44 protein-coding genes and 1 riboswitch (2 of these 45 cut by a window edge) are annotated in these 57,671 nt (G+C 56.0%); of the genes, 28 read left to right on the top strand and 16 right to left on the bottom strand.

The genetic code is table 11. The features are described from left to right. The 9 genes in view from PT279_RS05280 to PT279_RS05240 are tightly spaced (at most 43 nt apart) and all read right to left on the bottom strand, a layout consistent with a single transcriptional unit that may run on beyond the window. A protein-coding gene (locus PT279_RS05280) for a lysylphosphatidylglycerol synthase transmembrane domain-containing protein (RefSeq protein ID WP_277166307.1) crosses the window boundary here: on the bottom strand, nucleotides 1-344 show its start. The gene continues 2,197 nt to the left of window position 1, outside the view; the window shows 344 of its 2,541 coding nt (coding positions 1-344); it begins with the start codon at nucleotides 342-344; its stop codon lies off the left edge, out of view. Further along, nucleotides 341-1,786 carry an adenylosuccinate lyase gene (gene purB, locus PT279_RS05275; protein WP_277166304.1) on the bottom strand — a complete coding sequence of 482 codons (1,446 nt, stop codon included), beginning with the start codon at nucleotides 1,784-1,786 and terminating at the stop codon, nucleotides 341-343. Before purB ends, PT279_RS05280 begins: the two co-directional genes overlap by 4 nt. 43 nt (nucleotides 1,787-1,829) lie before the next feature. Next, entirely contained in the window at nucleotides 1,830-2,498 is a 669-nt protein-coding gene (locus PT279_RS05270; protein ID WP_277166301.1) for a DUF6466 family protein, read from the bottom strand. Then, nucleotides 2,495-3,553 carry a vWA domain-containing protein gene (locus PT279_RS05265; RefSeq protein ID WP_277166298.1) on the bottom strand — a complete coding sequence of 353 codons (1,059 nt, stop codon included), beginning with the start codon at nucleotides 3,551-3,553 and terminating at the stop codon, nucleotides 2,495-2,497. Before PT279_RS05265 ends, PT279_RS05270 begins: the two co-directional genes overlap by 4 nt. Beyond that, nucleotides 3,550-4,608, bottom strand: coding sequence for a VWA domain-containing protein (locus PT279_RS05260; protein ID WP_277166295.1), 1,059 nt, complete (start codon nucleotides 4,606-4,608; stop codon nucleotides 3,550-3,552). Before PT279_RS05260 ends, PT279_RS05265 begins: the two co-directional genes overlap by 4 nt. After that, on the bottom strand, nucleotides 4,605-5,222 hold the full coding sequence (locus tag PT279_RS05255) for a hypothetical protein (RefSeq protein ID WP_277166292.1): 618 nt from the start codon (nucleotides 5,220-5,222) through the stop codon (nucleotides 4,605-4,607). The genes PT279_RS05260 and PT279_RS05255 overlap by 4 nt, the downstream gene beginning before the upstream one ends. Next, nucleotides 5,219-6,184, bottom strand: coding sequence for a DUF58 domain-containing protein (locus PT279_RS05250; RefSeq protein WP_277166289.1), 966 nt, complete (start codon nucleotides 6,182-6,184; stop codon nucleotides 5,219-5,221). The genes PT279_RS05255 and PT279_RS05250 overlap by 4 nt, the downstream gene beginning before the upstream one ends. After that, nucleotides 6,181-7,260: a MoxR family ATPase gene (locus PT279_RS05245; protein ID WP_277166286.1), complete on the bottom strand. Its 1,080-nt coding sequence runs from the start codon at nucleotides 7,258-7,260 to the stop codon at nucleotides 6,181-6,183. The genes PT279_RS05250 and PT279_RS05245 overlap by 4 nt, the downstream gene beginning before the upstream one ends. Nucleotides 7,261-7,293: 33 nt before the next feature. Beyond that, the gene (locus tag PT279_RS05240) at nucleotides 7,294-8,043 is read right to left on the bottom strand and encodes a uracil-DNA glycosylase (protein WP_277166283.1); all 750 of its coding nucleotides are present in this window, start codon (nucleotides 8,041-8,043) and stop codon (nucleotides 7,294-7,296) included. Nucleotides 8,044-8,170: 127 nt separating this feature from the next. Between PT279_RS05240 and PT279_RS05235 the strand changes: the two genes are divergently transcribed. From PT279_RS05235 to PT279_RS05180, 12 genes are all read left to right on the top strand, one after another. Further along, the gene (locus tag PT279_RS05235; protein WP_277166280.1) at nucleotides 8,171-8,794 is read left to right on the top strand and encodes a LytR C-terminal domain-containing protein; all 624 of its coding nucleotides are present in this window, start codon (nucleotides 8,171-8,173) and stop codon (nucleotides 8,792-8,794) included. A gap of 222 nt (nucleotides 8,795-9,016) precedes the next feature. Further along, nucleotides 9,017-9,220: a cold-shock protein gene (locus PT279_RS05230; protein ID WP_277141744.1), complete on the top strand. Its 204-nt coding sequence runs from the start codon at nucleotides 9,017-9,019 to the stop codon at nucleotides 9,218-9,220. 237 nt (nucleotides 9,221-9,457) lie between these two features. Then, on the top strand, nucleotides 9,458-11,086 hold the full coding sequence (gene groL / locus PT279_RS05225) for a chaperonin GroEL (protein ID WP_277166276.1): 1,629 nt from the start codon (nucleotides 9,458-9,460) through the stop codon (nucleotides 11,084-11,086). Between the two features lie 236 nt (nucleotides 11,087-11,322). Further along, the gene (locus PT279_RS05220; protein WP_277166273.1) at nucleotides 11,323-12,153 is read left to right on the top strand and encodes a TPM domain-containing protein; all 831 of its coding nucleotides are present in this window, start codon (nucleotides 11,323-11,325) and stop codon (nucleotides 12,151-12,153) included. 144 nt (nucleotides 12,154-12,297) lie between these two features. Continuing rightward, entirely contained in the window at nucleotides 12,298-13,032 is a 735-nt protein-coding gene (locus PT279_RS05215; RefSeq protein ID WP_277166271.1) for a response regulator transcription factor, read from the top strand. Nucleotides 13,033-13,242: 210 nt separating this feature from the next. Further along, entirely contained in the window at nucleotides 13,243-15,099 is a 1,857-nt protein-coding gene (locus PT279_RS05210) for an ATP-binding protein (protein ID WP_277166598.1), read from the top strand. Between the two features lie 104 nt (nucleotides 15,100-15,203). Beyond that, nucleotides 15,204-15,593 (top strand): cold-shock protein, encoded by a 390-nt coding sequence (locus PT279_RS05205; protein WP_277166268.1) that lies wholly within the window; start codon nucleotides 15,204-15,206, stop codon nucleotides 15,591-15,593. Between the two features lie 31 nt (nucleotides 15,594-15,624). Beyond that, nucleotides 15,625-17,004: a DUF3027 domain-containing protein gene (locus tag PT279_RS05200; RefSeq protein WP_277166265.1), complete on the top strand. Its 1,380-nt coding sequence runs from the start codon at nucleotides 15,625-15,627 to the stop codon at nucleotides 17,002-17,004. Between the two features lie 157 nt (nucleotides 17,005-17,161). Next, nucleotides 17,162-19,876, top strand: a complete 2,715-nt coding sequence (locus PT279_RS05195; protein ID WP_277166262.1) for an ATP-dependent Clp protease ATP-binding subunit — start codon at nucleotides 17,162-17,164, stop codon at nucleotides 19,874-19,876. A 221-nt stretch (nucleotides 19,877-20,097) separates the two neighbouring features. Beyond that, complete coding sequence (locus PT279_RS05190; protein WP_277166259.1) at nucleotides 20,098-20,520, top strand: hypothetical protein; 423 nt, start codon at nucleotides 20,098-20,100, stop codon at nucleotides 20,518-20,520. A gap of 217 nt (nucleotides 20,521-20,737) precedes the next feature. Then, nucleotides 20,738-21,046, top strand: coding sequence for a hypothetical protein (locus tag PT279_RS05185; RefSeq protein WP_277166256.1), 309 nt, complete (start codon nucleotides 20,738-20,740; stop codon nucleotides 21,044-21,046). A 918-nt stretch (nucleotides 21,047-21,964) separates the two neighbouring features. After that, nucleotides 21,965-22,411 (top strand): hypothetical protein, encoded by a 447-nt coding sequence (locus PT279_RS05180; RefSeq protein ID WP_277166253.1) that lies wholly within the window; start codon nucleotides 21,965-21,967, stop codon nucleotides 22,409-22,411. Between the two features lie 125 nt (nucleotides 22,412-22,536). On the opposite strand, the gene PT279_RS05175 is transcribed toward PT279_RS05180, so the two are convergent. Next, nucleotides 22,537-24,120, bottom strand: coding sequence for a DUF349 domain-containing protein (locus PT279_RS05175; protein ID WP_348519372.1), 1,584 nt, complete (start codon nucleotides 24,118-24,120; stop codon nucleotides 22,537-22,539). A gap of 91 nt (nucleotides 24,121-24,211) precedes the next feature. On the opposite strand from PT279_RS05175, the gene hisS reads away from it, so the two are divergent. The 9 genes from hisS to PT279_RS05130 all read left to right on the top strand — a co-directional run bounded on the left by hisS (nucleotide 24,212) and on the right by PT279_RS05130 (nucleotide 36,556). Next, nucleotides 24,212-25,612: a histidine--tRNA ligase gene (gene hisS, locus PT279_RS05170; RefSeq protein WP_277166247.1), complete on the top strand. Its 1,401-nt coding sequence runs from the start codon at nucleotides 24,212-24,214 to the stop codon at nucleotides 25,610-25,612. 56 nt (nucleotides 25,613-25,668) lie between these two features. After that, the gene (gene aspS / locus PT279_RS05165) at nucleotides 25,669-27,468 is read left to right on the top strand and encodes an aspartate--tRNA ligase (protein ID WP_277166244.1); all 1,800 of its coding nucleotides are present in this window, start codon (nucleotides 25,669-25,671) and stop codon (nucleotides 27,466-27,468) included. Nucleotides 27,469-27,770: 302 nt separating this feature from the next. After that, nucleotides 27,771-28,553: an amino acid ABC transporter ATP-binding protein gene (locus PT279_RS05160; protein ID WP_277166241.1), complete on the top strand. Its 783-nt coding sequence runs from the start codon at nucleotides 27,771-27,773 to the stop codon at nucleotides 28,551-28,553. A 145-nt stretch (nucleotides 28,554-28,698) separates the two neighbouring features. Further along, the gene (locus PT279_RS05155) at nucleotides 28,699-29,553 is read left to right on the top strand and encodes a glutamate ABC transporter substrate-binding protein (RefSeq protein WP_277166238.1); all 855 of its coding nucleotides are present in this window, start codon (nucleotides 28,699-28,701) and stop codon (nucleotides 29,551-29,553) included. Next, the gene (locus tag PT279_RS05150) at nucleotides 29,550-30,227 is read left to right on the top strand and encodes an ABC transporter permease subunit (protein ID WP_277166235.1); all 678 of its coding nucleotides are present in this window, start codon (nucleotides 29,550-29,552) and stop codon (nucleotides 30,225-30,227) included. The genes PT279_RS05155 and PT279_RS05150 overlap by 4 nt, the downstream gene beginning before the upstream one ends. Before the next feature lie 4 nt (nucleotides 30,228-30,231). Continuing rightward, nucleotides 30,232-31,374 (top strand): amino acid ABC transporter permease, encoded by a 1,143-nt coding sequence (locus PT279_RS05145; RefSeq protein ID WP_277166232.1) that lies wholly within the window; start codon nucleotides 30,232-30,234, stop codon nucleotides 31,372-31,374. 88 nt (nucleotides 31,375-31,462) lie between these two features. Continuing rightward, nucleotides 31,463-34,033 (top strand): DEAD/DEAH box helicase, encoded by a 2,571-nt coding sequence (locus PT279_RS05140; protein WP_277166229.1) that lies wholly within the window; start codon nucleotides 31,463-31,465, stop codon nucleotides 34,031-34,033. A 65-nt stretch (nucleotides 34,034-34,098) separates the two neighbouring features. Then, a complete protein-coding gene (locus PT279_RS05135) occupies nucleotides 34,099-35,514 on the top strand; it encodes a replication-associated recombination protein A (RefSeq protein WP_277166226.1) in 1,416 nt (471 codons plus the stop codon). A 49-nt stretch (nucleotides 35,515-35,563) separates the two neighbouring features. Beyond that, a complete protein-coding gene (locus tag PT279_RS05130; protein ID WP_277166223.1) occupies nucleotides 35,564-36,556 on the top strand; it encodes a D-2-hydroxyacid dehydrogenase in 993 nt (330 codons plus the stop codon). A 204-nt stretch (nucleotides 36,557-36,760) separates the two neighbouring features. Here the strand turns inward: PT279_RS05130 and PT279_RS05125 are convergent, their stop codons facing one another. The 3 genes from PT279_RS05125 to PT279_RS05115 form a co-directional block, all read right to left on the bottom strand. Continuing rightward, a complete protein-coding gene (locus PT279_RS05125; protein WP_277166220.1) occupies nucleotides 36,761-38,107 on the bottom strand; it encodes an amidohydrolase family protein in 1,347 nt (448 codons plus the stop codon). 137 nt (nucleotides 38,108-38,244) lie between these two features. Beyond that, the gene (locus PT279_RS05120; RefSeq protein WP_277166217.1) at nucleotides 38,245-40,983 is read right to left on the bottom strand and encodes an energy-coupling factor transporter ATPase; all 2,739 of its coding nucleotides are present in this window, start codon (nucleotides 40,981-40,983) and stop codon (nucleotides 38,245-38,247) included. A gap of 13 nt (nucleotides 40,984-40,996) precedes the next feature. Then, nucleotides 40,997-41,626 (bottom strand): ECF transporter S component, encoded by a 630-nt coding sequence (locus PT279_RS05115; RefSeq protein ID WP_277166213.1) that lies wholly within the window; start codon nucleotides 41,624-41,626, stop codon nucleotides 40,997-40,999. Beyond that, nucleotides 41,611-41,763, bottom strand: a riboswitch (FMN riboswitch). It overlaps the preceding gene by 16 nt. 150 nt (nucleotides 41,764-41,913) lie before the next feature. On the opposite strand from PT279_RS05115, the gene PT279_RS05110 reads away from it, so the two are divergent. The 3 genes from PT279_RS05110 to PT279_RS05100 all read left to right on the top strand — a co-directional run bounded on the left by PT279_RS05110 (nucleotide 41,914) and on the right by PT279_RS05100 (nucleotide 45,166). Next, a complete protein-coding gene (locus tag PT279_RS05110; RefSeq protein WP_277166210.1) occupies nucleotides 41,914-42,972 on the top strand; it encodes a glycosyltransferase family 2 protein in 1,059 nt (352 codons plus the stop codon). Nucleotides 42,973-43,092: 120 nt separating this feature from the next. Beyond that, nucleotides 43,093-43,860: a polyphosphate--glucose phosphotransferase gene (gene ppgK / locus PT279_RS05105; RefSeq protein ID WP_277166208.1), complete on the top strand. Its 768-nt coding sequence runs from the start codon at nucleotides 43,093-43,095 to the stop codon at nucleotides 43,858-43,860. Between the two features lie 103 nt (nucleotides 43,861-43,963). Continuing rightward, nucleotides 43,964-45,166: a pyridoxal phosphate-dependent aminotransferase gene (locus tag PT279_RS05100; RefSeq protein ID WP_277166206.1), complete on the top strand. Its 1,203-nt coding sequence runs from the start codon at nucleotides 43,964-43,966 to the stop codon at nucleotides 45,164-45,166. 87 nt (nucleotides 45,167-45,253) lie between these two features. On the opposite strand, the gene PT279_RS05095 is transcribed toward PT279_RS05100, so the two are convergent. Beyond that, the gene (locus PT279_RS05095; RefSeq protein WP_277166204.1) at nucleotides 45,254-47,641 is read right to left on the bottom strand and encodes a glycosyltransferase; all 2,388 of its coding nucleotides are present in this window, start codon (nucleotides 47,639-47,641) and stop codon (nucleotides 45,254-45,256) included. Between the two features lie 239 nt (nucleotides 47,642-47,880). On the opposite strand from PT279_RS05095, the gene PT279_RS05090 reads away from it, so the two are divergent. From PT279_RS05090 to PT279_RS05075, 4 genes are all read left to right on the top strand, one after another. Further along, nucleotides 47,881-51,390 (top strand): tetratricopeptide repeat protein, encoded by a 3,510-nt coding sequence (locus PT279_RS05090; RefSeq protein WP_277166202.1) that lies wholly within the window; start codon nucleotides 47,881-47,883, stop codon nucleotides 51,388-51,390. Nucleotides 51,391-51,584: 194 nt separating this feature from the next. Next, entirely contained in the window at nucleotides 51,585-54,365 is a 2,781-nt protein-coding gene (gene ligA / locus PT279_RS05085; protein WP_277166200.1) for an NAD-dependent DNA ligase LigA, read from the top strand. A 223-nt stretch (nucleotides 54,366-54,588) separates the two neighbouring features. After that, complete coding sequence (locus tag PT279_RS05080) at nucleotides 54,589-55,713, top strand: P-loop NTPase (RefSeq protein ID WP_277166198.1); 1,125 nt, start codon at nucleotides 54,589-54,591, stop codon at nucleotides 55,711-55,713. A 33-nt stretch (nucleotides 55,714-55,746) separates the two neighbouring features. After that, complete coding sequence (locus PT279_RS05075) at nucleotides 55,747-56,427, top strand: GrpB family protein (RefSeq protein ID WP_277166196.1); 681 nt, start codon at nucleotides 55,747-55,749, stop codon at nucleotides 56,425-56,427. A gap of 53 nt (nucleotides 56,428-56,480) precedes the next feature. Here the strand turns inward: PT279_RS05075 and PT279_RS05070 are convergent, their stop codons facing one another. After that, entirely contained in the window at nucleotides 56,481-57,359 is an 879-nt protein-coding gene (locus PT279_RS05070) for a hypothetical protein (RefSeq protein ID WP_348519371.1), read from the bottom strand. A gap of 225 nt (nucleotides 57,360-57,584) precedes the next feature. Next, nucleotides 57,585-57,671: the 3' end of a type I glutamate--ammonia ligase gene (glnA, locus tag PT279_RS05065; protein ID WP_277166190.1), read on the bottom strand. The gene runs 1,350 nt beyond the window's last position; only the last 87 of its 1,437 coding nucleotides appear in the window; the start codon falls outside the window, past its right edge; its stop codon occupies nucleotides 57,585-57,587.

Here is a 57,671-nt window from a genome sequence, read left to right as displayed (position 1 = left end):
AGGACGGAGAACGGCAGGTCCATGAGCCAGGTGAAGGCCTGGCCGGCGGTTTTGGCATCGTGCTCGACTCCGGCGGTGATACCGTGCAGGTAAGTGGCGAAAACGATGACGACGACCGCGAGTATCAGGGCTCCTACGGCATGGAGTAGATCATTGGCGTTGTGGGCTCGCTGGGGAGCGACGTCGTCGATATCGATTTTCGTCTCAGGCTGTTCAGGTGCTTCTGTTTCTGCCACGGACGATTGTGCAGGCTTGCTGGGATTCGGCGCCAGATTTGACGACGAGCCGGAAGCTGCTGAAATTGATCCCTCCGAAAGTGACGAAGAGGGTGTTTTGTCGCTCATTGCCCGTCAAAACCTACCAGTTGTGCAGCCAGACCGATATAGGTCTGTGGTGTGAGTGCTTTGAGGCGTGCTGCGGTGACAGCGTCAAAGTCCAGTGAGTCGATGAACGTTTCGATGTCGGCCTTGGAGATGCTCTTGCCTCGCATGAGCTCCTTGACCTTCTCATAAGGACGTTCCATGCCCTTGCGACCGGCGAATTCTTGGGCTCGCATAGCCGTCTGGATGGGTTCTCCCAGCACCTCCCAGTTCTCATCGAGTTCGCGGGAAATGACCTCGAAGTTCGGGTGGATGGATTTGAGTCCTCCTAGCAGGTTGTCCAGTGCCAGCAGCGAATAGCCCAGCGCCGCGCCGATATTGCGCTGCGTGGTGGAATCGGTCAGGTCGCGCTGCCATCGGCTTTCGACTAAGGTGTTGGAAAGCGTGTCGAGCAACGAGCAGGAAAGTTCAAGGTTCGCCTCGGCGTTCTCGAAACGGATAGGGTTGACCTTGTGCGGCATCGTCGACGAGCCGGTCGCGCCTTTGACGGGGACCTGGGCGAAGACTCCCCGAGAGATATACATCCAGATATCCACCGCGAGGTTGTGCAGAATACGGTTGGTATGGCTAATCGTGCCATAAAGTTCGGCCTGCCAGTCGTGACTTTCGATCTGGGTCGTCAGCGGATTCCACGTCAGTCCCATACGGTTGGTGACGAATTCGCGCGAAATGGAGAGCCAGTCGGCTTGCGGACAGGCGATGGTGTGCGCACCGAATGTGCCGGTCGCACCGTTGATCTTGCCGAGGTATTCCTGGTTCTCGATGTGCTTCAACTGGCGGTTCAGGCGATGGACGAATACCGCCAGCTCCTTGCCCAGCGTCGTAGGGGTTGCAGGCTGGCCATGGGTCAGTGCCAGCATCGGTAAATCCTTGAACTCTTCGGCCTTTGAGGCCAGGAAATCCGTCAATTTCTGGGCCAAGGGCTGCCAGACCAGTGTAACGGCCTTCTTGGTGCAACGGGCATTGGCCAGATTGTTGATGTCTTCGGAGGTGCATGCGAAATGCACTAAGGTCTTGAGATCAGGCAACTGCGTGTCGGCACCGATAACGCTTGGGGCGTGGTCAAGCTCGTCGTCGATGTAATATTCGACGGCCTTGACGTCGTGATGGGTTTTGGTCTCATAGGCCGCGTGGCGGGCGATGCCCTCGGAGTCGAAGTGTTCCGGGATGTCCCGTAGATAGTTGATCTCAGCGGCCGTAAGCGGCTTGACACCTTCGAGGACCGGTAGATTGCCGTTGCCGTCGAATCCGTTGGCCAGAAGAATCATCCATTCGATTTCAACGGTGATGCGTTCGCGGTTCAATGCAGGTTCGCTCAGATATTCGACAAGCGGTGCTGTCTGTTTGTGATAACGTCCATCAAGTGAAGTCAAAGCGATTGCCGGTGAAATTTGAGTCAGCTGCATAAGCCTTTACCTTAGCGCAACCCGTTGTCTGAACCCACTGTCTTCACCAAGGCTTGACGTTGGCGCCGTTATCGGTTTTCGTCGGGGTTTTCTGGTCCCCGTTTACCGGGCCGTTGGGTTGATTGGCCTTGAGTGTTTCCTCGACCTGCTTGCGTTGTTCGTCAGTGAGCCCTTGGTTGTCACCGTTGCCGGAACCCGAGGAGTTCGAGCTTTTAGCATTGGCTTTGCCATTGGTCCCGTTCCCCTTGCCGCTGATATTGGCTATTTTGCGCTTGGTCGAAGTCGTGAGTTTGCCGGAAATATCGCTGTTGACGTTGATGAGTTCTTTGGTATTGGGGGAGAGCAGGGCGTTCAGCCGGCGAGCGTTGTCGAACTGGGCGTTGGCCTGATCGAGTTGCGCCTTGAGACGTTGCGGATCGGCATTCGGATTTTTGGCGTATTCGAGGCTGGCATTGAGCGATGCCGTGGCTTGGTTGTAGTTGTCGATGGCTGTCATATTCGCCAGCAGCACCCCGGCGATCACCAGGAAGACGACGGCCACTATCCCCATGACGATTCGCACCGGCAATGATGCCATGGTCTGCCGTTTCCCGCCGTTTGTTTTTGAATTTGCCGAACGACTTGCCTTGCCTTGGATTTCGGGCTTGGCGGTTTTGGCTTGTGTGGCCGGGGGCAGGGGAGCGGCGATGGCCTTGTTCTTGTTCTTTTTCACAGCAGCCTCCTTGAAGTCGCCAGCCAACTGGCCATTTCCATGGCCAGCAATGCGGCCAGGGCTATCGAGAAAGGCCACACCAGAGGCATGACGCGTTCACGTCGTTTCGGAGTGTCCACGGTCCTGAAATGTTTGGAAATCGAGGCCACGGAGGATTTGTCCAGCTTGTGCGTGCCATCGAGCACAATGCATTTTCCGCCCATTTCGTCGGCGATTTCGGTCAAGTTTTTCTTATCCATTTTCGAGATTCCCGGCTGGCCCGTGGCGGGATCGTTCACCCAGCCTTCTTCGTCGGTATCGCTTTGATCGCTTTCGGAGTTGGTGGGCCCTGCTTTGATTTCCGGAATCTGGCCGCCTTGCTCGCTGCCGACGGCAAGGGTGAAGGCGTCGTCAAGATACTGACGAAGCGAAGAGAAGGTGCGACGCGGTTTTGCGGAAGTCTGCTCGCCGTCGGATATATAATACAACACGATTTTGTCGTGCGGGTGGGCCGTGCGAATTTGTTTGAGCGTCACAAGCAATGGATCGATAGGAGCGTCCAGGTTGGATCCGGCAGATACCGCAGTCGGTTCTGTGTTGAGCCCGGAGGCCCAGTTGCGGATGGCACCGATATCCGGGGTCAGCGGCACGTCCATGGTTGCGCTTGCGCCGAAATGCACGGCCGCGAAACTTGAATTGTCATAGATGCCGGTCAAATCATCGATGGCTTTTTTGGCTGCTTCCAGCCGTGTCATCGTCTTTGTCGTTGCATATTGCGCGTCGTCGACGGCCATGGAGCCGGTCACATCAGTGGCGATGATGACATCGGTAGTGTTCACCGCCCTGCTGGTCGTGCTGGCGATGGTGGAAGGGGTCAATGCCAGAATCGCGATGATGACGCAGATGGCGCAACGTCGGACGCATGCCCACAGGGTTTCGTCGCTTTCATCTTTCCGGCGACGGTGAACCACAACCACGGCAATCGCGAAGCCGATCATGATCGCCGCGATGGCTAGGCCTGCAGGCCAGCCGAGCGCAGGATTGAAACGCAGGGTCATAAGATTGTCGAGGTTCATCGTTTGAGCCTCCAAGCAAGGCCTATCCAAAGCGCCACCAACAGCGCCAATGCCAATGTCCACCAGCCTGGGGCATCCACCAAAGCTGCCTTACGGACCTTCTCTTCGTCACGGTTCTTCCGCTTTTCGATGGTCTGTACGAGGTTTTCTATCGGTTTGCCGGAATGGACGGAGAAATACGAGCCACCATGGGAGGTGATGTCACGTTGCATTTCAACGGTCGAAGCGTCATTCTCGCTGCTGGCGGGTCCTGCGTACAAGCCGTCCACCACGATGCCGGCCTTGCGCGTCAGATCCAAGGCCGAACCCAGCGTATAGGTCGATTTGCCGGAGAAATTATCGGTCGCCAGCACGATCGAGGCTTTGTCGGCCTCGTCTTTAGCCCGATTCGTCTTGCCATAGGTGAAGCCGGGCAACATCGCCGCACAACTGACCAGACCGTCGCCGATCAGGCTGGTTTTGTCCTTACGGTTCTGGGTGCCTTCGATAAGGTCGGAGAACTCCTGAAGGGTGCGATCATCGGTTTTGTTGATTTTGTCCTGAGTCGAGATGTTTCCCAGGATGTCGCTGGCGTTTTTGAGCTGGTTTGAGGCCAATTGGTAATCGTCGGTCAGCGGAAAGAGCGTACGTGAAGTTGAATTGAACAGACTCAAGCCAATGCGTTCACCTTTGAAATTGGAAATGAGCCGTTGATACGACGCAAGGACCTGATGATCGTACGAAAGCATCGAGGGGGAGACATCGAGACACAGAACGATATCGCGGTTTGAAGCCCTTTCGTCGGCTTCGTCCACGGTGGAAGGCCTGGAAACAGTAGTCAGGGAAAGTAGAAGTGCTGCCACCAAAACCACTATGGCCACACGTCCCAATACCCGCCATTGACGGAACAATTCTCCGACATGTTCGTTATTGAGGTCCTCGTCAAGGTCGAAGACCGGAATCTGCGGCGACTTGCTCGGTCGATGCGCGCAGACAAACTGCCAGACGATGATCAAGGCGATTGCGGCGATGAGCCCTATTGCGCCGGCACAGGGCCAATGCCATTCGAGGTTCATCTCCGCCACCTTTCAATCAGGTTGGAAACCCATTCGGCAGCCTGTTCCACGCTGGTGGCGCGGGCTTGCTCATGGCGTTCGACGTCGGCGAATTCCGGGGGATAGAGGGCGCTGATGGTCTGACGCAGCAGTTTCATCCCCGGGTCGGCCGACTCGGGGAGGGGAAGATGGTTGATGTCGGCAAGGGTGTAGGAGCTCATGTCTTTATGGGTTTTGATACCGGCAAAGTCACGTGCCACTTGAGCCAGGTCCCGTAGTGCCGCATCCCGTGACAAATCGCCCTTTGCGTGTCTTTCGACGATGCCGTTGATGCGTGCACGCCATGCCGTTTTGTCGTTCTGGGCGCTATGGGCGCCGTGGACTTTCACAGGAGTCTGCTTTTTTGGCCTTGAAAGCAGCAAAATCGCAATGACCAGAATGACCGCGGCCGCAAGAAAGATGATGAAGGCGACGATAAGGGTCGTCGGCATCCTGATCAGGCCTTCCGGTTTGTATTCGGCCATATCGACGGTGTTCATCTGCAGGTTTTGCAACCCGTTGAAATGCGCTATTGGTGGGTTTGCCGCTGCCAGTGCGCCATGAGGAAGGATCAGCGGTTGCATCGTCGAAATCATGCCATTTCTCCCGCAATGATGGAGGATGCGTCAAATGAGGCATACGAAGTCTGTTTCAATGTCACGCTCACCAGATGGATGAATTGGGAGAACATGTCTTCGCTCGATGTCGTACGTATCAGCGTGGCTCCGCTGGCCTTGAGATGTTCTTGCAATTGTGCGGTCAAGTACCGGCGATGGGTATCGACGGAATTCGCGGATTGCTGGTCGATCAGGAATGCGGGAATACGGCGTCCGTCAAGTCCGTCCGTGATCTGGCCGAACGGGACCTTTCTGAATGGATTCAATGTCGCTACGTCGATGAGCATGAGTGGGTGCATCGCGGCAATCAGCCGCAAAGAGTGCAGGTGATCGCCGCTCAGGGCATGTTCGTCGGTGGCGATGACCACCAAGGAGCCTTTGTCGTTTAATGTTCTGGCGTAGGCCAACAGGGCCTCGAAATTGCGTGGGGAAAGAGTCTGCCCGCCACCAACCGCGTTATCGATGGCCTGTTCGAATTGTGCCAGACCACCTTTGAACGGCTTTCGGATGATGTTCAAGCTGTCAGCAAACACGAGTGAGATTCTGTCATGCCTTCGCGCGCTCAAGGCTGCAAACATGCACATGGCGTTGCAGGCCACCTCTCTTGCGGTTTCCCCGGAGGATGTACGACCTTCCATCTCCAACCCGTTGTCGATGAGCAGATGGACGCGCGAGGTCACCAGGCGTTCGCGATCGATGACCATGGGATGTCCTTGCTTGGCGCTGGCTTTCCAATCGATGAGCCTTGCCTCGTCTTCGAACGTGTAATCCCTGGTGGACATCGGGTCATTATTCCCGCCGAGTCGTGTCGACGAATGCTCGCCCTCGAGTACGCCCAAGGCGCGGCGCACCGTAGGCAGGGTCAGCGTTGAGGAAAGAGTTTCGATTTTCCCGCGCACTTTTCTCGACGCCTGGGAGACGTGACGTGGGTCGTGCCTCATGGAACGGGCACCGTTTCGATGATGGAGTCGATGATCTGGTCGGGATTGGTGCCTTCGGCCTGGGCTTCGAAGGTCAGAAGGATTCGGTGGCGCATGATCTCATGGACGAACTTCTTGATGTCTTCGGGGATGACGTAGTCGCGTCCGTTCAGAAGAGCCTGTGCCTGCCCGATACGGACCAGCGAAATGGAGGCACGTGGGCTTGCGCCTAAACGAACTTTGGCTGCCAGGTTCTTGATGGGATGGCTGCCGGCCCCACGTGAGGTGGCCACCAGATCGACCGCATAATTCATGATGGCTTCAGAAACGTGCACACGGCGTGCGGCTGCACGCAGGAAGTCGACGTCGGCGATGCTCAGGGCGTCCTGAGCAGGAATGGTCGGATCGACCACATCCGTTCCCCGAGTGGTGAGCATGGAGAGCATGCGGGTCTCGTCGGCAGCGCTGGGATAAGTCATGACGGACTTCATCATGAAACGATCCATCTGCGCCTCCGGAAGGGTGAATGTGCCCTCCTCCTCAATCGGATTTTCCGTGGCGATCACCATGAACGGTGTGGGTAGTGCGATGCGTTTGCCGCCGATGGTGGTAGCGCCTTCGGCCATGGCCTCAAGCATGGCGGACTGCGTTTTGGCATTGGAACGGTTGATTTCATCGAGCAGGACGAAGTTGGCGTGGATCGGGCCTATCTGCGTGGAGAACTGCTGGGTCGAGAAGTCGAAGATCTGCGTGCCCACCAAATCCGAGGGCATCAGATCGGGAGTGCATTGGACTCGGCGGAAGGTGCCCGAAACCGAAGTCGCCAATGTCTGGGCCGCGGTGGTTTTGGCCAGTCCCGGCACCGATTCGATGAGGATATGACCCCCGGCGATCATCGTGGTGATGAGGGCCTCACGAAGGTTCTCCTGACCGATGAGCGTTTGCGCGAAACGCATGCGGATACGGTCTGCGAGCTGCTTGGCCCGGGTGCCGTCACTTGCCCCTGTGCTCGTAGTGGCAGGGGCAGGAATGGAGGTATTGGGCTGCTGTTGCTCGGCAGTCTGCGGCGAACGAGGATGTGGGGGGAAAATGGCCATAACGCTTCAATTCTAAATTTTTAAATCTGATGTTTATTGCTCTGTGTGAGGCATTGTAGCCGAAGGTAGAGTCGAGTCCGACGTAAGATCCCAATTGATCGGAGTTGCTCCCATTTGCTGCAATGCCACGTTGGCGCGTGAAAATGGGCGCGAGCCGAAGAATCCCCTTGACGCGGAAAGTGGGCTTGGGTGAGGGGATTTGATGATGAAGGCATTGGTGAGCAGGGGCTCGAGGCTTTGTGCGTTGCGGCCCCAGAGGATGGCGACCAATGGCTTGGGGTTGCCCTGTTCATCTTTGCGTGCGTTCAAGGCGGTGATGGCGGCATCCGTGATTTTCTCCCAGCCTTTCCCTTGGTGGCTGTTGGGACGGCCGACGCCTACGGTCAGGCAACGGTTCAGGAGCATGACCCCCTGGCCACACCACGGTGTGAGATCACCGTTCTGGGGGATTGGCAGGCCGAGGTCGTCGTGCATCTCCTTATAGATGTTCTGCAGGCTTTTGGGTACGGGGCGTACGTCGGGGGAGACACAGAAGCTCAATCCCACGGGATGGCCTGGAGTGGGGTAAGGGTCCTGCCCCACAATCAGCACCTTGATGGATTCAAAAGGTATGGTGAAGGCCCGAAGGATGTTGTGACTCGCCGGTAGGTAGCGGCGTCCTGCCCTATGCTCGCCGCGCAGGAAATCCCCCATACGGTGGATGTCCGGTTCCACGTCAGCCAAGGCTTGCGCCCATCCGGCCTCGACGAGTTGCGCGAGTGGTTTGATATGCGTTTCGCTCATGGTTTTACTTTAGGTTTGGGCCAGTATGTTTGTTTTTTTGATTGTTCCCAGCAAAGAGTATTTTTTGACTGCGGAGGACGCTATAGTAAGTATGAATTGTTTGTAGCGGTACATATGGAGGAGAATTATGGCGCGCGATGACCGAGCTAACTATGAGTCTTATCAGAAGGATGCGTTCGACAACCCCCCGAAGGGACCTATAGGTGTTCATCGTGGCAATACCTCATTGCTTTCTCGCTCGATTCCGTATTTTATCGTAGTCATCGTGGCTATCCTGGCAGGCTTGTTGGTTTGGGGATTCTATTCAGGCGAGCTGCAAAAAGCCTTCACTGGTCACAGTGAGAGCCAATCCCAAAGCGTAGCCGCTCCGAAGACCGAGAAGAAAAAGGCCGTCAAAGAGGATACGGACACGACGAGCAAGTCCGATACCGACACTTCCACCAACCAGCAGCAACAACAGGCGACCCCTCAGCCCACCCAGCAGGTGAACAAGCAGACCGCGGTTCAGGTTGTCAACGCCACCCGTACCACCGGTTATGCCGCCAAGAAGAAGGCGGTGCTCGACCAGGCCGGGTATTCAAGTGTGACCGCCGGCAACGCCACGGGCACCCTTCCTGCTTCGACGGTCGTCTGGTACCAGAACGATAGTGACAAGGCCACGGCACAGGATGTCGCGAATACCTTGGGGATTCAAGCCGTAGAGCAGCACAACGGCATCTCACAGGCCATTGTCGTGATGCTTCTCAATTGATGCTCAGCTGTTTGGGCTCTTTGTAGACCGCTTTAACGAAAAGGCGCTATCCCGACTTAATATCTGTCCTTTTATGTTTTTATTGTTCATTTTCTCGGCGTGTTGCGTGTTTTTGACTGGGGTTCTGTCTATAGTGAGAACATGTTACGTGATGTGGTATTCGGAATCAGCCGGGTGCCTCATATTGTTTTCGCGTGACACTCGGATGAGAGAATGGTTATTATGGCACAAGGTACCGTTAAGTTCTTCAATGCTGGCAAGGGTTACGGATTCATCAGCCCCGATGACGGGAGTGAGGATGTATTCGTTCACTATTCCGCTATTCAAAGCGATGGCTTCAAGAAGCTTGATGACGGCGATAAGGTGGAATATGAGTTTGAGCAGGGCCCGAAGGGTCTGCAGGCGACAAGCGTCACCAAGCTCTGAAAGCTAGCATATAGCTACATTTAACGGAGGGTCCCGGTTCGTGTGAATCGGGATTCTCCGTTTTTTCATGCCAACAGCGCAATTTCCTCAGTTTTGGCACTCGACGGGTGGGAGTGCTAATCTAGAAATTAGCACTCGAAGCCTGAGAGTGATAATCGGCAGCTGACGGTTGGTTATCGTACTTCAAAGATTTTGGGTGAGTCAATATTAGCTGTGTAGCCAATTGTGGAGGAAACAATGGCAAAGATGATTGCGTACGACGAGGAAGCTCGTCAAGGAATGCTTGCGGGTCTCGATGAACTCGCCAATACCGTTAAGGTCACGCTGGGCCCGAAGGGCCGCAACGTCGTGCTCGACAAGAGCTACGGCGCCCCGACCATCACCAACGATGGCGTTTCGATTGCCAAGGAAATCGACCTTGAGGATCCTTACGCACGTATTGGTGCGGAACTGGTCAAGGAAGTCGCCAAGAAGACCGATGACGTCGCAGGCGACGGTACCACCACCGCGACCGTGCTCGCCCAGTCTCTCGTGCATGAAGGCCTGAAGAACGTGGTCGCCGGATCGAACCCGGTGGCCCTGCGCCGCGGCATCGAGAAGGCCTCGGACGCCGTCGTCAAGGAGCTTGTCTCCGTGGCCAAGGATGTGGAGACCAAGGAACAGATCGCTGCTACCGCTACGATTTCCGCCGGCGATCCTGAAATCGGCGAGAAGATCGCCGAGGCACTCGACAAGGTCGGCCAGGATGGCGTCGTGACCGTCGAAGACAACAACCGCTTCGGTCTCGATCTCGACTTCACCGAAGGCATGCGTTTCGACAAGGGTTACATTTCCCCGTACTTCGTCACCAATAACGACGAGCAGACCGCAGTTCTCGACAACCCATACATCCTGCTCACCAGTGGCAAGCTCTCCAGCCAGGAGGACGTCGTCCACATTGCCGAGCTCGTCATGAAGAGTGGCAAGCCGCTGCTCATCATCGCCGAGGACGTTGACGGCGAAGCGCTACCGACCCTGATCCTGAACAAGATCCGTGGCACCTTCAATTCCTGCGCCGTCAAGGCTCCTGGCTTCGGCGACCGCCGCAAGGCCATGCTGCAGGATATCGCCATCCTGACCGGCGCTCAGGTCGTCTCCGACGATCTGGGTCTGAAGCTCAACTCCGTTGATATGTCCGTCTTGGGTCAGGCCAAGAAGGTTATCGTCTCCAAGGATGAGACCACCATCGTTTCCGGTGCCGGCTCCAAGGAAGACGTCGAGGCTCGCGTCTCGCAGATTCGTGCCGAGATCGACAATACCGATTCCGATTATGATCGCGAGAAGCTGCAGGAGCGTCTCGCCAAGCTCGCCGGTGGCGTGGCCGTGATCAAAGTCGGTGCCGCTACCGAGGTCGAGGCCAAGGAACGCAAGCACCGCATCGAGGATGCCGTTCGCAACGCCAAGGCCGCTATCGAAGAGGGCCTGCTGCCCGGCGGTGGTGTCGCGCTCGTCCAGGCTGCCAAGAAGGCCGAGGATTCTGCCGATATCAAGGCTCTGACGGATGAAGAGGCCACCGGTGCCGCCATCGTCTTCCGCGCCATCGAAGCCCCGATCAAGCAGATCGCCGAGAACTCCGGTGTTTCCGGTGATGTCGTCTTGAACAAGGTTCGTGAACTGCCCGAAGGCCAAGGCTTCAACGCCGCGACCAACCAGTATGAGGATCTGCTCGAGGCCGGTGTGGCCGACCCGCTGAAGGTCACCCGTTCCGCCCTCCAGAACGCCGCTTCCATCGCCGGCCTGTTCCTGACCACCGAAGCCGTGGTGGCCAACAAGCCGGAACCGAAGCCGGCTGCCCCTGCAGGCCAGGGCGCAGACATGGGCTACTGATTCGAGCTTGACCACCGAAGCTGAAAAGCTGTAGGGGATCGTTAGGATTCCAAGGCGCCGGTACCTTTTTAAGGTACCGGCGCCTTTTGTCGTTTGATTCGATATTTGACAGTCGACAAACAGCCTGTTCGATATGGCTTTTTATTTCTGCCGGCTGATTGTTTCTTGTTCAGTCTTCTTTGTGTCGGTAGCGGACCTGCGTTTCATTGGTGAACCTGTTCGCTACAGTGGTTGATATGTCAGCCAGTATTTTGCGTCTCAGCGATGGTGTCGAAACCTCAGACGGATTTTCTTGTGACCTTTCGGCATCTACCAAGCTATTGAAACGCGGTTCTCAACGATTTTTGGGGCTTATCGTTGCCGTCATGGCCTCAGCGCTTGTCTGTTGCCTTCTTCTCGGATTCGTGCAACCGGCTCAGGCGGCAGGCTCGACGACAGGTGAGCTCAGCGCCGACGTGACCGATCCGCAGAACCTTCTTGGTGGCGATGTCTCCAAAGTCAACGATGAAATCGCTTCGACCAAACAGGAGACCGGAGTGACGGTACGGCTCCTGTATCTGGCCAATTTCACCGGATCCAAAGATCCTGACAAATGGGCGGGGGAGAGCCTGCAATCGACCAATCCTCCGGCTAACACCGTCCTGCTTGCAGTCGCTTCCAACGACGGCAGGCTCGTGGTTGCCGTCTCGCATAATTCGGACAACTGGCTTAAAGACAAAGACCACGTCTCCCAACTTTCCCAAGCCGCGCTCGGACCGATACAAAAGGGAGACAATCCTGATTGGTCTGGTTCGGCAAGTGCGATGATGAATGAAATCAAGGTGTTGCACAAGCAGGAAACTTCGAAAAAGCCGAAGCTCGTCATCGGGATCGCAGTCGTGGTGGTGCTGGCGGTCATTGTCATAGGCGTGGTCGTTGTGTTGCGTCAACGTAAGGGAACGAAAAAGAAGATGGCGAAATCCGCCGGAGGTAAGGTCAAGACAGTCGATGAAAACCGTGCAACGGGAGAAACGGATGTCGAAGGTGCGAAACCCAAGGCCAAAGGACCGCGGCATAGCAAGAGGTGATAAACGATTGTCTGTCGTGTGATGCTACTGTCTGTTCGATTTCCAAGATGATGCTTGCTGAGATATTGAGCTGAGTGATGAATCATCCAATTTGTGCAGGAAGCATTCAGGAAACATACAGCCAGAAGAGTAATCCTTATGATTATGAGCAAACAAATAGAAGCATCAATCGTGGTTGTGGACGACGAACCATCAATCCGTGATTTGCTGGTCGCATCACTGCATTTCTCCGGGTTCGAAGTGGCTACTGCCGCATCGGGAACCGAGGCCATCGAGGTCATCGAAAAGACGCAGCCTGACCTGATCGTTCTCGATGTGATGCTGCCTGATATCGACGGCTTCACCGTAACGCGCCGCATCCGTCAGGAAGGCATCGACGCGCCGGTTCTTTTCCTCACCGCCCGCGATGACACCCAAGACAAGATCATGGGGCTTACGGTCGGCGGCGACGATTACGTCACCAAACCGTTCAGCCTTGAAGAGGTGGTCGCCCGCATTCGTGCCATCCTGCGTCGTACGCACGAGCAGGTGGAGGATGACCCGGTCATCCGCGTCGGCGACCTTGAAATCAACGAGGACTCCCATGATGTTTCCCGCGCAGGGCAGACTATCGACCTGAGCCCCACCGAATATAAGCTGCTTCGCTACCTGATGGATAACGTCGGTCGTGTGCTTTCCAAGGCGCAGATTCTGGACCACGTCTGGCAATACGACTGGGGCGGGGATGCGGCCATCGTGGAATCCTATATTTCCTACCTACGCAAGAAGGTCGACGGTGTGGTCGTCGCTGACCCGGACGGCACCAAGCATAAGGTCGCCCCGCTGATCGAGACCAAACGCGGCATCGGCTACATGATTCGCGAGCCGAAGGACCAGTAAGACCTGATGATGAAACCACAGACATCGGCCGAGTCGCAGGCATTCGGCAAACCGGAGGAGGGGACAAGCACCGAAGCGGATGACTTTGCGGGGAAGGATTCCGCGACCAAGGATGGTGCCGCACAGCTGGACAACACCCATAGTAATTCCGGCAAAGCCGCCAAACCAGCTAAAGGCAGCAAACCGAGCAGGTTTCCGGCTTTGGCACGGATGCGCAAACGTTTGCTTTCCCGCCTGGATTCGGTACCGCTTTCCACCAAGCTGGTCGCCTGTACGCTCGTTTTGCTCATGGTCGGCACGTTCGGTATTTCGCTGACCATCCGTCAATTGGTCAGCAGCTATCTGGTGCAGAAGACCGACACCCAGCTGCGTGATCAGGCCCAGTTGGTCTATAGCAACGTCGATTTGCTGAGCCGCAAAGACGAGAATGAGAATGTCGGACCCAATGAATATTTCATGCAATGGCGTGACAGCAAAAGCAACATCATCATTAGAACGCCTTTGGTTCCTGTATTACGCAATAGCGTCGTTTCTGAACCGGTGCTGCCCGACAACGGGTCCATGGGGGACGTCCAGTACGATAAGCCTTTCACCGCCCCTGCCAAAGTACGGGAGTTGAACCCGTCGGTGAAAGCGGACAACCGCACCATGCAGGTGGCCCAGGCCCCTTGGCGCGTGCTTGCCTTGGAAGGCCGTGAACGCGGGCCAGACGGTACCAGCTCGGTGAAGATGACGGTGTATATCGGGGTGTCGATGGCCGACCAGATCGACATTATCTCTACGTTGACCCAATACTCGATTTTCGTCAGTATCATCATCGTACTGCTTGGTGCCGTGGTGGCTACCCTCATCATTCAACGCACGTTGCTGCCGCTGAAACGTATCGAGAAAACCGCAGCCAAAATCGCTGCAGGCGACCTGAGCCAGCGTGTTCCCACGGCGCCGGAAAACACCGAAGTCGGCTCCCTTGCTGCCTCGTTGAATGCCATGCTGGCACGCATCGAATCGAGCTTCCGCGAGCAGCAGGAAACTACCGAAAAGATGAAGCAGTTCGTCTCCGACGCCAGCCATGAGCTGCGCACGCCTTTGGCGACGATTCATGGCTATTCGGAGCTTTACCATATGCAGCGTGATTTGCCGGGCGCCCTGGAACGCGCCGACGAATCCATTGATCATATCGAGGCTTCGAGCCAACGGATGACCGTGCTTGTCGAAGACCTGCTTTCGTTGGCACGCCTTGACGAAGGGCGTGGCATCGATATGACCCAGCAGGTCGATCTGAGCCAGCAGTTGAAGGATGCCGTCGATGACTTGCATGCTTTGGACAACGACCGGGTGATTCGTCGCGGTAGGCTGGAACTCAACGCGAAAGATGGCAATAAACCGGCACATCTGTCATTCCACGAAGGCGAATTCCCGGCGGTGACGTTGACTGGCGATGCCTCGAGGCTGCGTCAGGTCATCACCAACATCGTCGGCAACATCCATCGTTACACGCCGTCGGATTCCCCGGTCGAGGTCGCTCTGGCCATCCTTCCCGCCTCCATAAGTCCTGAATCGTTGCAACGTATGCCCTCCAATTCGCAGTCGCTGCGCTACTTCCTCGAGGCAGTAGAAGTTGGGCAATCCATGCAGATGGGCATGAACTACGCCGTATTCAGCTTCATGGATCACGGCCCTGGTGTACCGGCGGACCGTCAATCCCAGATTTTCGAACGATTCTATACCGCCGACCCCTCTCGGGCCCGCCAAAAAGGCGGCACTGGACTTGGCATGTCCATCGCTCAATCCGTGGTACGGGCCCATCACGGGTTCATCGATGCCACTACGACCACCAACGGCGGAGGCCTGACCCTGACCGTCATTCTTCCTCTCGGACCGGTCGAGCCCCAGATATCCGCTGCTTCTGCAAATTCTCGGGACGGCAAAGGCGACAAATCCGGCAAGCAGACGAAGCAAGGTCGTCAGGCCAAGCAGAATAAGCAGGGAAACCATCCAAGCAGATGGTCACGTCGCGATAAGAACAAATCGAATCAAAACAAATCACAGCAAAACGAGGCAAGCTGATAGTTTCGCGGTTTGCGCAGCCGTTACGCTAGACTGGTGGTAGACCAAGAAAACGGAACGGGAACGGTATTCCCATAGAAGTTACAGGATGAGCGAGGTGTGTCATGCCCAGCGGGAAAGTACGTTGGTTCGATTCTAAGAGGGGCTACGGCTTTATCACCGACGAGGAAGGCAACGATGTGTTCTTGCCTGCGGCGGCATTGCCGGCAGGTACGTCGACCTTGCGTAAGGGAGCTAAAGTCGAGTTCTCTTTGGTTGACGGCCGCAAAGGCCCTCAGGCCATGGATCTGCATGTCATGGGACCGGCGCCTTCAGTGGTCCGCGCCACCAGGCCCAAGCCTGACGACATGGCCGCCATTGTCGAGGATTTGATCAAACTGCTCGATCAGGCCGGCAATTCCTTGAGACGTCATCGCTACCCGAATCCCGGTGAAAGCCGTAAATTGGCGACGTTGCTGCGGGCCGTCGCCGATGATTTCGATGTCGAGGACTGAAAAAACGGAAGGCGAAATGGCGGAAGACAGTATGGCAGATACAACGGCAGATGCAATTGAGCAACCCGATGAAGAGGCGAAGCTCGATCCACGCGCTTTGGCGAAATCGGTGGTGCTTTCTGTGGCCGACGAACCTGAAGAGGTGGGTGACTTCTCACAGAGCATCGATTTAGGCGACAATGTCACTGATTTCCGTTTTGTGTGTCTACGGAAGGGCTATGAGGGTTGGCAATGGGCGGTGACTCTCTATCACGATGTTGAGGCTGATTCATGGAGTGTCAACGAATCCACGCTTGTCCCGACCAAGGATTCATTGCTGGCGCCGGCTTGGATTCCTTGGAAGGACAGGCTTGAGGCCGCCGACCTTTCGGTGACTGATTCATTGGGCACCGATCCGGATGATCCGCGCATGGAGGACGGGTTCCGCAAGACCGAGGTTGTTGAAACCCAAGAAGACAACGTCTCCGATGACGGCAAGAAAATTACCGAGACCACTGTCGAAGCCAATGTTTCCGTCAGTGATGATGAGCCTTCATCTGCGGCAGATAACAAGGACAGCAGTGACGAAGATGCCGGCAATAATGACGGATCCGAAAACGTCGAAGGTCGGAGCGGCCAGGATGCTTTCGAAATTGATCCTGAAACGGGACTCAGCGCCGAACTTGAGGATACAGTCGAACAATTCGGCCTTTCGCGTCGGCATGTCATGAGTGAACTTGGACGCTCACAGACCGCAAAACGCTGGTATGAAGGGCAGCACGGACCGAAATCGCTTTCCACCAAGACGGCAGACGGCAATCTTTGCTCGACCTGTGCTTTCTTTATCGGGCTCAAAGGGGATTTGGACACGATGTTCGGGGTATGCGCGAATCGGTGGAGCCCGGATGATGGACGTGTGGTTTCCTTGGATCACGGTTGCGGGGAGCATTCCGAAATCGAACAACCCGAACCCTCGCATCTGTGGGTGCAGTCCAAGCCCGCCTTTGATGATCTGCATATCGATATCATCGCTCAGGCACCGCGTGAGGAGCGCGGTCAGGTCGAACTTATCGAATCGATTGATGAGGATGATGACGTTGTCGACGACGAATCTGACGAATCAGATGAAACCGGTGATCAGACCGCGACCGAGAACGATATCGCTGAACAAGCTGTTCCAGGCTCGTTGGATGATGATGACGACAGCGATGACGACGAGGATGATGCCATCGGGAAAGGCACGGTGGGCAGCGCCGTCACTGCCGATGTGGCTGTGGAATCCACCATCGATTTGAGTGACGACAATTCTGAGGACGATTCCGACGAATCAGATAATGACGAATCCGGCGAATCTATTGAAGATGCCTCCGATGATGCCGCTTCTGAATCTGAAGAGTATGTGAACAACGAGAAAACAACCGGCAACGTTTGAAATTGCAGGATCATAAGCTTGTGTGGCTACCGATGAGCGCATTCTAGCCGTTTCTGTCACCTTTGTTGCGTTCTCAGCGCAATAGGCGCGCGACATGAAATAAACGTCACCATAAATCGGTAGAGTTAAATGGATTATCAACAGTGGAAGGACAAGTATGTTCGAACGGTTTACTGACCGTGCCAGGCGCGTGATCGTGTTGGCGCAGGAAGAAGCCAAAGCCCTCCAGCACAACTATATCGGCACCGAACATCTGCTGCTCGGTCTGATTCGTGAAGGCGAAGGCATCGCGGCCAAGGCGCTGGCCGCCAAGGGCGTTACTTTGGAAGACACCCGTAAGCAAGTGGAGGAAATGATCGGCAAGGGTAACGCTGCGCCAAATGGTCATATTCCGTTCACTCCGCACGCCAAGCAGGTTTTGGAATTGAGTCTGCGCGAGGCGTTGCAATTGGGGCACAGCTACATTGGCACCGAGCACATCCTGCTCGGCCTCATCCGTGAGGGCGAGGGCGTGGGCACTCAGGTGCTCATCAAAATGGACGTCGACCTGGGCGAGCTTCGCAGCTCCACCATCGACCTCATTCGTGGCAACTCCGGTGGTGCCGAGGGCGAAGGCAAGGGTGATCTTGCCAACGCAGGCAGCGTGGAGAACAAAGGTCGTCAAACCGGTTCCGCCATCCTTGACCAGTTCGGCCGCAACCTCACCTCGGAAGCCGCGGAAGGCAAGCTTGACCCTGTTATTGGGCGTGCCAAGGAGATCGAGCGCGTCATGGTTGTGCTTTCGCGGCGTACCAAAAACAACCCGGTTTTGATTGGCGAGCCTGGCGTTGGCAAAACGGCCGTCGTTGAAGGCTTGGCGCAGAAGATTCATGCCGGCGACGTGCCGGAGACTTTGAAGGACAAACAGGTTTATTCGCTTGATCTGGCCTCCATGGTGGCCGGTTCGCGTTACCGCGGCGATTTCGAGGAACGCCTCAAGAAGGTCCTGAAGGAAATCAAGACCCGCGGCGACATCGTGCTCTTCATCGACGAGATTCATACAATCGTCGGCGCTGGTTCGGCGGATGGCGCGTTGGGCGCTTCCGACATCCTGAAGCCGATGCTGGCCCGTGGTGAGCTTCAGACCATTGGTGCGACTACAACCGACGAATACCGCAAGTACATCGAGAAGGACGCAGCGCTCGAACGTCGTTTCCAGCCTATCCAGGTCGATGAGCCGTCCATCGCAGACACCATCGAGATTCTGAAGGGTCTGCGCAGCCGGTACGAAAACCACCACAAGGTGACCATCACCGACGGCGCGCTCCAGGCTGCGGCCGAGCTTTCGTCTCGCTATATTCAGGACCGTAACCTGCCTGACAAGGCCATCGACCTTATCGACGAGGCAGGCGCACGTCTGCGTATCAAGCGTCTCACCGCGCCGCCGGAGCTCAAAGAGCTTGACGGCAAGATTTCGAAGATCTCCGACGAGAAGGACAAGGCCATCAAGGGTCAGGACTTCGAGAAGGCCGCGGAACTGCGCGATCAGGAAGACAAGCTGCAGGCCGAGCGCAAGGAGAAGGAAAAGACCTGGCGCGAGGGCGGCAGCGACGTCAAAATGGTTGTGGATGAAGAAGTGATCGCCGAGGTCGTCTCCTCGACCACGGGCATCCCGGTCTTCAAGCTCACTCAGGCCGAATCTAAGAAGCTCTTGAATATGGAGTCCGAGCTGCACAAGCGGATCATCGGCCAGGACGAGGCGGTTTCCGCGCTTGCCCGTTCGATTCGTCGTACGCGTGTGGGTCTGAAGGATCCGAAGCGTCCTGCGGGTTCGTTCATCTTCGCTGGCCCTACCGGCGTCGGCAAGACCGAGCTGGCCAAGGCGTTGGCGCAGTTCCTCTTTGATGACGAGGACGCACTGATTCGCGTCGATATGTCTGAGTTCTCTGAGAAGTATGCCGCTTCGCGTCTCTTTGGCGCGCCTCCGGGGTACGTCGGCTACGAAGAAGGCGGCGAGCTCACCGAGAAGGTGCGTCGCAAGCCGTTCTCCGTCGTGCTCTTCGATGAGATCGAGAAGGCTCACCCCGACATCTTCAACACGCTGTTGCAGGTGCTTGATGATGGTCACTTGACCGACGGCCAGGGACGCAAGGTGGACTTCAAGAACACCATCATCATCCTGACCACGAACCTCGGTACCAAGGACATCGCCAAGGCCGCCAACACCGGCTTCAGCTCCGGCAATGACCAGGAGTCGAGCTACGAGCGCATGAAGAGCCAGGTGACCAGCGAGCTCAAGCAGCAGTTCCGTCCTGAGTTCCTGAACCGCCTTGACGACATCATCGTCTTCCGCCAGCTCACAGAGCCTCAGGTGCGTCAGATCGTTGATCTCGACCTGACTCAGTTGAACGATCGTCTTTTCGAGCGTCACATGACGATCGAACTGACCGATGCTGCCAAGGATCTGCTCGCGCAGAAGGGCTTCGATCCGCTGCTCGGTGCCCGTCCGCTGCGTCGCGTCATCACGCGCGACATCGAGGACGCCGTCTCCGAGAAGATTCTGATGGGAGATCTGAAGAACGGCGAAAAGGTTGAAGTCGACGCCGAAGGCGAAGGCATCTTGGGCGAGTTCACCTTTAAGGGTGTGCCCTTCGAAGATCCGAACGCCAAGCCGGCAGAGGCTGATGGTAAGCAGCCCGAGCTGGTAGGTGTCAGTGCGCCGGCTGATACGGCTGTTGCATCCACTGATTCCGGTGATGCGCCAGTCGCTCCATCCTCAACATCAGGATCTGAACCGTCTACGGATACGCCGTCGGGTACTTCGAGTGATTTTCCGGCTGACCCTGGTTCCGATGCACAAGGCACGGGTGTCTCATCTACTCCGAGTGAGTGATGCTGATTTAAAGAGTCCGCACCACAAAGACCCGGTTCCCTTAAATAAGGAGCCGGGCCTTTGCATATTTGATCCGAGTTGCGGCAAAAAGCACGAAATATGGCTTGAAAATGTGCCCTTGATCGCCTTTTGGCCAAAAGAAAGTGGGGAAGACCTGATAATCTGGTAATCGAGAGAAAAATCAGCAACACTGGGTTGCGTATCCAACGAGGGGTAGTTTTATGCGAACAAAAGTGCGGGGAATTATCGGTATAGTGGCGGCGTTGCTTTGCATCGGTAGCCTCGCCGGTTGCGGAGCCAAGAGTTCCGAACCGAGTGCCAGCGAAGTCGCTGACAGATTCTCTGTGATGGAAAAGTATGATGTCAAACCCAACGGAGACACAACAACTGTTACTACTTCCAAAAGTGGCACGCTTTACGTTCTGGCTTATCGCGACAATTTGAAAAAGGTGAAAGTCGAAAGCTGCACGGTCGATGGCAATCCTATGAAAGCAAGTACCGAAGATCTCAACTATCCAGACTCCAAAGGCGAGAACCTCTTCGCATTTGCACAGGCAAAGATTGGACAATCCGGTGACCACAAGCTTAGCTGCGACCAGTCCGGGACGGCCAATTTAAAAGGGTTGTTTGAAGCTACAAAATAGAAAATTATCGGATCTTCAATACCACTGAGGAGAAGAAAGATGAACAGTCAAAAAAAACGTATTTTTTTGCGTATGTGCATGCATAGTTGTCTGTCTTGCTTTGCCGTTATCTCTCGGTGGATGTGGGAATGATGGCTCGTTACCGCATGGTAATGAAAGTGTTTCTTCCTCGGAATCATCGAAGGTCAAGGATACGGGCAAAAACTTTTTCAAAGAAATGTATCAGGGCGATTCAAAATCAATTATGAGTTATGCCAGTAAGCGTTGCTCGGATGATACATCTCTAGCCAAGAAATACGATTTAATCGGCTCATTGAGACTCGATAAAAATTGGCATAAAAATCTCCAACACATTACTCAAGGTATTGATAAAGGCAAGGTGGTAAAGGGAGATTCCGATTCTTCGGCTATCCTCACAAGCGATGCAGTGGTCGATTTAGGTTTTGCCAAGGAAGATGGGCATTGGAAAATCGACTATCAGACTTGTAAATTGGTCGCCCAAGGCGGATTCATCAAAGACGACTGATCTTGCTTTCTGTCGGAATTAGTTGGCGAAGCATATCAGGATGAGACCAAGCATTTGTGCTCGTCAGTAGCGCGAAAGCCGGCCCCCATGACAACCACAGGCACTCCGGCTTTCACTTCCCTTTCCCCAGCGGGGTGGGCTTAATTGAAGAATATGACATTTCTAAAGGAAAATCAAATTATTTTAGCCGCAAAATCCTAAATCCTCGATGTCGATTTCGAAGGGACATTCTTCGTTCTGGGACGTTTCTTGCGTTGAATTATATATTCCTAGTAACTGGTCCGGCAACCATAATCTTGCATCCTGTGACCCCGGAATGAAATCGACATGAAGGTTATTGATAAATTTTCTGCTCCGAAGCCCGTCGATTAGCCTTATATCGCGGGCATTCTGATGGCTTTCTCTTGATTCCATAATAAGGGAGTGCACGTTGTATCTATTTTCAAGTAAAGGAAGTAATGATTCGAAGCACTTATGCCTTGCTCTTTCCTCTTTAGCTTTGTTGGTTAACGTGGTCGATATGATGATGCATTGCAATGGAAGATTGGAAAGTATCTTTGTGGTTCTGCTTCGTTGAGAATCAGACATTTCGTACCAATGAAGTTTCGATGATTGATGTGGCTTGATTGGTTCCAATGTTTTTCTGACTTCTGCTTCATTGAGATTACATAGGCAGATGCCAAGCAGATATCTCAGATATGAAGAAGACTTTCATCGCCCATGCAGTTAAATCATGCATTTCTTACCTTCTCCAACAAATTATCGTGATCATAATTATCCGAAAGAACGCTGGTTCATTAATTGAGTTCTAAAATAGATAATACAAATTTGTCGGTATTAAATATGAGAGTTGATTTTGAAATATAAAAATTTTCGTAAGCGAAGCAAGAGACAGGGCAGAAAATGATAAATTGGTTAATGAATAATCTATCTGTTTTCATAGGCATTTTACCTGGATCTCTTGTTGTTTTACGTAGCTTCATTGTGGAAGGTTTAGGCGGTGGGCGAGATTTTCGACGCATTAAACGACATGCAGAGTTACGTTCGAAGTTATCCACAGGAACAAAAGCTGCAGAGAATATGGATTCTTTACTTGAAATTGAAATTAAAAAATATAAGGAACGTATTTCTCATAAAATTCGACGTAGAATCAACAAAACGAATTTCATCCTTATTTTCATTATAGCTATAGGTGGGGGAGGCATTTCATATCTCTTGTTTATTCAGGCACAAAAATTTACAGGAATATTTTCTGTAATTTTATGGATTCTGTTTTGGGTTTTCACTGGTTTCATTGTTCTTCTGATAACTGTAGGCGGGCTTCCGCAATTATTTGATTATGAAGAGAAAACAGATTCGAAATAATCATTTCCACCTCTTACGAATTTAAAGAGCGTTGTTTGAAGCTGCAAAGTAAACGATTATGAAAAGTGGCTTGCACCAAATCGATGATGCAAGCCACTTTCTATAGTGCTATGGAAGTTTAGCGCCTACTTCACGGCGTTGAGCCACTGCTCCTTGGTGGCCTTTTCGGCCTCGAGCTCGGACTTCTTGGCTGGGTCGGACTCGGCGGCGATCTGAGCGTCGAGCTCATCGAGCTGAGCCTTGAGCTGGGCCTCGAAGCTGGAGACGCGGGCATCGGCCTCGGGGTCACTCTTCTGCCAAGCAGCCTGCTCGACGGCCTTGATCTTATTGTCGACGGCGTCGAGGCGGCTTTCGATACGGTGCATGTCCTCACGGGGCACGTAGCCGATCTGATCCCACTCATCCTGGATGTCGGCAAGAGCCTGACGCGCCTTCTTGGCGGCCTTTTCATCAGCGACCGGCACCAAAGCCTCGGCCTTCTTCAGCAGCTCTTCCTTCTTGGCGAGGTTGTCTTTCTCATTCGAGCTCATCTGGTCGCGATCGGCTTGGCGTGCGTTGAAGAAGACATCGCAGGCCAAGCGGAACTTGGCCCACAGCTCGTCATCTTCCTTGCGTCCGGCACGGCCGGCGGCCTTCCAACGGTCCATGAGCTCATTGAACTGGTGCGAAGTGGCGCCCCAATCGGTGGAATCCTTGATTTCGTTGGCTTCCTTGATGATTTCTTCCTTGACACGCTTGGTCTCTTCGCGGGAGGCGTCGCGAGCCTGCGCCCACTTACGGCGGTGCTGGTTGAAGGTGGTGCGGGCGGCGGAGAAACGCTTCCACAGGGCGTCCGCAGTCGGCTTGTCGATGCGGATGCTGGTGCGCTGATGTTCCTGCCACTGTTCAAAGAGCGAACGGAACTTGTCGGCGGTGGAACGCCAGTTCGTGTTCTCTGAAAGCGAATTTGCCAGCGCTTCGGCCTTCTCGACGATGGCGGTACGCTCCTTGATGGCCTTCTCGAGCGCGGCCTTGCGAGCTTCGGCGAGTTCGGCCTTCTTGGCTTCTCCAGCCTTCTTCAGCTCCTCGTACTGGGCCTTGAGCGCCGGGATGTCACCGACGATGGCTGGGTTGGTGGTTTCCTCGCCCAGCGTCTTGATGGACTCGTCAATCTCGCGAGGCTTGATATTCGCGGCCTTGAGACGCGTGGCGAACAGGTCGAGCTTGGCCTTGAGATCAAGATAGCGGCGTGCGTAGAGCGTCAGTGCTTCCTCGTTGGTCGCACCCGGGAACTCGCCGACCTCACGCTCCGTTTCGCCTTCCTTGACGTAGACGGTGCCCTTTTCATCGACGCGGCCGAAGGCTTTGGCGGCTTTCACATCGGCTTCAGAGTAGGTATGAGCAGGGGCTGCGACCGGATGCTTCGCTGGTTTCTTGGCAAAAGCCAAAGGGGAGGGGACATGCGGTTTCGGTGTGGGCTTGGCTGGTGTGGCAGGTGCGGGTGTTTGCACAGTGGGCGCAGTCGGCGTGTCGTTGGCCTTTGGTGCTTCCGGAGCAGCAGGCGCAGCTGGCGCTTCGGCCTTGGCCGTTTCAGTTTCAACCGGTGCCTGTGGGGCCGCCGGCTCTGCGGGTGTGGACGTGGCGCTGGCCTGTGCGTCCGCGGCAGGCTGCGCTGCCTGCGCGTTGGATTCATTGGTGTTTTGGGGTTCAGTGACTTGTTCGTCGGCCATGGCCAGCTCCTTGAGAGTCTTCGTGTAACAGGTGTTGCGGGTCCGAGACGAGCGCCTCATTTTTCCACAACACCACTTATTATAGGGAGTTATGGCAAAAGGCGCATCAATTTCAGGATTTCCGGAATGGCTACCTCAGGAAAGGGTGGTCGAACAGCGTGTTATCGACACGGTCCGTAGGGTTTTCGAACTCAACGGATTCATTGGCATCGAGACCAGAGCGGTGGAGGAAGGCTCGAGTCTCTTGAAAAAAGGTGAGACCAGCAAAGAGATTTATCTCCTGTCTCGTCTCCAGGAAGTAGGCCACGAATCCAACACGCCCATTGAGCGTCGCCTCGGTCTTCATTTCGATTTGACGGTTCCGCTGAGCCGCTACGTGGTCGAGCATTCCGGCCAGCTTGCCTTCCCGTTCAAGCGTTGGCAGATTCAGAAGGTCTGGCGCGGTGAGCGTCCGCAGGAAGGGCGTTTCCGCGAGTTCGTTCAGGCCGATATCGATGTGATCGGCAACGGCGAATTGGAAGACCACTATGAGGTCGAACTTCCGCTGGTCATGGTGCAGGCACTCGAGGAACTGCGTCAGTTCGGCCTGCCCAAGGCAACCGTACATGCCAACAATCGCAAGCTTTCCGAAGGTTTTTATCGTGGGCTTGGCCTGACTGATGTCGAAGGCGTGCTGCGTGAAATCGACAAGCTCGACAAGATCGGTGCCGACGAAGTGGTCAAGCTTCTGGTCAGCGAATGTGGCGCCGATGAGGCACAGGCTCGAGCCTGCCTCGAATTGGCGGAATTGACCGCTGCCGATGGCAAGGAGTTGTTGCAGAAGTTCGATGAGCTCTGCGCCAAGCACGATATCGCTCAGGACAGCGACGCCTACAAGCTCGCCCGCGAAGGTCTTGACACGCTGGCGATGATTGTCGACGAAGCGGCCATCACCCGTCCTGGTTCCGTCATCGCGGACCTGAAGATCGCCCGTGGCCTTGATTATTACACCGGTTCCGTCTACGAGACGTTCCTCGATGGGGCTTCCGAACTCGGCTCCATCTGTTCTGGCGGTCGTTACGACAACCTTGCTTCACAAGGCAGCAGGAAATATCCCGGCGTGGGTCTTTCTATCGGTTTGTCACGTTTGGTTTCCTATATGCTGCACACCGCCGGTGCGCACGCCTCCCGTGTTTCGCCGGCATCCGTTATGATCGCGGTCTGGAACGAGGACGATCGTCTGAATTGCAACCACATCGCCGCTGCCCTGCGCAAGCGTGGCATCGCCGCCGACGTGGCGCCGAAGGCCGCGAAGCTGGGCAAGCAGATCAAATACGCCGACAAACTTGGCATCCCGTATGTCTGGTTCCCGGCGGACGCATCGGGTGACGGCGAGGGCAGCGATCATGACGAGGTGAAGAACATCATCACCGGCGAGCAGGTTCCTGCCGATGTCAAGTCATGGCACCCCGATACTGTGTATGCTCAGCAAACCGTCTCTTTGGACAAGTAAAAGAGCGCGGATTTTCGCGGTTTTCAAGCGGTTAGTAGATAAGGAATAGAGGGAGCATGAGCCAGACGGCTTATAGAACACACCATGCCACTGAAGTGACCGAGGAACTCATCGGCCAAAAGGTAACCCTTGCGGGCTGGGTCGACCGCAGGCGCGACCACGGCGGCGTCGCCTTCATCGACTTGCGCGACAGCACCGGCCTGGTGCAGATCGTCATCTATGACGAGGAGATCGCCCGCCCGCTGCGCAGCGAATTCGTGGTGCAGGTCGTCGGAGAAGTGCGTGAGCGCCCGGACGGCAACGAGAACGAGCACCTTTCCACCGGCAAGGTCGAGGTTGTGGTCGAGAGCCTTAAGGTACTGGCCAAGGCTGATGCATTGCCGTTCCAGGTTTCCACCGCCCTCGAGAACGAGGCCGAGAACAAGCTTCCGGGCGAGGATGTTCGTCTGAAGTACCGTTATCTCGATTTGCGTCGTCCTTCCATGCAGAAGAACCTCAAGCTGCGCAGCGACATGACCCGCGCCGCACGTCATGCGTTGGAGGATATGGACTTCACCGAGGTGGAGACCCCGACCTTCATCAAGTCCACGCCTGAAGGTGCGCGCGACTTTGTGGTGCCGGCACGCTTGGTGCCGGGTTCCTGGTACGCGCTGCCGCAGTCCCCGCAGCTCCTGAAACAGCTGCTCATGGTCGGTGGTGTCGAGCGCTACTTCCAGCTCGCACGCTGCTACCGCGACGAGGACTTCCGTGCTGACCGCCAGCCCGAGTTCACCCAGCTCGATATGGAGATGAGCTACGTGGATCAGGAAGACGTGATGGCTATGGCCGAAAAGGTCATCGCGGCCATCTGGAAGACCCAGGGTTACGACATTAAACTGCCGATTGACCGCATCACTTGGCAGGACGCCATGGATAAGTACGGTTCCGACAAGCCTGACCTGCGTTTCGGCAACCCGATCGTCGAGCTCACCGATTACTTCAAGAACACGCCGTTCCGCGTCTTCCAGGCGCCTTACGTCGGTGCTGTGGTCTTCGAAGGCGGAGCCGACACCCCGCGTCGCCAGTTCGACGCATGGCAGGAATGGGCACGTCAGCGCGGGGCCAAGGGTCTCGCCTATGTCCAGTTCACTGGCGACGGAACCCTGAAGGGGCCTGTGGCCAAGAATCTTTCCGATGAGGAACGCAACGGGCTCAAAGAGGCCGTTGGCGCCAAGGATGGAGATGCGGTGTTCTTCGCTGCCGGTAGCCGTGAGTCGTCACAGCTGCTACTTGGTGCTGCCCGTGTCGAGATCGCCCGCCGCGCAGGCCTGCTCGATCCGAAGAAGTTCGCCTTCACATGGGTGGTCGACTTCCCGCTCTTCAAGCGCACTGACGACCCGGACGACGACGATGTGGCCGTGGGCCATTCCAAGTGGACCTCCATGCATCATCCATTTACTATGCCGAGTGCCGACTGGATCGACAAATTCGACAAGGATCCGGAACACGCCATGAGCGACTCCTACGACATCGTTTGCAACGGCGAGGAGATGGGCGGCGGCTCGGTGCGTATCCACCGCAACGATATCCAGGAACGTGTGCTCGACGTGCTCGGCATCGGCGAAGAGGAAGCCCAGGAGAAGTTCGGCTTCCTGCTCGAGGCCTTCAAATACGGCGCACCGCCTCACGCGGGCATCGCACTCGGATGGGACCGCACGGTCTCCATCCTTGCCGGTGCCGACAGTATCCGTGACGTCATCGCCTTCCCGAAGGCCGGTGGCGGCCGCGATCCGCTCACTGGTGCCCCGGCCCCGATTTCGGATGCCCAGCGCGCCGAAACAGGTGTCGATTACGATCCTGATGAGGATAAAGACTGATTCGGCTGTATTCGTTTTCTTGCTAGGGCAAGGAATTGTTTGAATGTGTCCAGTTCATGTTGAGCTGGACACATTTACATATCGGACATCTGATGTCCGGCAGTAAACCGCATATGGTGAGAAGCGATGCCATTTTATGATATGCAATAATTTGTGTTATAAAATAATCTGGCATGATAATTAATCATGAGTAATGCCCTTGTAGCAATGATTGCTGATATGTACCAATAATTTCGCTGGTAACTATGTGGTAACAGTGTGCAGGTATACTACTTTTCATGTCTGAAACAAAAGAAACCACTATGAAAACGCGCGAAAACAGCGCGTCGGGCCTGACAGTGGACGAGAACCATCCACTGGTCGAGCTCTCGCACGTCGAAAAGCATTTCGGCAAACTCCATGTCTTGAAAGACATCAATCTCAAGGTCAACAAGGGCGAAGTGCTAGTCGTCGTCGGGCCTTCCGGATCTGGTAAATCCACGATGTGCCGGACCATCAATCGACTCGAGACCATCGATTCCGGCACCATCCGCATCGACGGCCAGCCTTTGCCGCAGGAAGGCAAGGAGCTCGCCAACCTGCGCGCCGAGGTCGGCATGGTCTTCCAGCAGTTCAACCTGTTCGCCAACAAGACGATTCTGCAGAACGTCACGCTCGCGCCGGTCAAGGTGCGTCACATGGACAAGAAGGACGCAGACGACCTAGGCATGGACCTTCTGGCCCGCGTCGGAGTGGAGAGCCAGGCCAACAAGATGCCTTCGCAGCTTTCCGGCGGCCAGCAGCAGCGCGTCGCCATCGCCCGCGCACTGGCCATGCAGCCCAAGATCATGCTGTTCGACGAACCCACTAGCGCCCTTGATCCGGAAATGGTCAACGAGGTGCTCGACGTGATGATCAAGCTCGCGAGCGAAGGCATGACCATGATCTGCGTGACCCACGAGATGGGCTTCGCGCGTAAGGCTGCCGACCATATCGTTTTCATGGCGGACGGTCAGATTCTGGAAAAGGGCACGCCCGACGAGTTCTTCGACCATCCGAAGACCGAACGTGCCAAAGACTTCCTTTCCAAGATCCTTACGCACTGACTCCCTGCGCGTGTGCGCCGAAATCGGATTTTCAGATCAATGGAATTCGACAGTTAAGCATGGTGCGCGCTTCGAAAACAATATGAAATATCAATCGTTAATCCGCTAAAAGGCGAATGGGGAAGTATCGGGAAAGCAAAAGTCTATGAAACCATCATTCAACCATCTTTCGCGCATCTGGCGCAGGGTCCTCGCGGCTTTCTGCGCCTTGGCATGCGTGTTCACCGTGGCCGCGTGCGGCTCGGGCAACGAAGCGGGCAAGATCCGCATCGGCATCAAGTTCGACCAGCCCGGCGTCGGCTTCAAGAAATCTGGCACCTACGTCGGTTTCGACGTGGATGTGGCGCGCTACATCGCCCGCAAACTCGGCTATTCCGACGACGAGATCGTCTGGAAAGAAGCACCCAGCAAGCAGCGTGAGGCCATGCTGCAGAACGGTGACGTCGACATGATCGTCGCCAGCTATTCCATCACCGACGAACGTAAGAAGGCCGTCAGCTTCGCCGGGCCGTACTTCGTTGCCGGACAGGACCTGATGGTCCGCAAGGACGACCATGACATCACCGGACCCGACAGCCTCAACGGCAAGCGCCTCTGCTCGGTGACCGGCTCGACATCGGCCGAAGTGGTCAAGCAGAAGTTCTCGTCCAAAGTGCAGCTGATGGAGCAGCCCGGCTACGCGGAATGCGCGACGGCGCTGTTCAGCGGCATCGTCGATGCGGTAACCACCGACGACATCATTCTGGCCGGTCTCGCCTCCAACGCCCGCGGCAGGCTGCGACTCATCGGAAAGCCGTTCACACAGGAATATTACGGTGTCGGTGTCAAGAAAGGCGATATCAAGTTCGCCAAGAAGATCGACAAGGCCATCGCCCAAATGGAGAAAGACGGCTCCTGGCAGCGTTATATCAACGACAATACGCGCGGTGTGAAATATAAGCCGAATATGAAATACAATCCGCCGACGCCGGACCTCGGAAAGACGGGAGCCGCGAAATGAATGAATTCATGCAATTGTTCAGCCAATACAATGTGCCTGGCGCCTTCCTCGTCAATATCGAGCTGACGCTTTGGTCTGCGCTGTTCTCGCTGATATTGGGAGTCATCCTCCTGATGATGCGCATCTCCCCGATTTCCTCGTTGCGAACTGTGGCAGGTGCTTATGTCGAGTTCTTCAAGAACATGCCGTTGACCATCATCATGGTCTTCATGGTGCTCGGCGCATTCGCCCAGCTGAAGCTGACGTTCTCCAACTCGTTCGCCACCAACTTCTTCTGGCTCGCTGTCACCGGCTTGTCGCTATACACGGCGGCCTTCGTCTGCGAATCCCTGCGTTCCGGTATCAACACCGTGCCGCTCGGACAGGCCGAAGCCGCACGTGCCTTGGGATTGAACTTCATGCAATCGGCCACGCAGATCATTCTGCCGCAGGCCTTCCGCGGTTCCGTCGCACCACTTGGCAACACGTTGATCGCATTGCTCAAGAACTCGACGGTCGCTGCGGCCGCATCGGTTGCTACGGAAACGTCCAGCCTGATGAGCGAGATGATCGAGTTCCATGCGAACTCCATCGTCGCCATCTTCCTGATCTTCGCGTTCGGCTACGTCATCCTGATCATACCCATCGGGGCACTGACCACATTCCTTTCCAACAAGCTCGCGGTACGGAGGTGAACGCATGAGCAAGAACAACAACGAATCATCCGTGCTCTTTGATGAGCCGGGGCCGAAAGGCAAACGCACCATTCGCATCGCCAACTGGATCGGCGGCATCATCGTCGCCATTCTCGTGGTGCTCATCCTCATGCGCCTGCACAACCCACCGGATGGCGAGAACCAGCTGGACTGGGAGCTTTGGAAGCCGGCGCTTGACGGTGAGGCCTGGACGGACTTCTATTTGCCAGGACTTTGGATGACCATCAAAGCCGCAGTGCTTGCAGTCATCGGATCGGTCGTTTTCGGCCTGATCTTCGGCATCGGCAGGCTTTTGCCGAGTAGGATCGTGCGGGCAGTATCCGGCGTCATCGTCGAATTCTGCCGCGCGGTGCCGGTCTTGATGTTCATGATTTTCTTCTGGAGGCTTTTCTCCTTCATGGGCATCCAAAGCGCGTCCTACTGGGCCGTAGTGCTGGGCCTGATTCTCTACAACGGCTCAGTGGTCGCGGAATTGGTGCGAAGCGGCGTGGGCAACCTGCCTGGAGGCCAGCGTGAGGCTTCTTTGGCTCTCGGCTTGACCACCACGCAGTCCCTGATGCAGGTCGAAGTGCCTCAGGCGGTCTACGCTATGCTGCCGGCCGCTGTCACCCAGTTGGTCGTGGTCTTGAAGGACACGGCTCTCGGCTCGATCATCATGTATACGGATCTGTTGCAGGAATCGCGCCGCTTGGGCTCGATGTACTTCAACATCCTGCAGACGCTGGTCGTTGCCGGCGTGGTCTACTTCATCGTTTGCGCCTTGCTGTCCAAGCTTGCAGAATGGCTGCCGAGCCGTATGCAGGCCCGCACCGCCGCTCCGGCCGAACCTGAGCCGGTTGCGCCGATCGCCATCATGGATGCTTCGAACGTCAATCAGATCGCGGTCGCCAAGGAAGTGGACGAAGATCGTTACGGCGGTGTGCCTCGTAAATATCATGTCCATCATCGCGGCACGAACGCTTCGGTCCGTCATTGGAGGCAGACCCGCTACGAACAGGGTTATGACGCCACGCATCCCGAAAGCGAAAAGGAACCTGATCATGTCGAGTTTCCTGACATCCCGCTGCCGGGCAAGAAGTCCCATCCGCACGAGGACAAGCCGGACAAGGGTAAAAACGATAAGTAGTTAGCAGCTGCAAATCGTATGAAATGGTGGCTATCGGTTTTCCGATGGTCGCCATTTTCCGTAGTGAGCGGACGATAGAGTTGGGATTATGGCACAGAGTTTAGGTCAGTTGGCACCAAGTTGGGACGGCGACGGGGACGAGAAACGCAATATCGACGCCGACGAGATTTACGATAGGTTCTTCGGATGGGTCAAGGATGTCAAGGGGATTGATCCGTGGCCGCATCAGGAAGAGGCCGTCATGGATCTCTTGGCCGGTGACCATGTCATTTTGAGCACGCCTACCGGTTCCGGCAAATCGCTGGTGGCGCTGGGCATGCATTTTGCGGCGCTGTGTACCGGACGGCGTTCATATTACACTGCGCCCATCAAGGCTTTGGTTTCCGAGAAATTCTTCGATTTGGTCGAGGCATTCGGACGTGACAATGTCGGTATGATTACCGGTGATACCAGCATCAATTCCGACGCGCCGATTATCTGCTGCACCGCGGAGATCCTGGCCAATCAGGCGCTGCGTGAGGGCGTGAACGCCGATATCGGCTGTGTGGCGATGGACGAGTTCCATTATTACGGCGATGCTGACCGCGGGTGGGCTTGGCAGGTGCCGCTGCTGACGCTTCCCAAAACGCAATTCCTTTTGATGAGCGCGACGCTCGGCAATGTCAACGCCATCGCCGACAAGCTCGAGGACATTACTCGGCGCGATGTAGATGTCATCGACGATGCGCCGAGACCGGTGCCGCTGAGCTACGAATACACCGATAAGCAACTTGCCGGTACTGTGGAACTGCTGTTCAACCGCAGCGATACTCCTATTTATGTCGTTCATTTTTCACAGGATGCAGCGCTCGAAACCGCACAGGCGCTTGCCAGTACTGGTGTCTCCAGCAAGGAGCAACGTAAGGCCATCACCGAAGCCATCAAAGGAACTCGCTTCACAACGGCGTTTGGCAAGATTCTGCAACGGCTACTGCGTACCGGCGTCGGCATCCATCACGCGGGTATGCTGCCGCGCTACCGGCGTTTGGTTGAGCAGCTCGCCCAGCAAGGCCTGCTGCCGGTCATCTGCGGCACCGATACGCTCGGTGTGGGCATCAATGTGCCGATTCATTCGGTCGTCTTGACCCAGCTCACCAAATTCGACGGGTTCAAGATGCGCAAGCTGCGCGCCCGCGAGTTCCATCAGATCGCCGGACGTGCCGGACGCATGGGCTTCGACACCGAAGGTCTGGTGGTGGCCGAGGCGCCTGAATTTGAGATCGAGAATGCGCGAGCCATCGCCAAAGCCAACGGAGACCCGAAGAAACTCAAGAAGATCAAGCGCAAGAAACCGCAGGAGGGTTTCGTCACCTGGAACAAGGGGACGTTCGACAAGCTCATCGAAGCCGCACCCGAAACCCTTGTGCCACATATGAAAATCAGCCATTCCATGGTCTTGAACGAAGTGGCACAGGGTGGCGACGCGCGGGCCCGCATCGACAAGCTCATCGACGACTCCTCACAGACCCCCGAGCAGAAGGAACATCTGTACGAGCGCGCTGACGAAATCTTCCAGACCATGTTCGATTCGTCTTTCATCGAAGCGGAAGACAACGGCCGTGGTGGCAAGGATTACTTCCTCGCCGTCGACGTGCCGGACAACTTCGCGCTCGACCAGCCGCTTTCACCGTTCCTTTTGGCGGCGCTGGAACTGCTTGATCCGGAATCCGATACCTACGCGCTGGATGTCATCTCTATGGTCGAGGCGACGCTCGAAGACCCGAAACAGGTCCTGAAAGCCCAGCAACGGCAGGCTCGTGACAAGGCGATGGCCGAAATGAAGGCCGATGGGCTCGACTACGACGAGCGCATTGACAAGCTGCAGGAAGTCACCTGGCCCAAGCCACTCGAGGCAATGCTTGATGCCGCCTTCGACGAATACCGCCGCGATGTGCCGTGGGCCAATGACTACGAGCTCAGTCCCAAATCCGTGGTGCGCGACATGGTGGAGACGGCCAGCGATTTCACCGGCTACATCGCCCGCTACAACATAGCGAGGAGCGAAGGCACGCTATTGCGCTACCTTTCCGACGCCTACCGTTCGTTGGCGCGTACCGTCCCCGTCGAAAAACGCAACGACGAGCTGGAAGACATCATTTCCTGGCTGCGTGTGGTCGTGCGTTCCGTCGATTCCAGTTTGGTCGACGAATGGGAGAATGCCGGAGGCGATTCCGCCGCCGATGCTGAAAGCGCCGCGCTGACCGCCGCCGCGCCGGGTGGCAAGGCTGCTGTGGTGGAGGACAGACGCGGACTCATCGTGCTCATCCGCAACGCCATGTTCCGCCGTATCCAGCTCATGGATCAGGACAGGCCGGAGGAGCTTGGTGCGCTCGACAAGGACTGGGGTTACGGTGTGCACGAATGGGAGGACGCGCTCGACGACTACTACGACGAACACGAGTATGTCGGCATCGATCAAAAGGCCCGCAGCGGCGATCTTTTCATTCTGGATGATCGCAACGAGGCCAAGGAGCACACCTGGAAAGTGCGGCAGATTATCGACGATTCCGACGGCGACCACGACTGGGCCATCACCGGCACTGTCGACCTTGATGCCACACAGGAAAGCGGCGAGGTGGTCTTTCTGGATTATCGTGTCAATAACGACGGGCTTGACTGATAGGAAGAGTGCTTGATTCGCATAGTATACGAACAAATGTTCGAATAGTGGGGTAAGGTGAAAGCATGACCGAAGACTTGTTCAGCGCCGCCGATGCGCCCGAAGACGTGACCCGTCCGCTTGCCGTGCGCATGCGGCCGACGACGCTTGATGATGTGGTGGGCCAGCAGCAGGTGCTGGGCGAGGGATCGCCGTTGCGCAGGCTCGCCAGCCCCGCGTCGAAAGGGTCGCTGACTGCGCCAAGCTCGATTATTCTGTTCGGTCCTCCCGGAGTTGGCAAGACCACGTTGGCCTATATCGTCGCGCAACAATCTGGACGCGATTTTGAGGAGCTTTCCGCCGTCACTTCCGGCGTCAAGGATGTGCGTGCCGTCTTGCAACGCGCCCATGAGCGGTTGGTGACGCAAGGGCGGGAGACCGTGCTGTTTATTGACGAGGTTCACCGTTTTTCCAAATCCCAGCAGGATGCGCTGCTCCCCAGTGTCGAGAACCGCGATGTCACCTTCATCGGTGCGACCACGGAAAATCCAAGTTTTTCCATCAATAAGCCGTTGCTGAGCCGGTCGGTGGTCGTCAAACTTGAATCGTTGGAACCTGACGATTTGAAGACCTTGATCACCCGTGCGCTGGAAAGTGAGCACGGGCTTAAAGGTGAAGTGAAAGCCAGCGACGAAGCGGTAAATGAGATCATCCGCATGGCTGGAGGCGACGGACGCAAGACGTTGACCATCCTCGAGGCGGCTGCCGGTGCGGTCACCGGTGACAAGGAACGCAAGAAAGGTGCTCGCAAGCCGGTTATCACTCCCGATATCGTCTCGAAAGTCATGGATTCGGCGACCGTGCGCTACGACAAGGATGGCGACGACCATTACGATGTCGCTTCCGCGTTCATCAAATCGATGCGGGGATCGGATCCGGATGCTGCATTGCACTATCTGGCTCGCATGTTGCGGGCGGGGGAAGACCCACGTTTTATCGCCCGCCGTATCATGATCGCCTCGGCTGAAGAGGTTGGCATGGCCGCACCGCAGATTCTCGAACTCACTGTTGCCGCGGCGCAGGCGGTTGCCATGGTCGGCATGCCTGAGGCACGGATTATCCTTTCGGAGGCGGTAATTGCAGTGGCCACGGCTCCCAAGTCCAACGCCAGCTACAACGCCATCAATCAGGCGCTCGCCGACGTCGATTCGGGCATGATTGGTCAGGTGCCGTTGTGGCTGCGCAACGCTCCGACCAAACTCATGAAGGACTGGGGCAACAAGGAAGGCTATGTCTACGCTCATGACGTGCCGGGAGCCGTTGCCACTCAGCAATATATGCCCGACGAGCTGGTTGGCCGCGAATACTACCATCCCAACGATCGTGGTTATGAGCGTGAGGTCGGACCGAGGCTGGAGAAGATTCGCGGGATCCTTCATGGAGACAACGCCAAAAGACGAGAAGAGCCAGACGACAAGTCCGGCGAGATTCAAAACAAATAGTCAAAAAATAGTTAGTATTATTAAAGAATAAATTAATTAAGGAGTGTCGATGGCAGACAAAACCAACAAGGGTGAAAAACTTATCGTCAGCTGCATACCTGTTGACGAAAAGGACAGGCGGCGTTTCCTCGATGCGGCCGGAGATGTGCCCATCAAATTCTGTGGAGATCCCGAGCACTACGGTGATATGAAGGTCAGGGCAGAGATTCCCGAGGAACTGCGAGGAAAAGCCACGGCGGTGCTGGGCAACTTCGATCCGGCCATCGCCGACCAATTCACCAGCCTCGAGTGGCTGCAGACCTGGAGCGCCGGTGTCGACGCATATATCAAGCCAGGCGTCTTGCCCGAAGGCGTGACAGTCACCAGTGCTACTGGAGCTTACGGCCAGTCCGTTTCCGAGCACATGATCGCGATGATGTGGGCATTGATGAAGAACTTTACGCTCTATGTTCGAAATCAAGAAGCGCATCAATGGATGGACGAAGGTACTGTGCTCACGCCGAAGGGCGCGACCGCGTTGGTCATCGGCACCGGCGACATCGGCTCACACTTCGCGGGTCTCGCCAAGGGCGCCGGCATGCATACTGTCGGTGTGCGTCGTAGCGCCAACAAACCCGTCGACGGCATTGATGAGATGCACGGATTCGATGAGCTTGACGAGCTGTTGCCGCAGGCTGATGTGGTTGCGCTGTCTTTGCCAAGGGCTGCCGATACTCATCATCTGATCGATGCGCGCAGGCTTGCAATGCTGAAGAAAGATGCCATCGTCATCAACGGCGGTCGCGGCGATGCGGTCGATGATGATGCTCTGGCCGAAGCTTTAAACCGCAAGGAGATTCGCGGTGCCGGTGTCGACGTGTTCGAAACCGAACCTCTGCCCGCTTCCCACCCGCTTTGGGATGAGCCCCGTTGCATCATGACCCCGCATGTCGCCGGCGGCAGCCACTTGGCCACCAATGATGCCCATATTGTCGATATCGCGGTGGCCAACGTTCGTCGCTATGCCAATGGCGAGCCGCTCCAGGACAATGCCCATCGCTGAGTTCCAAGTATGTCCTGTCTGCTTGTTTTCTGCGGATGATTGAGAGAAGCTCGATATTCTTATGATTCGATGATTGGAATAGGCGTCAATAAGACAATCCACATGAATGAAATATAACCGATAAAGAAGCTACAAGGAATCCGCCACTGATGCACATGATCAGTGGCGGATTCCTTCGTATACAATCCTGAAACAAATCAGGCTTTACTTGTAAGCCTCATCGAGCTGGGCTTCCATGTCGTCGAAACGGTCGACCTGCGGATGGAAGATCGGGTGGCCGGCGGCTACCACGAGCAGTGGTTTCTCAAGCGTACGCAGGTTGTCGACCGGATTCTCTTCAAGGACGAGCAGATCGGCGGACTTGCCGACCTCCAGGGAACCAGTCACGTCGCTTAAGCCCAGGATTTCGGCGGTGACCTGCGTGCCGGCGTGGAATGCTTCGGCAGGAGTGAAACCGGCGAAGCGGACGAGCAACGCCATTTCGCGCCAGGTGCCGTACTGCGGCACGAACGGCATGGCGGTGTCGGTGCCGACGCCGACCTTGATGCCGACCTCATGCGCCTGCTTTGCCCCGTTGACCATGCCTTCGACCACGGGCACTGAATTCTGCATCTGGATGTCGGTCATGTTGAGTGTTTCCTGCGAAAGATACTTCATTGGCAGGCCTGCGGAAAGTGTGGGTTCCAAAGCGCTATAGCTGCGAAGTGAGTTCGGGTTGTTGAGGAAAAGGTCGGTCAGCTCGTCATCTAGCGCGCAGCCATGTTCGATGGTATCGACGCCCGCCTTCAATGCGCGACGAACACCTTCCTCACTTTGGGCGTGTGCGGCGACGATGATGTCGTTGGCGTGTGCGGCTTCGCAGATTGCGCACATCTGCTCTTCGGTCATCTGCGGAGCGCCGGCCTCGCCGAGCACCTGAGAGTCAGTGACGCCGCCGGTGGCAGCGATCTTCAGCGCGTTGACGCCGTGGTCGATGCTGTATTCGGCTTCGCTGCGAGCCTCTTCAGGTGTGCTGCTTTCCATGGCAACCAGTGGAGCGCCGTGTCCGTCGGGAATCGCGAGCATCGGGCCGGCGGCCATGATGCGCGGACCCACCATCTTGCCGGCGTTGATGCGGTCGCGTATGGCGACGACCTCATAGCCGACGTCGCCTACGGTACGGATCGTGGTGACCCCGGAGTTCAGCAGCGTCATGATGTTGGACTTGCTGGTCTCGTACATGAAGAGCTTGCCGGGTGCCGAATGCATGATTTTCGCGGTTTTTCGCTGGCCTTCGGGCGTGCTACCCTTGGGGTCGAGCGGTTTGCCCTGCGAGAAGGTGTGGGTGTGGCCATTGATCATACCGGGGGAGACGAACTTGCCAGTGCCGTCGAGGCGGTGGTAGCCCGGAGGTACCACGACCGCGGTTGAAGGGCCGATTTTGCGAATCTTGCCCAGACCGTCGACCACGATGGTGGTGTCGTTTAAGGTACGGCCGTCAACGTCGCCGGTGGCTACACTGGCATGTTCGATGGCGAATGGTTCTATTGCGGTATTACGTGGTGCGTGCATATCGTCTCCTTGATAGGCAAAACAGTTTAAAAACAAGCTCTATCCCACTCTATCAGGATTTGGAAAACAACATCGCGGAAGAGATAAATTTGCCATTTCGTTTTTGCCGGTGTCACCAGGAGGTTCCAGAGGCTTGCCTATAGTCGTACGACCGAAAAAATCCCAATTTTAAGACTCAGCAATACGGCAAGATACAGTGTGCACAGAACGATGAACATCACATCCTTGCCGGCTATACGCATGGCGTGCCAGTGGGTGCGGTGAATGCCTTCCTCATAGCTACGTGCGTCGAGCGCCAGCGAAAGATTGTCCGAATGCCGCAGCGCGCCGGCGAAAATGGGAACGATGATGGCGACTATCGCCTTGATTCGTTTGGTGGGGGAACCGGTTTCGATGCTGCCGCCTCGTGCCGCCTGTGCGTCCATGATGTTGTGTGCCTCGTCCGCCAGCGTCGGCAGGAAGCGCAGTGCAAGGCTCATCACCAACGCCAGTTCCTGAGTATGAAAGCCCAATCGACGCAACGGGGAAAGCAGAGAGCCGAATCCGTCAGTCAGTGCCGTGGGCGTGGTGGTTTGCAACAGGATGATTCCCAGCAGAATGACCAGTCCGAAACGGCAGGTATAGAGTACCGCGGCCATTACGCCTTCGTCGGTGATTGGGAAATTCCAGAAGGTCACCAGAGGTTTGCCGGTACGTACGAAGAGCATGTTGATGACGCCCATCACCAACAGCAATACCAAAAATCCGCGCATCGAACGGAACAGACGTTTCGGGCCGAGTTTCGCAGCGGCCGCAAGAACGATGACCATCAGTGCGGTCAGACCAAGTTGTGGCAGGGAACTGACCATGAACGACGTGAACATCAGCACGAGAAATACGACCAGTTTCACGCGCGGGTCGAGACAAGCGATGATGCTCGGTTGTGCTGCGGTTTTGGAAGTCTTATCGTTATCTGCAAATTGTTTGCTGCCGCCGGACTGACGTGTGCTGGTTGATTGATTGTTGCCGGTGGATTGGTTGTTTTGATTGGCTGCAGATGAGACCTTGAATGATTTGAAATGTTCGGTGGCCGAAGAATGTTCAGTTGAATCTCGTTTCTGGCCGTTTTCGTTTGGTTCTGGCGTTTCTTGTGTGGTTACATTTTGATTTGAATTGCCGGATAGGCTATTTACGCCATGATCGTTTTCCGCAGGCTCACCGAGCATGATGACTCGATCAGCGAGCTGATGCGCCTGACGCGGGGAATGGGTGATGAGCACTATTGTGACACCGTGCGTGTTGAGGGTACGGACTAGTGCGTAGATGCGCTCGCTGGCGGTGGCGTCGAGACCGGCGGTCGGTTCGTCCAAAATAAGAATGCGCGGGTCACAGGCGATGATGCCGGCGATGGCCGCAAGCCGCTGTTGCCCGCCGGAAAGCGAGAATGGGGAACGCTCGGCGAGTTCGCTGATACCAAGCAACGCCAATGCCCGATCCACACGCTGATTAACCACTTGCTGCGGCAGGCCTTGGTTGTTGGGACCGTAGGCCACATCCTGCCGAACGGTTTCGGCGAACAGCTGGTGCTCCGGCTGTTGCATCACGAGCCCTACGCTGGAACGCAGCGCCTTCTTATCGCGTCGTGACATGGAATCGAAGTCAATGCCAGCCACTTTGATGGTGCCACTATCGGGTTTCGATAATGCGGTCATCAGCCGGGTCAGTGTGGATTTGCCGGTGCCGTTGCGTCCCATGATGGCCACAACCTCGCCTTGCTCGATGCGCGTGGAAAAATCATGCAGCGTGTCGACGTCGGATTTCGGGTAGCGGAACGAGACATGATCGAAAGCGATGGCGGGTTCACTGCGAGCGATCTCGGGATTCGCCATATCTGTCGATGCGGTATCGTCATTCGCCGTTTGCCGGCCTTTCGAGGCTGTATTGGCGGATTTTTCTGGATTGGTGTCAATAATCAAGCCATCGGGTTTCAGCATGCCGGTGTCATCGGCATTGGTCACTGAAAGCTTCAATGCAGCCTGGGTTTGCGAAAGCTCTACCAATCTGCCGTTTCCAAGACCGAGGATGCGGTCGGCCCGTTTCAATTCCTCTGGCCGATGCGTCACATGGACGATGGTGGTGCCTTTTTGCTGCAAGTTGTCGAGCACGCGCAACACATCGTGCTGCGCCTCGAGATCGAGCATCGCCGTCGGTTCGTCGAGCACGATCATCTTGGGATGCATGGCCAGTATTCCGGCGATGGCGATGCGTTGCTGCTGACCCCCACTCATACGTGATGGGTCATCAAGCAGGAAATCGTGCATGTCTACGGCGTCGAGCGATTCGTCGACCCGCGAAGTGATCTCGTCGGGTTGAAGCGCAAGGTTTTCCGGTCCGAACGCCACGTCATCGCCGACGACCGTGGTGATGATCTGGTCTGCCGGATTCTGAAAGACCGCGCCGATATCCCTGCGGGCTTTGCGGTATAGGTCGCTATGAGGTGTGCCAGAAGAAAATACATCATAACCGAGCAAGTTCACCAAGCCGTCATCGGGCGCCGCTAGGCCGGCGACAAGGCGTGCCAACGTGGATTTGCCCGATCCGTTCGGGCCGACCAGGCAAATACGCTCGCCGACGCGGATATCAAGGTCGACGCCATTCAAAGCCCATGATTTGCCGCCGTCGTAACTGAAACGTATGTCGTTCAGTCTTGCTGCGAAACCGTCGGCATCGTTTGGCTCGCTAACGTTTGGGCTGCCGGTTTCGTGAATGGGATGTATGTTCCGGGGATTGCCGTCTGTGCCGGAACCGTGGCCGGAACGGTACGTCGAAGCCGAGCCTTCGCTGTCATTGGACATGGAAGGCCCGTCTTCGACGAATGTAGTGGGAACCGTGGTCATATTTTGTCGATTCCTACCGGTTGAGCAGATTGGAAATCGGCTTGTAGATAAGGAAGGTGACCACGCCGTGAATCGCGAACTTGATGAGGTTGAACGGCAGGAGAATCGGGATTACCATCTTTAAGACCTGGGCCGTGGTCATGTGGGCGTAAATCGGTGTGATTAACAGATTGCCACCGATGGCCGCGATGAGACCGAAGACGACGCCGACCAGAATGCCGAGAAGCGCGCCGACGCGGGTGCGCATGCGCTTGTATACCATGGCCGCCGGAACGCTCAGGAACACGGAGACCGCAATGGACATGATGGCGCCCCAAGGGTTCATGAACAGGTGCGGGATCCAGCTCAACACGCTGACGATGAACGCCGCCATCGGACCGAATGCGAAGCCGGCGACCAGGCAGATGATGCCGGAAAGGTCGTATTTGAGCCACGGAACGCCCGGCATGATGGGAAACTCAATGAATGAGGCGGCCATCGCCAGCGCCACGAACAGGGCGTAGATGGCGATGCGTTGCGTCGACCAACGACCCTTGTCGGCGACTCCCGTGGAGTGCGAGGATTGCGTCTTGTCCTGAGAGTGGGAATCAGACGAATTTTGGGTATCAGAAATATTGCTCATGATGAGCCCCGTTTCTTTCATCCGGACTGTAACCGTTGGCCTCGGATTTTCACCGGATCGACCGCTTTCGCGGCTCGCGGGCTTCGGCAATGCTGTCGTTTTGAAACCGACAGTGTCGTTACCGCCAATAAGGAATTTCACCTTCCCTGAAACTTGCGTTTCTATCTATACCCGTATGCGTGGCCAAAAGTCAAACGATTTTGCGCAATCCGATAAACACAGATGTGTGCAGCACGAATTAGAGGTGTTCAGGAATTGCTTCAGGAACCTTTTTGCCGCCATCGTGTGTGAGTGCAAGAATAGGGGGTATGACTGAAAACAAGAAAACCGTGAATACAAATGGCGACGAAGCTAAGAATATCGTGAGTTCCGTGGAATCGCCGATTGAGAAACTGGCCATTGTCGTGGTGACCTATAAGCGGCAAAAGCTTCTGGCGAGGCTGTTCGATTCCATCAAGGCGCTGAACATCGCCCCCTGGCGTGTGGTTGTGGTCGACAACGAGCATAGTGACGACACCAAAGTGATGGTACGGCAATTCTCCGATGCCATCAATGCCGAATGGGGCAGCACGCAGCCCGACGAAAGCGGCAATACCCAGCGTGTGGTCTATGCTCCGCAGGAGGGCAACATCGGCGGTTCCGGCGGTTTCTCCAACGGGGTGAAAAAGGCCTACGAGCTTGGAGCCGAATGGTTCTGGGTGATGGATGACGACGTGGCCGTGCTTCCCAACGCCATCGGTCAGTTGGCCAAGTGGACGCCGCGTCACGACGTGATTCAAGGTTCTCGCCTCGACTACGACGGCGGCGACTTCTATTGGCAATACGATTTCATCGTCCCGCTCGGCATCCCGAACCCCATCGCACCTGCAGCGTTCGGGCCTTCCGGCTACCATACGATGGACACGATGTGCTTCGAAGGCGGACTGTTCCGCCGCAATATCGTCGAACAGATCGGCCTGCCGGACCCACGTTTCTTCATCTACTGGGACGACACGATCTATGGCTATCTGGCCAGTAAGGTGACCGATCCGATCGTGGTCAACGACAAGATCATCCAGCGCACCCGCGATATCGGCAACTGGGACATCGCCGGTGTCCGTCAGTTGAACTCGACCTCCGATATGAACCGCTACCATATCATGCGCAACCGCGGCTACATGGCCCGTTATTTCATGGCACACGGCGACTATCGTCCGGCACTTTTCGGCTTGGGTACAGTGCTTACGGCCATCAAGGAGGTCATCCGCATCTTCGCCGTCGATCGTGAACATGTCAAGCCGGGCCTCAAAGCCATTGCCAAGGGATGGGTCGACTCGCGAAAGCTCCTGCACGACCCGAACTGGCAGCCGATGCCGCCGCTGAAATAATGCAGCATAGATAGATTATGCGCCTGTAGGCTCAATTTAATTATTGGTATAAGCGTGTTGGCTATCGAGCGCGGTACAATGTCTACGATTATTTTGTTCCATTACCAAGAGGGGTAAGCGATGATAGAGACAGCACAAGCCTTTGGCGTTGATATCGGTGGTTCAGGTATCAAGGCTGCTCCCGTGGATTTGGAAAAGGGCGAGTTCGCCCTGCCGCGTCTGAAGATTCTCACCCCCGAGGTTTCTACGCCGGATGCCGTTGCGGCCGTTGTGCGTCAGGAACTCGAACATTTCGAGGTGCCTGCAGGCGCACCTGTCGGCATCGCCTTCCCTGCGCCCATCAAGCCGGGCAAGCCGCTCGATTTCATGGCCAACCTCGACAAGTCCTGGATCGGCCTTGACGTCACCGAGGTCTTCTCCAAGGCGTGCGGCCGTCCGGTCACCGTCGTCAACGACGCTGATGCGGCGGGACTCGCCGAACAGCAGTTTGGTGCGGCCAAAGGCGAGGATGGTCTGGTCATCGCCACCACACTTGGCACCGGCATCGGCACGGCGCTGATTTATCACGGCGTGTTGCTTCCGAACACCGAGCTCGGCCACATCCAGCTCGAAAAAGGCAAGGGCGATGCTGAAAAGTATGCGGCATCCTCGGTGCGTGACAAGAAGAGCCTGGGCTACAAGAAGTGGGCCAAGCGTCTGACCAAGTATTACGGTCTGCTCGAGAAATACTTCAGTCCCGACCTCTTCGTCGTCGGTGGCGGTGTAAGCCGTATGGCCGACAAGTTCCTGCCTTATATCGATATCAAGACCCCGATTGTGCAGGCCAAGCTGCGCAACGAGGCGGGCATTGTGGGCGCTGCGTATTATGCGACCACCAAGCTTGTCTGATCATTGAATTTTACTGGTTCCGTTCGGCTGGAAAGTCGGACGGAACTTTTCTATTGGTTGGATATCGTTGAAGTCCCAAAGCACAATCCGGGAATGGAAGATCATGCGTTTTTCGTCAAGGGTCGGTTCGACCAGGCTCAACCCCATTGCCGAAGCCGAGGCCGCAGCCAGAGGCCAGGGGATTGTGCTCGACACTGTCAACGATTCCAACCCGACCAAACATGGGCTGGCACCCGAAGAGGTGCCAGGTGTCTATACGGCGGAGCCGCGTGGTCCGTTGACGGCGCGAAAGCAGCTTGCGGAATTTCTGTCCAAACGAAATCTTAGGGAAACATCGGCAGGGCAAAATCCATCTGCACCGGTCAACCCCGACAATCTTTATCTGCTCAGTTCCACGTCCGAGGCGTACACGTGGCTGTTCAAACTAATGTGCGATCCCGGCGATATCGTTGCCGGCCCGAAACCCGGCTATCCGCTGATTGAGTCCATCGGTGGGCTCGAGAATGTGGATACATTGGAATACCAGCTGCAATTCGACGGGTCCTGGTTCATCGATGTCGCGTGGCTGCGCGGGCTTCTTGAAAGTCCAAAAGGCGAAAAAGTACAGGCGATCGTTCTCATCAATCCGAACAACCCGACCGGTTCCTACGTCAAACCAGACGAGCGGGAGGCGTTGGTGAGGCTTTGCCGTGAGCACGAGGTCGCCATCATCGCCGACGAGGTGTTTTTCGATTATGCTCTCGAACCGTTTGCCGGCAACAGACGGTTGGCGGGTGAGCAAGGTGCGTTGACTTTCGCCTTGGACGGTTTTTCCAAGCTTTTGGCAGCCCCTCATGCCAAGGTCGGCTGGATTCAGGTCAGCGGTCCTGATGACTTGGTGGCTGAAGCTCAACGCAGGCTTGACATCATCGCCGACGACTATCTGCCGTTCAGCGACATCATCGCCGCTCGAATGCCGGAGTTGCTTGCCGCGGTTCCCGGCCAGCTTGAACGCGTGCAGCAACGTACTCGTGTCAATCTCAACCGTTTGCATAGCATACTAGATGAAGACCAGTCCGGTCTGGTATCGGTTTTGCGTGCCGAAGGCGGCTGGAACGTGCTTTTGCGATTCCCCTCAGTCATCGATGAAAACGCGCTGGTGTTGCGCCTGATTCGCGACTTCAATCTGACCGGCCAGCCCGGCTACTACTTCGACATGACCGAAAACGGCTATCTTGCCGTCTCTCTATTGCCCGAACCGGCTGTTTTTGAACGCAATATCAAGGCTGTCCTGGCAACGGTTTCGCACGAACTTGAGTGCGTTTGAGATTTTCGGCGACAGTGCTTTCCCCAGTGGCGTCTTCTTTGAAAAGCAAGACTTCTAAACGGCCGTGTTTCCTGCGAGCACCGTTTTTTAAACAACGAACCAGGCGGCAATTATTTGGAACAATGCCGGATTGGTGCGGGTCAGCGCATCTTCGCGACCCGGGACAAAAATGTTCAGGAACGCCACGGCTATGCTCAGCAAGAGGAGCAGCAGCATGAAAAGACGCACGGCGACGCATCTCCAATCGAGCCGAGGCTGCAAGGCACGGGATGCGCTTCGATGGTGAAACCTCAGTTTTTCAAACTGATTACACGGATTCCGTTGTAATAATGATGCCGACTCCTGACAATCGCTCAAGGGGGAAGACCCATCCAGCGGCGTGGTATTCCGGCAGGATCGGGCATCACCCAGAATCGCACCGGCCACCACGAGAGCCGCCAGCGTCACCAGCCAGCCAAAATCGATCATATAGCGCCAGCCGATACCGCCTTTGACGATATCGATCAGTAGGAGCAGCAAGGCCAGCGGCAGGGCTGCTAGAACGATTCGCAGCAGACCAGAACGGCGAATACGTCGTCTTATGCTTGGCATCAGAAGTAGGGCGACGAGCAAGAGCGCAGGGCACAGCACAAACAGTCCTCCCACCAACGGTTCCGCATAGCTCCAGGAAGCCAGCGGTGTGGGATTGATGGCAAGGAACGGGAATTCGTGTGAGAAACGTAACGGCAGGAACAGATAATAGCCGAGAGTCGGCAACAGGTTGGTCAGAGAGTTGCGGTAATGGGTCATGTCGGCGACGGTGATCTGGTAGCGTTCGCCGAAATCAATCGGCGAGCCGAAACGAACGGCGTTATAGATGCACAACGGAAGTGCGACAGCCAGTGCGGGCAACAAAACAGCAGTCAGCGCGCCAATCACGGCCTTGCGCTTGCCGGGCTTTTCCTTGGACGACGACTTGGCGAAAATCGCACGAATTTGAGGCCAGAATATCGGGAACGCAAGCAATGCGACCAAAACGAAAGTCGGCCGGCATCCGAGATTTGCTGCCAAACATAGCGAACCGGCGGCAAGATGGGGCCAAGAAAGTGACGGGGCGGTGCCCATGGCGATCATATGCCGCCGGGATGGCGCATCCTGATATCCTGCCGAACCTATCCAGAACCATAGACCCATCGCGCTCAAGAAGAGTGAAGCCGCAAACGGAACCGAATAGAAATTCATACGGAATGCCAGATAGCCGGCCTGTGAGCCCAAAAGCAACATTGTGATGGCCATGGAAACTGTGGCCAGCGAAGTCTTGGGATTCATCAATTTCAGCAGACGGATGACCAAGAGGGAGCCAAAAAGCACGAAGGCGGACAGCAACACCACCACGGCTGCACCAGATGGGAGCATCAATCCACCCGGCACGAACAGCGAGGTCACCAGACGGTACGGGACGAATATTAGCAGTGCCGGCAGCACGCCGAAATACGAATACCAATGGCCCCGATAGAAGGAATAATCCCAGTAAATCGGTGTGACGCCTTGGGCCAGCAGCATTTCGCGGGTTTGCGGATCATATGGGTTCGAAGCGCTTTTGAGAGCATTTGGAACCGGCAGGTCTATCGATGCCCGACCATGAAGCAGGGAATCCGCCATATGGCCATATTGGTTGAAATCATAGGTGTAATTGCCCGGTTTTCGGAATGCGGACGAGCCGGCCGTCCAGATCGATTGTGCGATCAGGAGCACGGCGAACGCCGAAATGACGAGCATGAACCCGACAAAGGCAAGTCTTTGACGGATGCTCGAAGTATCCAGACGGATACGCCAAAGTGCCGACGAAGGCATCCACAATGCGAGCAATGCGACGAAGGCAACCATCGCCGCCACGCGTCCCCAACTGGCGTGGAACGGGACCCGGACGTTCGCATGGACTGCTGTGATATCAACGCGGGTTCCCGCAGGTTCGTCAACCCAGACCTTGATATCGGTCGTCCGGGGCGCCGAATTGAGATAAGGAAGACGCAGATAGCGGGAATTGGATATGCCGGTTGAAACCGAACGAACAGGGGAGGCGTGCCCGGCGGCGTCCACCCGGATATGGAAGGACGTCAACGGGGATTTTGATTTGCCTTTCGGCGCACCTTCCATGTTTTGGCTGGTATCGGCAAATCCCAATACCTGCGATGGCGAAGTGAAACGGAATGTTGATTCCGCCGGATCGATACGTATATACGGTGAACTTCCATCGCTTTGTGTGGTAAGGAACGCCGAGGTCGGGTCGGTGACCAGAAGCGTTCCGTCCTTCTGACGAGACAAACCGGGACCAAGCGAGTTGAGTGCCGAGACCGAATCGCGGCTGGCACCCAAGGTGCTCCAGAACTGCAGATTGAATGCGAAGCACTCCAACAGGAGTATGATCATCGCCGTCAGAAGAGCGAATATGACGGTCTTGTGGTGGCGATTGCTGCTTGGAGAGGAAGTGTTCACACGTTTATTCTATAAGCTTTATGTCTGGCTGAATTGAAACAATTACTTACATGTCCAATTTCACACAGCATCTGCATGATTTCGCCTCTTCTTCACGTTTTGGAAGATTGGCTGAGTCGGCTCGGGGCATTGCGCATCGTGTGAATACAATGGTGGGCAGCGGTGTTTCCGGGCATGATGTCAATAATGTGGTTCCGGCTTTATCAGCGCGATCAGAGGGCAAAAACGAAACAAGCACAATGATGCAGGAGCTTCTCGATCGTTCCATCAAACTGGGTCCGATGATCAAACGCCGTATCTTTGAAGATTTTCCGAACGTACCTGATGGCCTCTCTTTGGGATGGGCGCAACTGCCGCAGCTCGATGGACGTTTTTTCGCTCTCGGAGTGTTTCTTGCCCCGAATGAATTCTGCCAGGTCGCTTTGGTCGATGGCAAGGGTCGCGTGTTTGTGGGGGGAGATCCGCAAATGGACACGCACGACGTCGATGCTGCGCTGGTGTTCGGCAAGGAAGGTGATTTTTCGCTTTCGAATGATGCCAGGATGCAGGGCGGAAGGGCCGGCAGATCTGCGATTCCTTTCGAAACTGTTCAAAACGGCGGTTTTGAATCGGGATTTTTTAAAGGAAACAAAGATCAGGGCATCGACGTAGTACAAGGAGGCATCGTCGGACGTGACATGTTCGGCCAGATGACCTGGCTCGCTTCTTGGCTCAAGCGTGGCAATCGCTATACCTTGGAACAGATGCGTTACCGTCTGCCGGAGAAGCTGCGGCTGAATCTGGAATACCGGGATGCCATGGCCATCGCTTTCTTTGCCACCTATATGCTCCCGCAAATCGGAGGGCAGCTTATCGGTTTCGGCGCCGGCAACATCTTTCGCAGGCTTAACCGTGAAGCGCCGCTCGGCGCGATTCGACGCAGTGTGCGTGACAGTCTGGAAGCCAGGACGCATGGCCTGCGCGTTTCCGGGCTCGAGGATTATTTCGCCGATCTGATGCGCGAATCCGGCGCGTTGAAGCCCTCGGCGGGACTCGAGGCCGTCCACGGGGCCGAACCGTTGCATCTATATACCTCAAGCTATTCCGGTGCCTATTTCTTTACCTGGGATGATTCTTTGAATCTGGCCCCGGCCCTTGAAGCCTTGAACATCGAGGGCAATCTTAACCGTTTCGCCTCCGTCAGCGTCTGGCTGGAACACAACGCGCACACCGGTGCGCTGCCCATCGAGGACACCGTCACGCGGGCCCAGGCAGCCCAGATCGATCATGCGTTGCTCGAAAATCCAGCTTTAATGGCGTTGAAACCCCTGCCGAAGCAGGGGGTTGATCTGGGGGAGTCGAGTTCCGTCTCCCTTTCTCGGATGATCGAGATGGCAGGCCGGAGTGCGGATCGTATCGCTGCAAATGCCGCACAAGGGGCTGATACCGTTAAGAAGGTTTCCTCAGCCAAAAACCCGCGCAGTGAATGGGTCTATCGCCAGGCCCTCTCGACCTTGTTGCGCCAGATTAGGGTGCCGTATCGTTTCGATACCGAATTCCGTTCCAATCTGGAACTCGGCAATGTCGCTGTGTCCTTCACCACTGCGGGGCACACCATGATGCCGACCAGCAGGTACGATTCACGGCGTCATACCTGGGTGGCCCTAAGCGACAACGAACGTACAGCAATGAGCGAACGATACAATCTGCGTGTCGGTCTGATGATTGCCGCACTTTGCTTCGGTGTCGACGACAGTATCCAAAATGTCTCCATCCGCATCGATTCCATGGGCTTGGAAGAGGCGGTCGAGCAGCAGGATTCCGCGATTTCCAAACTGATGGCACAGGCTTTGGGTGCTTTCGAACGCATGCCGGGCGGAGAAGTGAGAAGGGGCGGCTCGAAGGCCGATCCCAAGGACGGCGATATTCACGGTGACCCATCGCAGGCCGGCTCCGTGGCGGCCAATCATGATGGCATGCCTTTTGCCTCCCCGTCGGTGCAAAACCCCGACGAAGGGGAGACGGGCAATTCCACCGAAACTCAAAGCGATAGCGATCCTCGGGAGCATGCCGATTTGAATGCCGCGGGTCAGGAAACGGACTTGACCAGTGCGGCACAGACTTCGCATGTACCGGAATTACATCAAAATCCTACAGAAAACCATGCTTCGAACGGTGCGGCTGATAATACGAATGACAATGGCACTGACATGCCGAATGAAAATCCTACCGAGACTCAGGGGCTCGACGATGCCCAAGATTCCCAGGTCGGTTCTGACGGCGATGATTCTCAATCCAGTGAGGAACAGATTGACGCACAATTCGCCGATCTGATGAAAGGCGTGGACCTCGACAGCATCGCCATGTCCGTGCCGCAAGGCGACCAGCAGATGGACATCGACAGGGACGCTGAAAACGGGGATGGCAACGATCCGCTAGCCGTGTTGCGCAATGGGCCTACCGCGCACAATATGGCGAGTGTGACCTTTACGCGTGAGAAGTTCATGCGTGTCATCGCCTTTGATGGGCTGGATCATCCCATCGAAACCTACCGTAAGTTCGCAGCCTCGCTCGATATCATCGGCGCCATGCCCCGCAACGCCAATCCCCAGTTCACCTTGCGCGACAAGCGTTTCTCCCCGCTGGGAAGCCAGGAAGAGCCGGAGCTTGCCGACGTGTCGATCGGCGGGAACGCCAAACGTGTGCTCGGCACCGACAACATCACCGGGCTCTCCATCCAACGTGCCGACCTGTTGCAGCGCGCGGTAAGCGATTTCCACAGGATTGCCGAAGACGATACCCTGCCCAGTGTCACCAAGGCCCAGCAGGCTATGATTATCGTGGAAGCCAACGGAGACCCGGAATTGAAGAAACTCGCGCCGAGCGTGGGCAGCGCCTTGATTGACGGGGTCGACACCCCGGATCTCGATTTCAGGGTTGCCAAGGACTTGGATGCCGAACGGGTAAAGGCGCGTGACCTGCTCTTTTCCGGGCAGGTCGATCAGGCCATCGCAAGCCTCGAAGAGGCCGTCGAGAAGGTGGACGCGATTTACGCGCCGACCGGTGCCCCGCGATATTTCAACTCCTATGCCGAACGCGTGGTCTATAACCGCCTTTTCTCCACCAGCGATGAGAACACCGTGCTCATTCCTGATAATCTTTTCTATTCTCACATGGAACTGGCCGACGTGCTCGCCCAATTGCAAGGCGCAAAAGCTGCGCTGCCGCATCTGAACACGATGGTTTCCTATGCCCCGGCCTATCCGCTTTCTCATATGAGGCTTGCGGTGCAACTGGCCCGCGAAGAGGATTGGAATTCCGCCCGTGCCGCCTGTCTGAATGCTCTTCGCGTGTCACTTGACCGTGACGATGCTGCTTATGCCTATTACCGACTGGCCTATGCGGAATGGATGCTGGGTGATTTTGATGTGGCAGCGGCCAGCTACATCATGAGCGAGCACATCTCACCCGGCAAAATCGCCTCACTCGACGGTGAACTTCAGGAATTGCTGGCACGTGCACAATCACAGTGCATTCTGATACCTGTCTCCTTCGAAGCCGCGCAATCGGTGCTCGCCTCCCATGATTTGCCGGTGTGGCCGCATACCGAGGTTGGCGACATCGTTCGTCAGGCAGCTCGCGTATGTGTGGATAAGGCGCTTTTCGTGCCGGCCCGTACTCTCTCGGTGGCGGCTGCGAGAATGGACGATAGCGCCGATGACGGTATGGATATGGCCCAGGCACAGTTCCTGCGTTCGCTCAATGCTTGAGTAATTGGGTGGAATCGGCTTTCCGTGGCGTTTTTCGCGTTCCGGTATCGTCAAGGAGCATATGTCGGGTTATTTGGCGGCGTATACTTCAAGCTTTACGGTTCTTTCCCGACATGACCGTACAATCAAAAAAGAATGTCGTGCGGCTGATATCGTAATATTTTTGTGTGCTGCATGCGGATTGGATAGGTGACATGGTCAAGTCGACGAAACCACAAACGGCACAGGGCGACGCAAAGGCATCGGCCCAAGGCGACCAGCTGGCCTGGGATTTCGAAAGCGGCAATGCCGAAGCCGGTGAGAACAAGGGGGCCGCGCAATATGAGCCTGGTTCTTTGCCATGGATCGCCGCGTTGCAGCATACTGACGCCGATGCCACGAGGCTCGAGAAACTCGACGTTTCCAAGCTTTCCAGTGAGGCCGCGGCACGTCTCTGGGCGCGTGTGGCCGCTTGGGTGGAAAGCGATCAGATAGCCTATTATATCGATTCCGATCCGGTTTCCTCCGATGCCGCCTACGACATATTCCTGCGCTGTCTGCAGGCGCTCGAGGCTGATTTCCCGGCTTTGGACAATCCACAGTCGCCGACCCATCGCGTCGGCGGTACGTTCTCGAACGAATTCCCTGATGTCACACTTCCTTCGAAGATGCTGAGCCTGGACGATGTCTTCTCTATAGCCGAGCTCAAGGAGTGGTATGAAGGTGTGCTGAAAGCGCTTGAATGGCCGGACGGCAAGCCTCTGCCGATGACCTGCGAGGTCAAGATCGACGGCTTGGCGCTCGACCTGCTTTACCGGGACGGCGTTCTGGAACAGGGACTGACGCGTGGGGACGGCACCACAGGCGAAGACATCACCACCAACGTACGCACCATCGCCTCTATTCCTCAGAATCTGCAAGGAACATCAGAGGATATTCCGCGATTTGTCGAGATTCGTGGCGAAGTGTTTATGCGCTGGGACGATTTCCACGAATTGAACAAGATCAACGAAGACGAAGGCAAAGCCCCGTTCGCCAACCCACGCAACGCCGCTGCAGGCTCGTTACGTCAGAAAGACCCGCGGATTACCGCGTCGCGTCATCTGAGCTTTTACGCCCACGGCCTGGGGCTTTTGCAATGGGCGCCGGGCAGTGTCAACGAGGGGCATGACGCCGTCAACGACCAGTCCGAGGCCTATGACCTTTACAAGAAGTGGGGGATTCCGGTTTCTCCCCACAATCGTGAGATCACGAGCTTCGACCAGATTCTTGACATGATTGACTACTATGGCGAGCACCGTGGTGACATCGAGCACGCTCTGGACGGTATCGTGGTGAAGGTCGATGATTTGGCGTTGCAGCGCAGGCTCGGAGCTACCTCGCGCGCCCCGCGCTGGGCCATCGCCTATAAATATCCGCCCGAGGAAGTCAACACCAAGTTGCTCAATATCATCGTTCAGGTCGGCCGTACCGGGCGGGTGACGCCTGTGGCGGTGCTGCAGCCGGTGTATGTCGCCGGTTCCACGGTCGCTGCCGCGACCCTGCACAATCCCTCCGAAGTCAAGCACAAGAACGTGATGATCGGCGACACCGTCGTGGTGCGCAAGGCAGGGGATGTCATTCCCGAAATCGTCGGACCAGTATTAGAGCGGCGCAAAGGCCACGAAAACGAGCTGCGCAAATTCGTCATGCCTGAATACTGCCCGTCCTGCGGGGCCAAGCTGGCTCCCGCCAAGGAAGGTGACAAGGACATCCGCTGCCCGAACGTGGAAAGCTGTCCGGCGCAGTTCACTCAGCGTGTTATGAACCTGGCCAGCCGCAAAGCGCTGGATATCGAGCATCTGGGCGAGCAGAGCGCCATCGCCCTGACCAACCCTGAGGAGAACCGGCCGGAAAGTGTGGCGACTTACGCGCCCAACCTGCGTGATATCGAAGTGGGACCGGGCGAGGAACCGGAGCCTTACGAACCGCCGTCTGGGCTTGAGCTGCCGGCTAAGCAGAAGCCGGTACTCACCAGTGAAGCCGGGGTATTCAGCCTGAATGCCAATGATTTGAAGGATGTTGAGGTCTGGCGGGAATCTGCCATCATCGAAGTCAGTGAGCGTGTCGATGAACAGGGGCGCAAACGCAAACACCGCAAAAATCGAGGCGGTTCCGGCTTGTGGCACCGTGTACCGGCATTCTGGACCGCTCCGATCGAAGCCAAAAAGGAGAAGGGTTCGGGTTCAGGAGCCCCTGCCAACAGCCAGTCGCTGATTGATGGCGGCGAAGATGCTTCTGCACAGACACAGAACCGAGCATCGGCACAAGCACCGCAAAACGGTTACCCGGGATATAACGTTCCAACCGATGCTGTGGTGATCAGTACCCGCCGCCGCAAGACCCGCGACGGCATGAGTGAAGTACCTGTCTATGTGCGTCCCGGGGAAAACACCAAGAAGATGCTGGAGGAGATCGGCAAAGCCAAGCAGGCTGATCTCTGGCGCGTGTTGGTCGCCCTCTCCATCCGTCGTCTCGGTCCGCCGACCGCTCGCTTGATTGCCAACCGCTTCGGCTCATTGGACGCCATCGCTGATGCAAGCGTGGATGACTTGGTGGCCATCGACGGTATCGGCCAGGAAATCGCCGAATCCGTGGTCACTTGGTTCTCCGATGCCCGCAAACCGGGGGATTGGCGTGGCAAGATCCTCAAGGCTTGGGAGGCGGCCGGAGTCGGTCAAAGCGTTGAGGAGAACACCTTGCCGCAGACGCTTGCCGGCAAAACCGTGGTTGTCACCGGGTCGTTGGAAGGTTACAGCCGTGAATCGGCCAAGGAGGCCATCGTCGAGCGCGGCGGCAAGGCGTCAGGGTCGGTCAGCAAGAAAACCGATTATGTGGTTGTGGGTGCTAACGCCGGTTCCAAGGAAGCCAAGGCGGAGGAGCTTGGCGTGCCGATGCTCGACGAAGCCCAGTTCAAGACCTTGCTGGAGACCGGCGAGCCCGGAGACAAGAGCTGACTGATATGGAATACGTGCGTTTTCGAGTGTCCCGGTGAGCTGAAGTCAGTTGCATAGCTAAGAGTCACGGCCATGCCCCGCTTTGAGTATAGATACTTTTATCTCGAGTGAAAATCCCGCTTTATAAGTGTCATATCCTTCTGTGTCGTGCATCGTGCACAGAAGGCACTGGCGAGCCGCCCACGAAAACGATACAGTGAAAGCGAAAGGCAGGGAAGGTGCAATGACGGATAGCGACACGATTGAACGACAAATCGAGCGACGGGTCTACGAGCGTCTGAGCCATGTCATCGATCCCGAACTGGGTCGTTCCGTCACCGATCTGGGCATGGTTCCCGCCGTTGAGGTTGTCAAGAGTATTGACGGAGACAATGCCTATGACGTCACGGTCAACGTCGAACTGACGGTGCCTGGTTGCCCGCTTTCCAAGACCATCAGTGAACGCATCACACAGGCCGTGCTCACTTATCCCGACGCGAAACTCACGCCCAAAATCGAGATCAGTGCGATGAGCCGCGAAAAGTTGAGCAAACTGGTCGGCGAACTCAAGGCGGAACGCCGACAGAACCCCTTCAACAAGCCCGGCACGAAAACCCGCATCTTCGCCATCGCGTCTGGCAAGGGTGGTGTGGGCAAGTCGTCCGTCACGGCGAATCTCGCCGCCACATTCTCGGCACTTGGCTACGACACCGCGGCCATTGACGCCGATATTTACGGTTTCTCCCTGCCGTCGCTTTTTGGTGTACATTCTCGACCTACCGATTTGAACGGTATGCTGATGCCGGTGGTCGCCTGGGGAGTCAAGATGATTTCCATCGGCATGTTCGCCGGGGCCGACCGCGCAATCCTCTGGCGTGGTCCGCGTCTGCAACGTTCACTCGAACAGTTCCTTGCCGATGTGTGGTGGGGCAGCCCCGACGTCCTTCTGCTTGATTTGGCTCCCGGCACCGGCGATATGGCAATTTCCGTGGCCCAGGCGTTGCCCAACGCGGAACTGGTCGTGGTCACCACTCCGCAGCCCAGTGCCTCCGATGTGGCCGTACGTTCCGGCCTGGTCGCCTTGCAGGTGCCGATGAAGGTGCGTGGCGTGGTGGAGAACATGAGCTATTTCGACCACAAAGGCGAACGGCTGCACCTCTTCGGAGAAGGAGGCGGCCAGCGGGTCTCAAATCAGTTGACCGAAGCGCTCGGCTACGATGTCCCGCTGTTGACCTGGCTTCCGTTCCAGCCTGCAATCCGAGAAGTCGACGATTCAGGTCGTCCTGCGGTTCTTAACCCTGACGGTTCCTTGGCATCGACCCAGGTCGCCGATGCGTTCAAGGATTTGGCAACGCAGCTAATGAGGTAGAGTCTTCTCGAAGGTAGATACAGGGAAAGTGTTATGGAAACCAAACAACAGAATGGTCAGTGGAATTCGGCTGCGTTCCGAGAGGCCATAGTAACGTTTGATGATGCCCCTGACCCCGAAGGTCAATCGCCCTTTGTCGATGGTGTGGAACATCGGCGTGATATCGCCGTTGTACCCTACGATTCCTCATGGCCTGCGTTTTTCGAACAGTTGCGGGAGTCCATCGTTGGGGCTCTTGGCTTTCGCGCGCTGGCGATCGAACATATCGGTTCCACCTCGGTGCCGGGTCTGGCCGCCAAGCCGGTGATCGACATCGATCTCACTCTTACTGATTCCGACGCTGAAGGCATGTACGTTCCCGCACTCGAGAAGGCCGGATTCCGGCTGGTTATCCGAGAACCGTGGTGGTACGGGCATCGTATGTTTCACGGTGACGTCCCAGCGTGTAACCTGCATGTGTGGTCGCTGGGATCGCCTGAGGCCATGAGGCATCTCATATTCCGTAACTGGCTTCGGCGGAATGCCGATGATCGGAACCTCTATCTTGCCGTGAAACGCGAGGCGGCGAGCCGTACCACTGCTGTGGGAGGGTTGGTATCGGATTATAACCGGCGCAAGCAGGAAACCATCCGAGCGATTTATGAGCGGGCCTTTATTGCCGCCGGGCTTATCGAGTCGGAATCAGAGACGGTATCCGGAGATGCAAGTGCATGATCTGGCACGGCAACTTGACACAATATGACTGTCATCTTTGTATTTTGGCGTGATTAGCGATCGGGGATTTCGAAATCAAGTGTGCCGTAAAGAGTGGGAAGATCGGGGTCGATTGGCATGATTTGCGTAGGTAGTGAGACGGAATATGATTTCTTGCCGTCTTTCGCGCCGATTTGTTCCCATTTGCCGTTGGTGGAGCCTGACTGTAGAGGGTTCTTCCATGTGAACAGAATGGTGTTGTTTTTGCGGACATTCATGGCGTAATCGATGGGAATGGAGCCATTGAGCTGCATTTGAATTTTCCAGGTGCCCTCTATTCCTTTTCGGGGGATGGTAATCGAAGCGGAGGTATGCTGCGCCATGCCAGCCAATCTGCCGTCGAGTGCAGTAAGATTCTGGACATCATAGGTGATTTGTGTCGCATCAGACTTCTCTGACACCAATTTCCCTGTGGCCGTCGGCTTGTTGAGGATGTCCAGTTGCGTGTTGCCGTCCGGTTCCACTTTGACCTTTATGGCTTTGATTGAAGCCCCGCGTGCCTTGATATTCATTGACCATGTGCCAGTCGGTGCCCCAGTTGTGCCGTCGAGCTTGGCACGACTAGCGATGGGTTTTAGAATCAGGAAGGCCACGAGCAACACAACGAGTGCCACAACCGCTGCAATGATGGCTATGATGACGCGTCGGCTGGTTTTCTTCGTATCCGTGCCGCTGGGGTCGCAGCGTTTGTCTGATTGGGATTGGCCTGACTCCGTCTGTTCGATAATGGTGTGTCCGGTGTCATCCGATTGGGTTGAACTATCATGGGGATGATTTTGCAAGTCGTCGTCGAGGGAATTTGACTGAGGCGGGATTGGAATGGGCGTCGCCTGTTTCGGTGTTTTGGGTTGTTTGGCCCCACAGTTTTGACAGAGCTCTTTGTCTTCGGACAATGGCTTTCCGCAATTGGTGCAGAATCTCAAGATTGGCCCCTCTTTTAAGCTGGATCAGCTTTATTTGACAATAATTATCAGATTATAAATACTATGGACTAATCTAGCAAATCTTGCATACCAGGGATGGAATTTGTCCATGATAAAAGGTTGCCGCATCAGGATGGTGATGGGGCAACCTTTTATCATGAATCTCAGTCCTTAGACCTTAGGACTTGAAGAATCTCAGCAATTGAAGTAGAGCTCATACTCGAGCGGGGTCGGAGCCAGGCGCTGCTGGTCGATCTCGTCGCGCTTCAGGGAGACCCAAGT

The sequence above is a fragment of the Bifidobacterium sp. ESL0784 genome, from assembly GCF_029433295.1.
Lineage (GTDB): Bacteria > Actinomycetota > Actinomycetes > Actinomycetales > Bifidobacteriaceae > Bifidobacterium.
Note: the sequence above shows the minus strand (reverse complement) of the source record. Positions and strands in the feature narration are given on the sequence as shown.

Excerpts from the sequence above, each read along its gene's own strand:
- purB (WP_277166304.1), bottom strand. The coding sequence starts at position 1,786 with ATGCAGCTGACTCAAATTTCACCGGCAATCGCTTTGACTTCACTTGAT.
- PT279_RS05265 (WP_277166298.1), bottom strand. The coding sequence starts at position 3,553 with ATGAACCTCGACAATCTTATGACCCTGCGTTTCAATCCTGCGCTCGGC.
- PT279_RS05260 (WP_277166295.1), bottom strand. The coding sequence starts at position 4,608 with ATGAACCTCGAATGGCATTGGCCCTGTGCCGGCGCAATAGGGCTCATC.
- PT279_RS05255 (WP_277166292.1), bottom strand. The coding sequence starts at position 5,222 with ATGATTTCGACGATGCAACCGCTGATCCTTCCTCATGGCGCACTGGCA.
- PT279_RS05250 (WP_277166289.1), bottom strand. The coding sequence starts at position 6,184 with ATGAGGCACGACCCACGTCACGTCTCCCAGGCGTCGAGAAAAGTGCGC.
- PT279_RS05245 (WP_277166286.1), bottom strand. The coding sequence starts at position 7,260 with ATGGCCATTTTCCCCCCACATCCTCGTTCGCCGCAGACTGCCGAGCAA.
- PT279_RS05240 (WP_277166283.1), bottom strand. The coding sequence starts at position 8,043 with ATGAGCGAAACGCATATCAAACCACTCGCGCAACTCGTCGAGGCCGGA.
- PT279_RS05235 (WP_277166280.1), top strand. The coding sequence starts at position 8,171 with ATGGCGCGCGATGACCGAGCTAACTATGAGTCTTATCAGAAGGATGCG.
- PT279_RS05230 (WP_277141744.1), top strand. The coding sequence starts at position 9,017 with ATGGCACAAGGTACCGTTAAGTTCTTCAATGCTGGCAAGGGTTACGGA.
- groL (WP_277166276.1), top strand. The coding sequence starts at position 9,458 with ATGGCAAAGATGATTGCGTACGACGAGGAAGCTCGTCAAGGAATGCTT.
- PT279_RS05220 (WP_277166273.1), top strand. The coding sequence starts at position 11,323 with ATGTCAGCCAGTATTTTGCGTCTCAGCGATGGTGTCGAAACCTCAGAC.
- PT279_RS05215 (WP_277166271.1), top strand. The coding sequence starts at position 12,298 with ATGAGCAAACAAATAGAAGCATCAATCGTGGTTGTGGACGACGAACCA.
- PT279_RS05210 (WP_277166598.1), top strand. The coding sequence starts at position 13,243 with ATGCGCAAACGTTTGCTTTCCCGCCTGGATTCGGTACCGCTTTCCACC.
- PT279_RS05205 (WP_277166268.1), top strand. The coding sequence starts at position 15,204 with ATGCCCAGCGGGAAAGTACGTTGGTTCGATTCTAAGAGGGGCTACGGC.
- PT279_RS05200 (WP_277166265.1), top strand. The coding sequence starts at position 15,625 with ATGGCAGATACAACGGCAGATGCAATTGAGCAACCCGATGAAGAGGCG.
- PT279_RS05195 (WP_277166262.1), top strand. The coding sequence starts at position 17,162 with ATGTTCGAACGGTTTACTGACCGTGCCAGGCGCGTGATCGTGTTGGCG.
- PT279_RS05190 (WP_277166259.1), top strand. The coding sequence starts at position 20,098 with ATGCGAACAAAAGTGCGGGGAATTATCGGTATAGTGGCGGCGTTGCTT.
- PT279_RS05185 (WP_277166256.1), top strand. The coding sequence starts at position 20,738 with ATGTATCAGGGCGATTCAAAATCAATTATGAGTTATGCCAGTAAGCGT.
- PT279_RS05180 (WP_277166253.1), top strand. The coding sequence starts at position 21,965 with ATGAATAATCTATCTGTTTTCATAGGCATTTTACCTGGATCTCTTGTT.
- PT279_RS05175 (WP_348519372.1), bottom strand. The coding sequence starts at position 24,120 with ATGGCCGACGAACAAGTCACTGAACCCCAAAACACCAATGAATCCAAC.
- hisS (WP_277166247.1), top strand. The coding sequence starts at position 24,212 with ATGGCAAAAGGCGCATCAATTTCAGGATTTCCGGAATGGCTACCTCAG.
- aspS (WP_277166244.1), top strand. The coding sequence starts at position 25,669 with ATGAGCCAGACGGCTTATAGAACACACCATGCCACTGAAGTGACCGAG.
- PT279_RS05160 (WP_277166241.1), top strand. The coding sequence starts at position 27,771 with ATGAAAACGCGCGAAAACAGCGCGTCGGGCCTGACAGTGGACGAGAAC.
- PT279_RS05155 (WP_277166238.1), top strand. The coding sequence starts at position 28,699 with ATGAAACCATCATTCAACCATCTTTCGCGCATCTGGCGCAGGGTCCTC.
- PT279_RS05150 (WP_277166235.1), top strand. The coding sequence starts at position 29,550 with ATGAATGAATTCATGCAATTGTTCAGCCAATACAATGTGCCTGGCGCC.
- PT279_RS05145 (WP_277166232.1), top strand. The coding sequence starts at position 30,232 with ATGAGCAAGAACAACAACGAATCATCCGTGCTCTTTGATGAGCCGGGG.
- PT279_RS05140 (WP_277166229.1), top strand. The coding sequence starts at position 31,463 with ATGGCACAGAGTTTAGGTCAGTTGGCACCAAGTTGGGACGGCGACGGG.
- PT279_RS05135 (WP_277166226.1), top strand. The coding sequence starts at position 34,099 with ATGACCGAAGACTTGTTCAGCGCCGCCGATGCGCCCGAAGACGTGACC.
- PT279_RS05130 (WP_277166223.1), top strand. The coding sequence starts at position 35,564 with ATGGCAGACAAAACCAACAAGGGTGAAAAACTTATCGTCAGCTGCATA.
- PT279_RS05125 (WP_277166220.1), bottom strand. The coding sequence starts at position 38,107 with ATGCACGCACCACGTAATACCGCAATAGAACCATTCGCCATCGAACAT.
- PT279_RS05120 (WP_277166217.1), bottom strand. The coding sequence starts at position 40,983 with ATGACCACGGTTCCCACTACATTCGTCGAAGACGGGCCTTCCATGTCC.
- PT279_RS05115 (WP_277166213.1), bottom strand. The coding sequence starts at position 41,626 with ATGAAAGAAACGGGGCTCATCATGAGCAATATTTCTGATACCCAAAAT.
- PT279_RS05110 (WP_277166210.1), top strand. The coding sequence starts at position 41,914 with ATGACTGAAAACAAGAAAACCGTGAATACAAATGGCGACGAAGCTAAG.
- ppgK (WP_277166208.1), top strand. The coding sequence starts at position 43,093 with ATGATAGAGACAGCACAAGCCTTTGGCGTTGATATCGGTGGTTCAGGT.
- PT279_RS05100 (WP_277166206.1), top strand. The coding sequence starts at position 43,964 with ATGCGTTTTTCGTCAAGGGTCGGTTCGACCAGGCTCAACCCCATTGCC.
- PT279_RS05090 (WP_277166202.1), top strand. The coding sequence starts at position 47,881 with ATGATGCAGGAGCTTCTCGATCGTTCCATCAAACTGGGTCCGATGATC.
- ligA (WP_277166200.1), top strand. The coding sequence starts at position 51,585 with ATGGTCAAGTCGACGAAACCACAAACGGCACAGGGCGACGCAAAGGCA.
- PT279_RS05080 (WP_277166198.1), top strand. The coding sequence starts at position 54,589 with ATGACGGATAGCGACACGATTGAACGACAAATCGAGCGACGGGTCTAC.
- PT279_RS05075 (WP_277166196.1), top strand. The coding sequence starts at position 55,747 with ATGGAAACCAAACAACAGAATGGTCAGTGGAATTCGGCTGCGTTCCGA.